This window comes from Clostridium sp. MCC328 (assembly GCF_018785465.1).
GTDB lineage: Bacteria > Bacillota > Clostridia > Lachnospirales > Lachnospiraceae > Pilosibacter > Pilosibacter fragilis.
In genome coordinates this window covers 109,964-152,209 of record NZ_WQPW01000067.1, presented here as the reverse complement: position 1 = coordinate 152,209, position 42,246 = coordinate 109,964, and the positions used below count along the sequence as shown (strand labels likewise).

The 42,246-nt window shown below is 50.2% G+C and carries 42 protein-coding genes; 5 read left to right on the top strand and 37 right to left on the bottom strand.

The genetic code is table 11. The features are described from left to right. Positions 1-420: 420 nt before the first annotated feature. The 5 genes from GPK83_RS11170 to GPK83_RS11150 form a co-directional block, all read right to left on the bottom strand. Complete coding sequence (locus GPK83_RS11170) at positions 421-1,143, bottom strand: LytTR family DNA-binding domain-containing protein (RefSeq protein ID WP_215704789.1); 723 nt, start codon at positions 1,141-1,143, stop codon at positions 421-423. An 80-nt stretch (positions 1,144-1,223) separates the two neighbouring features. After that, positions 1,224-2,987 (bottom strand): LytS/YhcK type 5TM receptor domain-containing protein, encoded by a 1,764-nt coding sequence (locus GPK83_RS11165; RefSeq protein ID WP_215704788.1) that lies wholly within the window; start codon positions 2,985-2,987, stop codon positions 1,224-1,226. A gap of 237 nt (positions 2,988-3,224) precedes the next feature. Further along, entirely contained in the window at positions 3,225-5,225 is a 2,001-nt protein-coding gene (locus GPK83_RS11160) for a TRAP transporter permease (protein WP_117484399.1), read from the bottom strand. Positions 5,226-5,286: 61 nt separating this feature from the next. Further along, positions 5,287-5,778, bottom strand: coding sequence for a DUF1850 domain-containing protein (locus tag GPK83_RS11155; protein ID WP_215704787.1), 492 nt, complete (start codon positions 5,776-5,778; stop codon positions 5,287-5,289). Further along, positions 5,759-6,841, bottom strand: coding sequence for a TAXI family TRAP transporter solute-binding subunit (locus GPK83_RS11150; protein WP_243016000.1), 1,083 nt, complete (start codon positions 6,839-6,841; stop codon positions 5,759-5,761). Before GPK83_RS11150 ends, GPK83_RS11155 begins: the two co-directional genes overlap by 20 nt. A 531-nt stretch (positions 6,842-7,372) precedes the next feature. On the opposite strand from GPK83_RS11150, the gene aroD reads away from it, so the two are divergent. After that, entirely contained in the window at positions 7,373-8,128 is a 756-nt protein-coding gene (gene aroD / locus GPK83_RS11145; RefSeq protein WP_215704786.1) for a type I 3-dehydroquinate dehydratase, read from the top strand. Between the two features lie 122 nt (positions 8,129-8,250). On the opposite strand, the gene spoIVB is transcribed toward aroD, so the two are convergent. From spoIVB to nusB, 10 genes are all read right to left on the bottom strand, one after another. Further along, entirely contained in the window at positions 8,251-9,528 is a 1,278-nt protein-coding gene (gene spoIVB, locus GPK83_RS11140) for a SpoIVB peptidase (RefSeq protein ID WP_215704785.1), read from the bottom strand. 226 nt (positions 9,529-9,754) lie between these two features. Continuing rightward, positions 9,755-11,446: a DNA repair protein RecN gene (gene recN, locus GPK83_RS11135; RefSeq protein WP_215704784.1), complete on the bottom strand. Its 1,692-nt coding sequence runs from the start codon at positions 11,444-11,446 to the stop codon at positions 9,755-9,757. A 368-nt stretch (positions 11,447-11,814) separates the two neighbouring features. Beyond that, entirely contained in the window at positions 11,815-12,267 is a 453-nt protein-coding gene (gene argR, locus GPK83_RS11130) for an arginine repressor (RefSeq protein WP_021905435.1), read from the bottom strand. Positions 12,268-12,374: 107 nt separating this feature from the next. Continuing rightward, on the bottom strand, positions 12,375-13,223 hold the full coding sequence (locus tag GPK83_RS11125) for an NAD(+)/NADH kinase (RefSeq protein ID WP_215704783.1): 849 nt from the start codon (positions 13,221-13,223) through the stop codon (positions 12,375-12,377). Positions 13,224-13,243: 20 nt separating this feature from the next. Beyond that, complete coding sequence (locus GPK83_RS11120) at positions 13,244-14,053, bottom strand: TlyA family RNA methyltransferase (RefSeq protein ID WP_015553744.1); 810 nt, start codon at positions 14,051-14,053, stop codon at positions 13,244-13,246. 12 nt (positions 14,054-14,065) lie between these two features. Next, positions 14,066-15,937: a 1-deoxy-D-xylulose-5-phosphate synthase gene (gene dxs, locus GPK83_RS11115; protein WP_215704782.1), complete on the bottom strand. Its 1,872-nt coding sequence runs from the start codon at positions 15,935-15,937 to the stop codon at positions 14,066-14,068. A 37-nt stretch (positions 15,938-15,974) separates the two neighbouring features. Then, positions 15,975-16,868: a polyprenyl synthetase family protein gene (locus GPK83_RS11110; RefSeq protein ID WP_215704781.1), complete on the bottom strand. Its 894-nt coding sequence runs from the start codon at positions 16,866-16,868 to the stop codon at positions 15,975-15,977. Then, positions 16,852-17,085, bottom strand: coding sequence for an exodeoxyribonuclease VII small subunit (gene xseB, locus GPK83_RS11105; protein ID WP_015553747.1), 234 nt, complete (start codon positions 17,083-17,085; stop codon positions 16,852-16,854). Before xseB ends, GPK83_RS11110 begins: the two co-directional genes overlap by 17 nt. 113 nt (positions 17,086-17,198) lie before the next feature. Further along, a complete protein-coding gene (xseA, locus tag GPK83_RS11100; RefSeq protein WP_215704780.1) occupies positions 17,199-18,467 on the bottom strand; it encodes an exodeoxyribonuclease VII large subunit in 1,269 nt (422 codons plus the stop codon). Between the two features lie 3 nt (positions 18,468-18,470). After that, positions 18,471-18,926, bottom strand: coding sequence for a transcription antitermination factor NusB (gene nusB, locus GPK83_RS11095; RefSeq protein ID WP_021905440.1), 456 nt, complete (start codon positions 18,924-18,926; stop codon positions 18,471-18,473). 433 nt (positions 18,927-19,359) lie between these two features. Here nusB and GPK83_RS11090 point away from each other — a divergent pair, with 433 nt between their 5' ends. Beyond that, on the top strand, positions 19,360-20,268 hold the full coding sequence (locus GPK83_RS11090) for a hypothetical protein (RefSeq protein ID WP_215704779.1): 909 nt from the start codon (positions 19,360-19,362) through the stop codon (positions 20,266-20,268). A 65-nt stretch (positions 20,269-20,333) separates the two neighbouring features. Here GPK83_RS11090 and GPK83_RS11085 read toward each other — a convergent pair whose 3' ends face one another. The 15 genes from GPK83_RS11085 to GPK83_RS11015 all read right to left on the bottom strand — a co-directional run bounded on the left by GPK83_RS11085 (position 20,334) and on the right by GPK83_RS11015 (position 32,215). Further along, positions 20,334-20,717 carry an Asp23/Gls24 family envelope stress response protein gene (locus tag GPK83_RS11085; protein WP_117470208.1) on the bottom strand — a complete coding sequence of 128 codons (384 nt, stop codon included), beginning with the start codon at positions 20,715-20,717 and terminating at the stop codon, positions 20,334-20,336. A 149-nt stretch (positions 20,718-20,866) separates the two neighbouring features. Then, a complete protein-coding gene (locus tag GPK83_RS11080) occupies positions 20,867-21,595 on the bottom strand; it encodes a SpoIIIAH-like family protein (RefSeq protein WP_215704778.1) in 729 nt (242 codons plus the stop codon). 130 nt (positions 21,596-21,725) lie between these two features. Then, the gene (locus GPK83_RS11075; RefSeq protein ID WP_215704777.1) at positions 21,726-22,355 is read right to left on the bottom strand and encodes a stage III sporulation protein AG; all 630 of its coding nucleotides are present in this window, start codon (positions 22,353-22,355) and stop codon (positions 21,726-21,728) included. Next, complete coding sequence (locus GPK83_RS11070) at positions 22,309-22,821, bottom strand: stage III sporulation protein AF (RefSeq protein WP_015553753.1); 513 nt, start codon at positions 22,819-22,821, stop codon at positions 22,309-22,311. The genes GPK83_RS11075 and GPK83_RS11070 overlap by 47 nt, the downstream gene beginning before the upstream one ends. Positions 22,822-22,894: 73 nt before the next feature. Beyond that, positions 22,895-24,160: a stage III sporulation protein AE gene (locus GPK83_RS11065; protein WP_215704776.1), complete on the bottom strand. Its 1,266-nt coding sequence runs from the start codon at positions 24,158-24,160 to the stop codon at positions 22,895-22,897. After that, positions 24,157-24,543, bottom strand: coding sequence for a SpoIIIAC/SpoIIIAD family protein (locus GPK83_RS11060; protein WP_015553755.1), 387 nt, complete (start codon positions 24,541-24,543; stop codon positions 24,157-24,159). Before GPK83_RS11060 ends, GPK83_RS11065 begins: the two co-directional genes overlap by 4 nt. 14 nt (positions 24,544-24,557) lie before the next feature. Then, entirely contained in the window at positions 24,558-24,752 is a 195-nt protein-coding gene (gene spoIIIAC, locus GPK83_RS11055; RefSeq protein WP_015553756.1) for a stage III sporulation protein AC, read from the bottom strand. Between the two features lie 10 nt (positions 24,753-24,762). Continuing rightward, positions 24,763-25,299, bottom strand: coding sequence for a stage III sporulation protein AB (locus GPK83_RS11050; RefSeq protein ID WP_120041390.1), 537 nt, complete (start codon positions 25,297-25,299; stop codon positions 24,763-24,765). A gap of 43 nt (positions 25,300-25,342) precedes the next feature. Continuing rightward, positions 25,343-26,314 carry a stage III sporulation protein AA gene (gene spoIIIAA, locus GPK83_RS11045; protein WP_215704775.1) on the bottom strand — a complete coding sequence of 324 codons (972 nt, stop codon included), beginning with the start codon at positions 26,312-26,314 and terminating at the stop codon, positions 25,343-25,345. Between the two features lie 176 nt (positions 26,315-26,490). Further along, complete coding sequence (locus GPK83_RS11040; protein WP_215704774.1) at positions 26,491-27,783, bottom strand: homoserine dehydrogenase; 1,293 nt, start codon at positions 27,781-27,783, stop codon at positions 26,491-26,493. Between the two features lie 348 nt (positions 27,784-28,131). Beyond that, positions 28,132-29,379: a DUF4272 domain-containing protein gene (locus GPK83_RS17360; RefSeq protein WP_215704773.1), complete on the bottom strand. Its 1,248-nt coding sequence runs from the start codon at positions 29,377-29,379 to the stop codon at positions 28,132-28,134. Between the two features lie 31 nt (positions 29,380-29,410). Continuing rightward, positions 29,411-29,890, bottom strand: coding sequence for a 23S rRNA (pseudouridine(1915)-N(3))-methyltransferase RlmH (rlmH, locus tag GPK83_RS11030; protein ID WP_015553760.1), 480 nt, complete (start codon positions 29,888-29,890; stop codon positions 29,411-29,413). Continuing rightward, positions 29,887-30,390 carry a GNAT family N-acetyltransferase gene (locus GPK83_RS11025; RefSeq protein WP_015553761.1) on the bottom strand — a complete coding sequence of 168 codons (504 nt, stop codon included), beginning with the start codon at positions 30,388-30,390 and terminating at the stop codon, positions 29,887-29,889. The genes rlmH and GPK83_RS11025 overlap by 4 nt, the downstream gene beginning before the upstream one ends. 84 nt (positions 30,391-30,474) lie before the next feature. Then, a complete protein-coding gene (locus tag GPK83_RS11020) occupies positions 30,475-31,173 on the bottom strand; it encodes a response regulator transcription factor (protein ID WP_015553762.1) in 699 nt (232 codons plus the stop codon). A gap of 271 nt (positions 31,174-31,444) precedes the next feature. Continuing rightward, positions 31,445-32,215, bottom strand: a complete 771-nt coding sequence (locus tag GPK83_RS11015; RefSeq protein WP_252196323.1) for a helix-hairpin-helix domain-containing protein — start codon at positions 32,213-32,215, stop codon at positions 31,445-31,447. Between the two features lie 348 nt (positions 32,216-32,563). On the opposite strand from GPK83_RS11015, the gene GPK83_RS11010 reads away from it, so the two are divergent. Then, positions 32,564-33,328, top strand: coding sequence for a TSUP family transporter (locus tag GPK83_RS11010; RefSeq protein WP_215704772.1), 765 nt, complete (start codon positions 32,564-32,566; stop codon positions 33,326-33,328). Between the two features lie 66 nt (positions 33,329-33,394). Then, complete coding sequence (locus GPK83_RS17140; protein ID WP_275950628.1) at positions 33,395-33,517, top strand: hypothetical protein; 123 nt, start codon at positions 33,395-33,397, stop codon at positions 33,515-33,517. 186 nt (positions 33,518-33,703) lie between these two features. Here GPK83_RS17140 and bioB read toward each other — a convergent pair whose 3' ends face one another. The 4 genes from bioB to GPK83_RS10990 all read right to left on the bottom strand — a co-directional run bounded on the left by bioB (position 33,704) and on the right by GPK83_RS10990 (position 37,621). Beyond that, positions 33,704-34,687 carry a biotin synthase BioB gene (bioB, locus tag GPK83_RS11005; RefSeq protein WP_021905456.1) on the bottom strand — a complete coding sequence of 328 codons (984 nt, stop codon included), beginning with the start codon at positions 34,685-34,687 and terminating at the stop codon, positions 33,704-33,706. 323 nt (positions 34,688-35,010) lie between these two features. Then, entirely contained in the window at positions 35,011-35,886 is an 876-nt protein-coding gene (locus tag GPK83_RS11000) for a MetQ/NlpA family ABC transporter substrate-binding protein (protein WP_117503203.1), read from the bottom strand. 27 nt (positions 35,887-35,913) lie between these two features. Then, complete coding sequence (locus GPK83_RS10995; RefSeq protein ID WP_015553767.1) at positions 35,914-36,594, bottom strand: methionine ABC transporter permease; 681 nt, start codon at positions 36,592-36,594, stop codon at positions 35,914-35,916. A gap of 1 nt (position 36,595) precedes the next feature. Next, a complete protein-coding gene (locus GPK83_RS10990) occupies positions 36,596-37,621 on the bottom strand; it encodes an ATP-binding cassette domain-containing protein (protein WP_215704771.1) in 1,026 nt (341 codons plus the stop codon). Positions 37,622-38,553: 932 nt separating this feature from the next. On the opposite strand from GPK83_RS10990, the gene GPK83_RS10985 reads away from it, so the two are divergent. Further along, the gene (locus tag GPK83_RS10985; RefSeq protein ID WP_215704770.1) at positions 38,554-39,681 is read left to right on the top strand and encodes a hypothetical protein; all 1,128 of its coding nucleotides are present in this window, start codon (positions 38,554-38,556) and stop codon (positions 39,679-39,681) included. Here GPK83_RS10985 and GPK83_RS10980 read toward each other — a convergent pair. The 3 genes from GPK83_RS10980 to GPK83_RS10970 all read right to left on the bottom strand — a co-directional run bounded on the left by GPK83_RS10980 (position 39,632) and on the right by GPK83_RS10970 (position 41,983). Further along, positions 39,632-40,060 carry a DMT family transporter gene (locus tag GPK83_RS10980; protein ID WP_015553770.1) on the bottom strand — a complete coding sequence of 143 codons (429 nt, stop codon included), beginning with the start codon at positions 40,058-40,060 and terminating at the stop codon, positions 39,632-39,634. The genes GPK83_RS10985 and GPK83_RS10980 overlap by 50 nt on opposite strands. Before the next feature lie 460 nt (positions 40,061-40,520). Beyond that, positions 40,521-41,366: a bifunctional 5,10-methylenetetrahydrofolate dehydrogenase/5,10-methenyltetrahydrofolate cyclohydrolase gene (locus tag GPK83_RS10975; RefSeq protein ID WP_117513100.1), complete on the bottom strand. Its 846-nt coding sequence runs from the start codon at positions 41,364-41,366 to the stop codon at positions 40,521-40,523. Next, a complete protein-coding gene (locus tag GPK83_RS10970) occupies positions 41,363-41,983 on the bottom strand; it encodes a cyclodeaminase/cyclohydrolase family protein (RefSeq protein WP_117470225.1) in 621 nt (206 codons plus the stop codon). The genes GPK83_RS10975 and GPK83_RS10970 overlap by 4 nt, the downstream gene beginning before the upstream one ends. Between the last annotated feature and the right edge of the window lie 263 nt (positions 41,984-42,246).

The window sequence follows — 42,246 nt, the reverse complement described above, 5'->3', positions numbered from 1 at the left end:
ATTGTCAAGTTCTCTCATATTTATCAGCCTTTCTTTCTATTTCGACTGATTTAATTATATCACAAATGAGATCATTTGTCCATTACATTTCAGAACATTTGTTCTTCTTGATCTGCAATCTATTTTTCCTTCAGGCTTATTCATTGTATGCAGGATTGATGATATAGCACGACTATAAAAATCAATATATGAGAAGTTTACAATACACAACACAGCTATGTGCAATAATCTGATATTTACATGCCAACTATGGCACTATGCAAGAGATAGCAATTCATCTCACCACCTATAGAGGTGGGAGAATTCTTGCTGATTCTTGTTAAAGATCCCACCGAAACCTTCCTCTGTACAATATCTGTACGTCCTGGCTTTTGACGGGATCTTTATTTTTCAATATTTTCTTTACTCTTCTGATTATTCCTATTTTTCAAAAATCTGCCGGAATTCCTTCACCTGAGTCCGTCCGATCGGCAGTGCCTCAGCATCATAATACTTCATCTTCACACAATATCCATTATTGTAGCTCACCTGCATCTCCTTCACATAATCCAGATTGATCAGGTAGCTCTTGTGGATCCGGAAGAACCGGCTCTTTTTCAGGTGAGTCTCATAATTGTTCAGTGACTCGTTCTGCAGATAGAAGGATCCGTCCTTCATATGGATCTTGCAGGAACGCTTTTCCGTCTCGATGAACACGATATCCGCCACGTCAACAACCTGAAAGCTGGAGCCCACGTTCACCATGATCTTCCCGATTTCATATCCGGGACCGGCGGCCTTTTCCTTTATGTGTTCATGGACCCGCTCCATCGCCCGTTTGACGCGCTCATAGTCAAAGGGTTTTAAGAGATAATCCACCGCCCCGATCTCAAAGGCCTTTACCGCGTATTCCTGGAACGCAGTGGCAAAGATGATCAGCGTGTCCGGCTGCTTTCTCTTTATCATGGATGCCAGCGTAGTGCCGTTCATGCCGCCCAGATTGATATCCACAAAACACACATCAAAGTTCTCATTTTCCAGCATTGCAAGAAATTCTTCGCTCCCGTCGGCCTCCGCGATCTCCGCATCCGGCTCACACTGTTCCACCAGATATTTAAGTTCGCTTCTTGCCGGGCGCTCATCGTCAACTACTGCTATTCTCATACCTCATGCCTCCCATGTTCTGTCAAAAACGCCGCTGTTCCAAACAGCAGGCTGTTGTCATCTGCTCTTCCGGAAGATCGTCAGCCGATCGTTTCCTCCTGCTGTGCGCTTCCAGCCGCGCTGTCCGGAATATTCATCCGCACGTCCGTCCCTTCTTCACTTGTCACGATCTGGAGTCCGTAGGACTTTCCGTATAAGGAGATCAGTCTCTGCTGCACGTTCATCATTCCGATTCCTGTGTGTTCCACTTTTTCCCCGCCGTACAGGCTCTGGACGATCCGGTAGTCCATTCCCGGTCCGTTGTCGATCACGTCGATCCTCGTGGACCGTTCCTCCCGTTTTACGTTTACGATGACCTTTCCGACTCCTTTTTCCCTCTGCATCGCCCCGTGATGAACCGCGTTCTCCACGATAGGCTGTAAGATCAGGTTCGGAACACAGCTTCGAAGCGCCTCCGGATCCGCATTGATCTCGATCGAGAGACGTTTTTCAAACCGCGCCTCCTCCAGCATCGTATAGGCTTTTACATGCTCTAACTCCGTGTCCAGCGTTACCATATAATCGGTATCCTCCAGCATGCTGCGGAAATAGGAGCTCAGTGCCAGTAAGAGCTCCCTCGCCTTCTCCGGCTTTTCCCGGCAGAAGTAGGAGATCGTATTTAATGAATTGAACAGGAAGTGCGGATTGATCTGGGACTGCAGGGTCCGAAGCTCCGCTTTTCTCAGCTCTTCCTTCTGTTTCTCCATCTCCGAGAGCTTGATCTGCATCGCGAAGTGGTTCGCCAGTCCCGTGACAAATTCAATATCCGCCCGATAGGAATAGGCATTTTTCTTCACCAGCATCACAAGCGCCAGAACCTTTCCCTCATCGAGGAGGATCGGTGCGGAGATGATCACATCCTCCTTATAAAGAGGATAAAATCCGTCCTCCGGTAAAGGCACGCGGCTGATCCTCGTCGTCTTAAAGGTCTTTGTCGCAGACAGGAGTCTCGGATAATTGTTCTCTGTGAGAACGATACTGGAAAATGCCCCGCTCCTTGCCAGAAATTTCATATCATCGATCAGTGCCGCGCCTTGACAGTGGTACTCTTCCATAATAATGTCGATGATCTTTCCCGCCGTCTTCCGGTCATTCTCCACAGAGCCCAGATACGGGGTACACCGCTCGGCGGTTCTCATGGCGAGGGAGACCTTGGATGCGACCTTTAAGTCCTCTGTGTTGAAGATCGATTTAAAAACATTAAAGAAGATCACCATGCCGACGGAATTGATGATCACCATCGGAACGATCACGATCTTTACGATCTCAACGGCCGCATCAAACGGCCGGGTGAGAAGCAGGATCAGAACAATATGGATCATCTCGGAAATGAACGTGACTCCGAGCAGAAACGTGTTCGAGTACTGGCGGTTTTCCTTCTTCTTCCAGCCGATAAAGGAACCGATGATCCCGTGGATGATCGCGGAGAGCACACAGGCCACCGTAGAGATCCTTTCTGGAAAGATCAGATACCGATGGGCCGCCGCGATCACTGTCGTGATAAAGCCGGAGACAGGACCGCCCAGAAATCCGGCGGACAGGACACCGATCACCCGGGCATTCGGCAGCGCCCCTGTCACCTGAATCCCAATGTAATCAGAGATGATGCAGAAGACGCCGAAGATTACACCGAGAAGCACCTTTTCCCAGAGCCTCTGCCAGACGCTCTCTCCTCTTCCTTCCTCACTTCCGCCCTCTTCATTTAATAGAAGTCTCTGGACAAAGTCCATCTTCGTCATCATGAAGGCGAGCACTACCAATAGGCAGATGTTAAAGCAGATACTGTAAATAACATCAAGCAGCATGTTGTTTCCTCCTGTCTCTGACGATCCCTGTTTTTCTATATCTGTCCGCAGTGGTTATCGCAATCTGCGCAAAACCTCCATTTCGGAATGTCTGCGCTTCCATCTGCGCATGGCATGGATCACAACTGTCTGACGCCTGACCCGGCGTATTCTAACAGACACATATAGAAAAACAGGGACCGCCGCAGTAAATTTTCTGCAGCAGTCCCTGTGTGTTCACCGGTTATCTATGAAGGTCTACGCTGCCGCCGGTGCACTCTTCTTTGCAGCTGCTTTCTGGAATACGAATACAACTGCGCAGATCACGATACCAGCGATATCTGTCACAAGACCGCTGTCGATCAGGAGATAAGCGCCAATGAGGCTGGCAATTCTCAATACGATGTTGACCTTTGTGAACAGGTAACCTTCGACTGCTGTACTGATTAAGAATACACCAACTGCAGCAGTTACTGCAACCTGAATCGCTTTTGCAAGCGGAGTATCAAGCAGCAGAAGGTCTGTATTGTATACAAACATGTACGGAAGAATGAATCCTGCAAGTGCAAGCTTTACGGATGCCCATCCTGTCTTCATCGGACTTCCGCCTGCGATACCTGCTGCCGCAAAGGCTGCAAGGGCAACCGGCGGTGTCAGGTTTGCGAACATTGCGAAGTAGAAACAGAACATGTGGGCAACCAGGGCCGGGATACCAAGCTGTACCAGAGCCGGAGCTGCGATCGTGGATGTAATGATATAGGACGGGATACTCGGAAGACCCATACCTAAGATCATGCAGGTGATCATTGTGAATACCAATGTGAACATCAGGCTCTTTCCTCCGATGCTGATGATGGTATTTGCCATATTCAGGGCGAAACCTGTGATCGAGCAGGAACCAACGATAATACCAACGCAGGCGCAGGCGATCGCTACGGATACGGTAGACTTCGCGCTCGCTACCATCGCATCAAGAATATCCTGGAAGGTCATTCTCGTATTTTTTCTGCACTGCGCCACGATGATCGTGAATACGATCGTATAGAACGCAGCCATGATAACCGTCTTTCCGGAGAAGAACAGCATGTAAACGAGGAAGATGATCGGGAGTGCCAGATGACCGTACTCCTTCATGACCTGGGACATCTTCGGAAGCTGATCCTTCGGGGTTCCCTGCATTCCCATCTTCTCAGCCCTCATCTGGATCTGGAACAGGATGCCCATGTAGTAGATGACTGCCGGGATGATCGCGGATAAAAGAAGTTCGTTGTACTTCATGCCGAGGGTATCTGCCATGATGAATGCGGCAGCACCCATAACCGGCGGCATCAGCTGTCCACCGACAGAACCGGTCGCAACAACGGCGCCTGCGAACTCGTCGTCATAGCCGGATTTTTTCATGAGCGGGATCGTGAAGGAACCGGTCGTAACAACTACGGCTACGGCTGCACCGTTGATCATTCCGAGAAGACCTGAAGCAACGACCGCTACCTTTGCCGGACCGCCCTTTGTGCCGCCCGCGATGGCGTTCGCGAAGTCGTTGAAGAACTGACCCATACCACACTTGTTCATGACTTCACCGAAGGCGATGAAGAGGAAGATGTAGGTGGACGCGACATTGACTGACGATCCGTAAATACCTTCCGTGTTCGAGAAGAAGTGGCTCATTAACTTCTGCCATGTGTATCCTCTGTGGAGGAAAATGCCCGGGACATCGATCGGGATGAGTCCCTGCTTTGTCCCCATTAAGCTGTAGATCATAAAGATAATGGAGATGATCGGGAGAGCCATGCCGCAGACACGTCTCGTTGCCTCAAGAACGACCAGTGTTAAGAGTGTACCGATCACGACATCCATCATGTCCGGCTTTCCGGCACGGTTGATGATGTTTACATAATCTACGCACATATAGATCGGAACTGCGGCTGACAATGCGATAAATACATAATCATACCACGCGATCACTTTGCGGCTCGCTTTTTTCGTGGCCGGATAAAGCATGAAGGCAAGGATCAGGATCATGCCGACATGGATGGAACGATGCTTTAATGTTTCCGGCATGTAAAGGCCGGATGCGAAAACCAGATGATATAAGGTAACGATGATCGCGAATACCCGGTAAGCTTTCTTTAATACCGGGGATCCGAACTTTCTCGTCTTGCTCTCTTTATCAAACTGCTCGAGGAGTTTCTGTTTTTCTTCCTCACTCATCTCTGCTTCCGCTGTACTGGGGATGATGTTTTTCTCTTTTTCGCTCATACAGATTTCCCTTCCCTTCGTTGTCAGAGCTGTTGTCGATGTTGCTTCAGCAGTTTCCTTTTTATTTTTCGAAACCATTCCGGATCCTCAGCACCATTTTTACGTGATGCGGCATGTCAGAGCCCTGAATCAGGCGCTCGCCATTCACCTTGATGTTCTTCAGGGCTGTCTGGGAATTGATCCAGTTGAACTGCGGAAAGACGCTTTCGATCTCATCCATGTAGACGAGTCCGTCTTCGTAGCGGTATTTGCAGTCCATCTCTGCCGGGATCCCGGCACCGAAGCCCGCGACCGCGATGGTGTGGAGAATGAAGCTTCCGTCTTTCTGTATCTCGTAATACTCGTACCATGGAATATGCTCAAAGGAATGTTCCCACTGGAAAGAAAGCTCGTCACCGGTCTTTACCGGAATCTCCCGGTAAATCGTTCCGGTCTCAAGCTCTTCGATCACCAGAATTTTTTTCTGCTGCCGTGCGAACACGGCAGCAGAGATTGCTGTGATTACCAGAAGAACCGGAATCAGGATTTTTAGTTTAGTTCTCAGGAGTTTCATAACCGTGATCCTGCCACCACTTCGCAGCACCGTCATGAAGCGGGATCTTTACATCGTCAACACCGAAGGAAACATCGATGTTCTTGTCTGCTGTGTTGTGGGATGCCTTGATGGTAGCGATTCCATCGTCGGAGAAGATGCAGTCAAGCATATCGTAGACCATGTCATCGGATACATCCTTATTTACAAGCATGATATTGTAAACGAATACGCTCTCCACGTCCTCTTTGTTGTTGTATGTATTGGCCGGGATCGTGCTTGCGGAGAAGAACGGATACTTCTCGATCAGGTTATCTCTGCCTTCGCCGTCGATCGGAACGATCACCATATCGTAGCTGAATGCCAGCTCGCTGACGGTTGCGTTCGGAAGACCGGAGGTAACGAATGCCGCGTCGCACTGGCCGTTCTTCATCTGGTCGATCGCTTCGCCGTAGGATAAGTAGTCAACATCACTATCCTCATATGTCATGCCGTATGCTTCATAGATCATTCTCGCATTTAACTCAACACCGGAGTTCGGAGCACCGATACCGACCCTCTTGCCCTTTAAGTCCTCAACGCTCTTGATGCCTGTGCTTGCTACGGTTACGAGCTGTACGTAGTTCGGCCAGAGTCTCATCATGGCTCTCAGATCCGGCTCTGCCTTCTCAAACGCACCAAAGCCCTCATAAGCCTGTACGACGGAGTCCTGCATTGCGATCGCAAGCTCTGCCTCACCGTTTAAGATCAGGTTGATGTTCTCAACGGAAGCGCCGGTTGCCTGTGCGGATGTCTTATATCCTGCATTTCCTAATGCGGTTGCAAATGCGCCGCCGATCGGGTAGTAGATACCACTCGTAGGACCGGTTGCGACTGTGACAAACTCTTTCGCCCTGTCAATGCTCACGGACGTGCTGCCTGCCTCTGCGCTGGAACCATCCGCCGCTTTCTCAGTTACGGCTGCCGCTGTTGTGTCAGCTGCTGCTGTTGTAGATGTACTGCCGGAGCTGCTGCCGCATCCTGCAAGAGCTGCTGTCATTGTGAGTGCCATAGCTGCTGCTGTGATTCTTTTCACTAATCTCATACTGTTTACCTCTCCTTCTTTTTGTTTACCCGTAACGATCCGGTCCCACCCGGATCATTACATACCCACTTTTCAAATGCTTCATATTCTTTATAAATATTTCACATTTCATGTCTAAATTTTAACGTAAACGTAACCCTGATACAATGGGGTTCGTGCAAACTGCACAAAATCGTGTATGAATGGTAAAAATTGATGTGTGAAATGCAGGAATAAGACTGTTTTCCTGTAAATTTATATGATATTATTTTAACAATTCTTTGCACACCTTTGCGATTGATCGATGAGTTTGCTTGATCGGCAGGAATTGATCGTTCCCGTTAATATATTGCTTTAAATTTTTAAACTTTAACGCGCGTAAGTGTTGACTTTTTTCTCCCCGGTCTTTATACTATGGACATAGCTGATCACGCTTCGCAGGCTTTGCCGATTTGGAATGCAAAGCACCGGCATTCTTTCTGCGAGATGCGCGTTATATAACGCATGACCGAATATTACATCAATCATATAGAAACAGGGGAGTAACCGCTTATGGGAGCAATTGTAAAAGTAAGAAATGTAAAATTGGGAGACGGAATGCCGAAGATCTGCATTCCGGTTACGGATACAAATCTTGATGACCTGAAAAAATCTGTAAATCTGATCCGAAATACTCCGTTTGACCTGATCGAATGGCGTGCGGACTTCTACACCGGTATGGAAGATCCCGAAGTCCGGATCAAGGCAATGACTTTATTTCGAAATGCTTTAGGGAATATTCCGGTGCTCTTCACGATCCGTACCAGCGTGGAAGGCGGAATGATGGAGATCGACACAGAGACCTACACGAAGACGATCCTCGCCGTGATCGACAGCGGTCTCATCGACCTCGTTGACGTGGAACTCTCCCGCGGGGAAGAAACGATGAAAACGATCGTTGCGGCAGCCCACAGGGTTGGCGTGAAGGTCATTGCCTCCCGCCACGACTTTACCGCAACACCGGATAAGAACATCATCATAAGCAATCTCTGCCTGATGCAGTCCCTGGGCGCTGATATCGTGAAATTCGCGGTGATGCCGCAGTGTGAGCGGGATGTCCTGACACTGCTTGATGCAACGTTGACCATGAAGGAGGAGCACAGTGATACCCCGGTGATCACCATGTCCATGAGCCCCACCGGCGTCATCAGCCGTATCTGCGGTCAGCTCGTCGGCTCCTGCGTGACCTTCGGAACCGCCGGAAAGGCATCTGCGCCGGGACAGATCCCGGCAAACCTGTTAAGCACGTTCTTGCAAACACTGGCATAGATGACTGTTCAAACGGATATGAGCTCCTTCACAACGTACCCTCCCTGTGTCCAGCTCCCCTCTGCTCACTTTCTGTTAAATCCCTATAAGCTCTAAATACCTTTACCATAAATGGTACCCGCTCAATGCGAGATCATATTCTCCGCAAAGATCCCATACCCCCTCGTCGGATCGTTGATAAACACATGGGTCACAGCCCCGATAAGTTTTCCGTCCTGGATAATTGGAGAACCGCTCATGCCCTGAACAATGCCGCTCGTCAAATTTAAAAGTTCTTCATCTACGACCCGAAGAACCAGGCCTTTATTTTTCTGAATGCTGCCGTAATCCACCTTCTGAATTTCGATCTCATAATCTTTTACTTCCCCGGACACATTGCTTCGGATGTACGCAGTTCCCTTGTGAGTATCCTGTCGGAAGCCGACGGGAATCGCATCGGTTTTTATTGAATCCAGAAAATGCTGGTTTACGGTTCCGTATATTCCTTCTGTCGTATTCTCCTTCACTTCCCCCAGTTTTGTTCCTTTTCCGTAATAGATCACTCCTGACATGACTCCCGGCTTTCCGGTCTGGCCTTTTTCGATCCCGAGGATCTGGGTCTCATAGAGTTCCCCACCTTCAATATCCACCAGTTCCCCGGTATCACTGTCACTGATTCCATGCCCAAGAGCACCAAAATTTCCGTTCATATCCACATAAGTCATGGTTCCGATTCCCTGAGTATCATCCCTGACCCAGGCACCAAGCTTATAGCTTCCGTCTTCCGCAAGAACCGGTGTCATATCGACCTCAATCCTGCGACCATCACGCCGGATTCCGAGCGCCAGCGTCTTCCCGTCTGACGCGCTCACCGCGTCCACCAGATCATTTTTATCTTCCAGATCTTCTCCGTCCACCGTCTGGATATAGTCTCCGGACTTTAAGAGCCCATAAGCAGGTTCCACAACGTTTCCCGTATCATTTGTGACCTGCCCCGTCCCAATCACCATAACGCCCTTTGATTTTAAATAGATTCCCACCGGCATTCCACAGGGGATCGCATAAGATCCATCCACTACCTCCACCTGAATGTCTTTCATCCGGATAAGTCCCAGGAACTTCATTCCAACCCGGTAGCTTCCCTCATTTTTCCCATACATAGAGACTGAATCCGGGCGTTCGATCCGGATCATTCCTTGCGGGATTTCTGAAGCATTCTTCAGGACAACCTCCTCGCTGTCACTCTCAAAGGTCACTCCGGGAGGAAGAGCGAAATGAAAGACTTCTTCCTCATTGACCACCAGATTCAGCCGATCCGGCACTGCATACCGGATATAGACCCAGGAAAATCCGATTGTAAAGACGAGAGAAATCCAGAATATCCGGATCAGGATCCGTCGAAACGATTCTTTTTTCATCATGGCAGCTCCTCCTTTATTCGTTCTTTATCTGCAACGCCGCTGTCGCGCCTGCACTGCAGTTTTCCGAAGCTGCCGCTTCCCTTTTATCGTTTCCACTTTATCAGACAGTCATTCCCATCCGTCACAGAAACCGTTATAAAAAAAGGAGAGGCAGCTTTTTTGCTCCTCTCCTATTATGTGATGCTTTTTTATTTTCACCCTGTCAGTTTTTTCTCATTCTGCCGATTCATCCCGCTGTTTGAAGTACAGCTCTGTGATTCTTCGTCTCCTCTGCCAGACGTTTCATCTCCTCGGCATTTTCCCGTACTTTTTCCGTAATCTCAGCTCCGCCTAAGAGTCTTGCGAGTTCATCCACCTCATCCTTCTCTGTTAGTTTTCTGATTTTCGTCGCAGTCACACCATTCTCCACAGATTTTTTTATTTCAAAGTGCGTATCCGCCATTGCCGCGATCTGCGGAAGGTGGGTAATACAGAGTACCTGATGCTTTTTTCCGATATAGGACAGGCGCTCCGATACCTTCTGGGCAGTCCGTCCACTGATACCGGTATCGATCTCATCGAAGATCAGAGTTGGAATATCGTCCGTGTCCGCAAGGACCGTCTTGATCGCCAGCATAATTCTTGAAAGTTCACCGCCGGAAGCAACTTCCCCCAGCGGCCTTGGCGGAATACTTCCCGGATTTGTGGAGATCAAAAATTCCACCTCGTCGGAGCCGGCTGCCGTAAAGTGATCGGTCCGGTGTACATCTACCCGAAATTCCACATGAAGAAAGTTCAGATCCTCAAGCTCCTCCGTGATCCGGTTCTCCAGAATCTTTGCTGCTTTTTCTCTCTCCTTCGAGAGCCGTCCGCAGAGAAGTCCCAGAACCCGCTTCTGCTCCTCAAACTCGGCTTTTGCGGCAAACGCCAGTTCCTCATAGTTTTCCAGTTCCTCAAGTCGTTTTTTCTTTTCTTCCAGACTCTTTAAGACAGCTTCCTCGCTGTTTCCGTATTTTGCCATAATTCCACGGACAAGATCCAGACGTTCTTCCGTCTTTTTAAAATCTTCCCCTGAAAACTCCATCTCATCCATATAGTCTGAGATCGACCTGCAGATATCCGATAAAATACTTTCCGCGTCAGAAAGCCCCGCAGCGATCCCGGACAGTCTTTCATCGTAGGATGCCACACTTTCCATCTCACGGTACGCACGCCCGATCGCGTCCCCATCTACCGCCTGATAAGCTCCCTGTAAGCTTTCCATAATTTTTTGACTATGGGAAAATTTACGGAATTTCGCCGCAAGTTCTTCCTCTTCGCCCGGTTTTAATGCAGAATCCTCAATCTCATCGATCTCGAATCTCACGAAATCAAGTTCCCGCTTCCGGCTTTCCTCATCCAGAGAGAATCCGTCTAGCTTTCCCTTTAATTCCAGATATCTCCGGTAACTCTCTGCCACATTTCTTTTTAAGCTTCCTGTCTCTCTCCAGGAATATTCATCAAGAATCTCCAGATGTTTCTGCTTATGAAGGAGAGACTGATGTTCATGCTGTCCATGGATATCGAGAAGCTTTCCGGTCACGGCTTTTAAGCGCGCCATCGTCACTGTCTCGTCATTGATCCGGCTGATGCTTCTCGTCTGGGTGATCTTTTTTGAGATGATCAAAAGACCATCTTCATCCGGATACACATCCATTCTCTTTAATTCTTCCCGTTTTTTCTCGTCATCAACCGAAAAAATAAGCTCAATATACGCATACTCTTCCCCACATCTGATCATATCCCTTGACGCTTTCGCGCCCAGCGCCAGGGCAACAGAGCCAATGATAATCGACTTTCCGGCTCCGGTCTCACCGGTCAGGATATTTAAACCGTTTCCAAACTCCACGTCAGCCTGCTCAATCAGAGCAAGATTTTTTACATGTAAACCAACAAGCATCCTGTTCCCTCGCTTTCCCTCTACGAAAATAAAACATTTGTTCGATTCGGTAAAACGAGTATAGCACACATATGTTCGATTGTCCAGTGTTTTTCGAACAGTTGTTCTCTTTTTTCCCGTTCTGTTTCCTAAAAAAATCCCTGCAAAGCAAAACCTGGTAATTGTCCCGGTTCTGCTCCGCAGGGCTCAATATTTCTGCAATATTCTGCCTTAAACCAAAAGGTCCAAAGCCTATTTTCCTTCGTAACTGTTCAGTAAACAGTTACGCGCAAAAATCCATTCCAAATCGGCTGTGCCGATAGGATTTTTGCCTTCTATTCTAAGTTTTCTTACGGTCAGCGCAATAAATGCGCAGACCTACTGAACAGTTACTTTCCTTCAATGATCTTCTTCAGCTTATCCATCAGAATGATCGTGTCATCCACGGTCCGCACCGCGCACATGATCGTATTGTCTCCGGCCACACAGCCGACGATCTCATGAAAACCGATCACATCCAGTGCCTCAGCGACTGCCATCGCCATACCGGAAACCGTCTTGATCACAAGAATATTCTGTGCCATGTCCATGGACACATAGCAGTCCCTGAAAATACGGATATATTTCTCGCCAAAATCTTTCTGATGCTGCATGACTGCATAGCACTGGCGGCCATTTTTTCCAGGAGCTTTCGTGAGCTTCAGTTCACGGATATCCCTCGATACTGTCGCCTGTGTCACATGATATCCGGCCTTTTTCAGATACTCCGCAAGCTCCTCCTGCGTCTCGATCTGATATTTTCCGATCAGCTCCACGATCTTACTGTGTCTGTCAACCTTCATGTCTGCTGCCCCTTTCTGATCTCATCCTGTATCAGTGTCCAGTTCACTTCTTTTGAAGTGATCCGCACACCGCCCTGCGTGTCCTGCAGCGCTATTCCGCTGTAAATTCACGCGTCGTACATCTTCATCTTTAAAATATCAAGGAATGACCGGTGATCAAGCTTCACAACTCTTGTCACCGTCTCTGCCTTTGTGATCTCAATATAATCCCCATTTTCCAGCCGCACTAACGTGTCGCCGTCAAAAGCCGCCACCTGACTGCCCCGGTTTGTTGCCGGGATCTCGATCCTGATCCGGCTATCCGCTCCGAAAACGATCGTTCTCGACGTCAGCGTATGCGGGCAGATCGGTGTAAGGATCATCAGCTGTCCGTCCGGCTGGGCGATCGGCCCCCCCGCCGACAGATTGTACGCCGTGGATCCCGTAGGAGTCGCAACGATCATACCGTCAGCGCTGAATTCATTTAAGAACTGTCCGTCCACGTAAAGCTTTAGCTTTAATACCCGTGGATCTCCGTCTCTTGTCAGAACGATATCATTGAGCGCAATGCTCTCTTTCACCGGCCTTGCATTCCGGTAAACACAGCCCTTCAACATCATGCGTTCCTGAAGTTCATAGCAGTCCTCCAAAAGTGCATCCAGAAGCTCCTTTACATCGCCTTCCCGGCCGGTCTGGGTAAGATAGCCAAGGCCGCCGAGATTGATACCGATCATCGGAAGATTTCTCCCTGCAAGATCCCTTGCCGCCTGGATCAGGGTTCCGTCCCCGCCCAGCGTGATGACACATTCGGTATCCGCAGGTACCTCCTCCGGATCCGTATACGGATTTCCATGTCCGGACACACTTTTCCCCAAGGAAACTCCCGCGCCGTGAGCCTTCAGGTACTTTTCAATAGCCGCCTGCATATTCTTCGTATTCTCTTTGTCAGGATTTGCAACGATGTAAAATTTCTTCATAAAATTATGCCTGTTATGCCTTATTTATCCAGTGTCTCGTGTGCCTTTTCAACGATCTCGGAAGCGCCGATGGTGTCGTTCGCAAATGTACTTCCATCCGTGCAGTTTCTTAAATGGAGCAGATATTCGATATTTCCCTCCGGCCCCTTGATCGGGGAGAATTCCAGATGGAGGGCCTCAAAACCGATGCTGCCCGCAAAGGAGGCGACCATCTCAATGACCTCAAGATGGACGGATTTTTCGCGGACAACGCCCTTCTTTCCGACCTTCTCACGCCCTGCCTCAAACTGCGGCTTAATTAAGCATACGACCTCTCCGTCCGGCTCCATGAGCGCCTTCACCGGCCCCAGGACCTTCGTCAAAGAAATAAAGGAGACGTCAATGGATACAAACTGGATCCTGTCCGGGATCTCCTCCGGAGTCACATAACGGATATTGGTCTTTTCCATGCAGACCACGCGCTCATCATTTCTGAGTTTCCACGCCAGCTGTCCATGCCCCACATCCACAGAATAAACCTTCACTGCCCCGTTCTGAAGCATGCAGTCCGTAAATCCGCCCGTGGACGCTCCGACGTCCATACAGATCTTTCCCTCTAATGTCACGCCGAAATGTGTCATGGCCTTCTCCAGTTTCAGGCCGCCGCGGCTCACATATTTTAATGTGGTTCCGCGCACCTCCACGTTCGCTGTCTCGTCGAACATGGATCCCGCCTTGTCTTCCTTCTGTCCGTCCACATAGACGATGCCGGACATGATGACCGCCTTCGCCTTCTCTCTGGACTCCGCCAGATTTCTCTTTACCAGCAGAACATCCAACCGTTCTTTCATTGGCTTTGCTCCTTATCTCTTCTCGTTTAAAAATTCCGTCTCAATGCGTCTGATCACAGAATCGCTGTTGATTCCAAGCATCTCCCTGAGCACGGAAACATTTCCGTGTTCTACATAGGCATCCGGAAGTGCGATCTGGATCACGCGGATCTCCGGGTGTTTTTCATGGATATATTTTGTGACATACATGCCCATGCCGCCGCGGAGAACATTCTCTTCCATGGTGACGATCAGTTTATGCGTCTTGCAGAGACGATCGATCATATCCGTATCGAGCGGCTTTACAAACCTCGCGTTCACTAAGGTACAGGGCTGTCCTTTTTCCTTTAATTTTTCCCGGACATGTTCGCCGGTGCTCACCATGCTGCCGAGGGCAAAAAGTGCGATCTCTGACTCCTCGTAGAGCATCTCCGCCTTTCCATATTCGACAGGAGCGCGGAATTCTTCCAGTCCGCGGTACGCCTGTCCTCTCGGATAACGGATGGCAAGGGGCGCATCAAAATTCACGCCGAACTCCAGCATGTCCTGAAGCTCCCAGCAGTTTTTCGGTGCCATGATGTTCATTCCTGGCACAAGACTTAAGAAGGAAATATCAAAAATTCCCTGATGCGTCTCCCCGTCGCTTCCCACAAGACCGGCCCGGTCGATGGCAAACAGGACCGGAAGATCCTGAATACAGACGTCGTGAAGCACCTGGTCATATCCACGCTGTAAAAAGGAAGAATATACCGCAACTACAGGCTTCAGTCCCGCTGCCGCCATGCCTGCCGCCGATGTCACCTCATGGGCCTCCGCGATTCCCACATCAAAGAACCGTTTGGGGAATTCCTTCGCAAACTTCGTGAGTCCTGTTCCGTCCGGCATGGCTGCTGTCAGAGCCACGATTCTTTTATTCTTTCCGGCAAGTTCGCAGATCTTCTCTGAGAATACATCCGTATAGCTCGGAAACTCCTTTTTCTTTAAAGGATTTCCGGTCTTGATATCGAATGGTTCCACACCGTGGAATCGCGCCGGATTTTCTTCCGCCGGCTTGTAGCCTTTTCCCTTTTTCGTGATAACATGGACTAAGACCGCATGCTGGACGCGCTTCGCCTCCTTAAATACACGGATCATTTCCTGAACGTTATGGCCGTCCACAGGCCCCAGATACGTGATCCCCATGTCCTCAAATAACATTCCCGGAACAAGGAACTGTTTGATCCCGTTCTTTAACTGGTACAGACCGTATGCCAGCGGTCTTCCGATCACAGGGATCGCGGAAAGTGTCCGTTCCACTCGGAGCTTTAGCTCCGCATATCCTTCTTTTGTGCGGACACTGCTGAGATATTTCGACATTCCGCCCACGTTCCTGGAAATGGACATCTCATTGTCATTCAGAACAATAATAAAATTTTTTCTGATCTGGGCCGCATTGTTCAATGCCTCATATGCCATTCCGCCGGTCAGGGCTCCGTCTCCGATGACCGAGATCACCGAATAATCTTCCTCTGTGATCTCTCTCGCCTGGGCAAGTCCAAGCCCCGCAGAGATGGAGGTGGAGCTGTGTCCTGTGTCGAAGGCATCGTAAGGGCTTTCCTTTCTCTTCGGGAATCCGCTCATTCCGCCAAACTGGCGCAGGTCATCAAAACCGGCTTTTCTTCCACTTAAAAGCTTGTGGGTGTAGGCCTGATGGCCCACGTCCCAGACGATTTTATCCTTCGGAAGGTCAAACGCCAGATGCAGGGCCATCGTAAGTTCCACAACCCCAAGGTTTGAAGCGAGATGGCCGCCTGTTTTACTTATTTTTTCGATCAGGAACTGGCGGATCTCCCGCGCAAGCTCCGGATACTGGTCTTCTTTCAGTTTTTTGATGTCCGAAGACTGTTTTATATGATCAAGCAGCATGTTTCCAGACTACTCCCTTACATATTTTATATAGTGATTAGTTTTTCCTATTCACGAGCATTTCAATAATATTATACAGAAATTCATTTTTTCCCGGCAGCCCCGCAAGTCTTCCTGCTGCCCGGTCAGAAATTTCCTTTACATCCCGTTTTGCCTTTTCAAGGCCTTCTAAGGTCACATAAGTGGTCTTTTCGTTCTTTTCATCGCTCAGAACTGGCTTTCCAAGCTCTTCCTGAGTGCTCGTCACATCGAGGATATCGTCCTGAATCTGGAACGCGAGACCAACCTCGGAGGCCATCGTTTCCACCTCTTTGATCTCTTCCACGGTCGCGCCCGCAAGAACTGCACCGATCATCATGGAGGCCTCGAGGAGAGCACCGGTCTTTAACCGGTAGATGAAATCAAGTTTTTCTCTCGGGATTGCCTTTCCGGTGAGCTCCACGTCGACGGTCTGTCCACCGATCATGCCATAGATTCCGGTCTTTTCTGCGAGGATCCCGATGGCGCGGCCGACTTTTGCCGGATCAGCGCCCATGGAAAAGGCCTTTGACGCAGTCTCGAACGCGTAGATCATCAGCGCGTCACCCGCCAGCACTGCCATATCATAGCCGTAGGCTTTCCAGGTGGTGAGTTTTCCGCGGCGGTATTCGTCGTTATCCATGCACGGCAGATCGTCATGGATCAGGGACGAGGTGTGGATCATCTCCATGGCCGCCATGAACGGCTCGATCTCCGGACCGTTTCCGCCGAACAGACGGTACACTTCCCGCATGAGAAGCGGTCTTAAGCGCTTTCCACCTGCTTTTACACTGTAATTCATTGCCTCAAAGATCGTCTTCTGGTGTCCGGTCTCCTCCGGCAAATATGAATATACGACTGTCTCAGTCTCCTTGACCGCCTGACTGAACCTTTCCTTAAAATTGTCCGCCATTTTCCTTTTCCTCCGTTTGATCTCCACTCAAAACAAGGATCTTTTTTTCAATCGTCTCAATTTTTTCGTTACAGCTCTTTACAAGCTTCATGCCCTCTTCATAATCAGCGAAAGCGTCCTCCAGAGATCCGTCTCCCTTTTCCAGCTTTCCGATGATCCGGTCGAGAGCCGCAAATGTCTCCTCGACATTCATCTGTTTTCTTGTCTCGTCATCCATATGATTCCTCACTGTGGCAGCATATCCTGCCGTATCGTTCTATTTTCCTACTTGAATTATTGTTTAATTATTCGTGAAAATTGGTGCGATAGATAATATTCTGTGGTGGATTCCTACCGATACTTCTCAACATGATCTATAACAGCCCCGATTCGACCGTCCTTCACCCGGACCGTGATCCGTTTTCCGGCTTCCGCCTGTTCCACAGTCTCCAGACGTTTTCCATCTCCGTCCGTGATAAATCCGAATCCTCCGCTGATCTTCTTTAACGGGGACAGTCCCCACAGACGTTCACTCTTCACCGCAAGATTCCTCTTATCAGCCGCAAGCCGGTCCGCCATGGATCTTCTGAGCAGTGCCTCCGCATTCTGCAGATCACGTCTCGTCTCCTGCTGCCGCTCTGCGATCAGACGTAAAAGTGTATCTTCCGCGTCCGCCAGCCGTTTTTTCTTCTCATTCAGCTGGCTCTTCGGGTCATAAAAACGCAATGTCAGCTCATCATGCTTTAACCTGCTTTTAGCCCGCTCAAGACATGTTCCCATCTCCTTCATCAGGCGCTGTTTTCTCGCATTCAGATCCATCCGGAACTGGAAATAATCAAATACCGCAAGCTCTGCCGCTGCTGACGGAGTCGGTGCCCGAAGATCTGCCGCGTAATCCGCGATCGTCACATCGGTCTCGTGACCGACTGCGGAGATCACCGGCGTATTGCATGCGAAGATCGCTCTGGCGACTTCCTCCTCGTTGAAGGCCCAAAGGTCTTCGATCGAACCGCCGCCGCGCCCGACGATCAGAACATCCAGTCCCATCGCATCAAGTGTCCGGATTCCTTTTACGATGCTGTCCTTTGCGCCGTCTCCCTGAACCAGGGCCGGGTAGAGGATCAGCTGGACATATGGATTCCGTCTGTGGGAGATATTCATGATATCCCGGATCGCAGCTCCCGTGGGCGCTGTGACGATTCCCACGGTCTTTGCGAACCGCGGGATCGGCCGCTTATACTGCGGGTCAAACATCCCCATCTCTTCCAGCTCTTTTAAGAGTTTTTCAAATCTCAGATACAGGTCCCCGCGCCCGGAAAGTTCGATTTCTGACGCGTAGAGCTGGTATTTTCCGTCCCGCTCGTAGACATCCACAGTTCCTTTTACAACAACCTGCTGTCCCTCGGCGAGCTTAAAGTTGAGGCCGCGGCGCTGGCTTGCGAACATGACAGCCTGAAGTGTTCCGCCGCCGTCTTTCAGTGTGAAATAGATATGTCCGGAACTGTGATACTTACAGTTGGAAACTTCCCCCTTCACCGACAGGCGGCGAAGAAGGAAGTCCTGTGCAAACATATTTTTGATGTATGAATTTACCTGTGCAACAGAGTAAACACCTGCCATCGTTTAATTGCCTTTCTGGATCAGTTTTGCAAGGATACCGTTTACAAATGCCGGGGCTTCATCTCCGCCGAATTTCTTTGCGAGTTCAACCGCTTCGTTGATGGCAACCTTCTCCGGGATCTCCTCATCATATTTCATCTCGAACACTGCAAGACGTAAAATCGTAAGCTCAACTTTACCCATACGTCTTGTTCTCCAGCCTTCCGCGATCTCGTTGATCTTTTCATCGATCTCCGGGATCAGTTCCATGATCTTCTCGACACGTTTTTCGAGATATGCGCGGTCCTCTTCTTTCTCAAACGGATCATGAAGGATCTCATCTTTTCCGTCTTCGCCGGTCACATCCTCCTTCGGCGCTTCAAAATATCTCTCTAACTGCTCTTCCTTCTCCTCTGCCGGGTAAAAATCCTGGCAGAACAGCATCTTAAAACAATGTTCTCTGGCTTCCCTTCTGGTCACTTTTCTACCTCCGTTTATCTGAACGGGCCGACGGGCTTTTCCGTCAGTCCGTGCTGCTCTGATTATCAATCTCTGAACTGCTCTTTTGCAGCCATGCTTCCGAAAAAGCTGCCTTTCGCAGCTTCTGCAGATGTGAGCGCAGAACAGAGTACTCCTAATTTAGGATTATACGTAACTATTCAGTACCTTCATAGTTACGTGCAAAAATCCATTCCAGATCAGCTTCGCTGATGGGATTTTTGCCTTCCAGCCTATGTTTTCTTACGGTCAGCGCAGCAAGTGCGCAGACCTACTGAACAGTTACGATTATACATGAAAATGTATATTTTCACAAGTCCTTATGTGAGAGATGTTTCTTTTATCCTTGTGGTATGGTATACTCTTTCTGATCCCTTCAGAATTCCAAACTTACCTCAGAAAGGAAAATAATACAATGAACAAAGTAAAATACCTGCCGCTCATCATCCTGTGCATGCTATTAACCGGATGCGGCAATAAAAATAATATTTCGAAGGAAGTCTCCACAGAAACAGCCGTACATACTTCCGAAGTCGAATTAAAAACGGCAGTGGAAACAGAGTCAGAAAGCACTTCTGGATCTGACACGAAAACAGTGGCAGAAGACAGCTCTGAAACCGATATGAAAACAGAAACCAGCCCTGTTGCCAATACTGACACCGAAAATACGGCTCCTGAGACAAAATACATTACCATCGACCTGTCCACAGCCAGGGAGACACATCCCACCGGTGATGCCGCCGCTCCTTTTGATTTAAGGATCGTATCCGAAGAAGAAAACGGTATCGATTTTGCAAACGAATGGTACGACAGGAAAGGATTATCCCTCCCAATGATCGGCACCGACTGGAACAGCTTTTATGATGACAACTACCAGTACCTCTGGTCCGGCGAAGAACTTTATATTTTTGAGAACGGTACCGGAAACTGCCTGTATGTCTTAACCTATCCCACCGACAAATGGTACATCAACGGAAACAATGCCTGTCTGAAGGACGGTATTTTCTACGGTGCCAGCGTGACAAACGGCTACGCCCAGCCGGATACCTGTTTCATGTTCGCCTATGATCTGGAAAACGACAAACTCCTCTGGAGAAGCGCTGACCAGACCTGTAATTCCATGAACTTTATCGTAAAAAACAATGTGATCATCTGCGGATACGGCTTCACCTCCGAGGACGACTACCTCTACCAGCTTAATCTTCACACCGGAGAAGTCCTCTCCCGCCTAAAACTAAAAAAACAGCCTGATCTCCTCGTATACCAGGATAATACACTTTACGTCCATACCTACAGCTATAACTACACAATCGAGATAAAATAAGTTCGCCAAAAAGGGCAGGACTCCCAGTGTCTCCCGGGAATCCTGCCCTTACGCAGTCACAATCTTTACTTTTCTTCCAGGCTGACCCCGGCAATCTTAATATTCACATCAAGCACCGTAAGCCCCGTCATGTTCTCGATCGCGTTCTTAACCTTCTCCTGCACCTTCTCGCAGACGTCCGGAATACTATATCCATATTTCAGATTCAGAGCCATATTCACGCTTACATGCTCCTCCGTAACTTCCACCTTAACGCCTTTGGAAAGGTTCTTCATTCCAAGCTTTCCAACCAGCTCGTTCGTAATATTTCCCGCCATGGAGTCCACGCCGTCAACTTCAGTTGCTGCCAGGCCGGCAATAATTGCCACGACTTCATCCGCAATCTGGACTTCTCCAATTTTGTCCTTTTCATAAACCTTATGACTGCTTCTCTCTGTTTCCGCTGCCACAACAATTACCTCCTGTATATCAAAGATACAGTTATTATACCATTTTCTCCTCTCTTTGCATAGTTCTTTTTATCACACTTTGTGCCCTGCCGCCAGAGATACCGGGAACCATACCACTTTACGCCAATATTCCGGCACCATCGTCCTTATCACTCATCCACATCCAGCAGCGTGATCACGATCCCGTCCGCCCCGATCTCCGTCTTCCTCTTCACGATATCCTCGATCTGCGCCCGCTCTTGATCCGAGAGCGATGCCGCGTTCACCACGACGTCCACCTTCCCGTCCGTGATGCTGACCACCGGGTCCACAAAGCCTTTTGCCTTTAAAAGCGTCTCCGCCGCGTTCTCCTTTTCCGAGATCTCCGTCATCCCAATGAGGTTCTGGATCGCCGTCTGCTTCTCCTCCTCCGAGATCTGGTCACTGTTGATGATCTGCATCAGAGTTTCCTTATTCTTTGCCCGGATCTGCTCCCTGCCAAGTTGGACGCCAGCTATGTACTCGGAGATCCCTGTTCCGCCGGTGAGCACCGCCTCACCCGGATTCTCAATTCCCGCAGCCGCTGTCTCCTGCCCGGAAACTTCTGCACCAGCAGATTCCGCACTCTCAGGCATCGCCGCCACCTCATTTCCATCGGGCAGAAGTTCCTCTCCATCCCCGTCAGGACTCGCAATTTCCTTAAGCTTTCCATCATCCACCCCATTCTTCGCCTGATTCTCCGCCAGAATGTCCGAATCGGAAATATCCATCATCCCCGCCTCGTACACCTCTGCCCCCGCCACTTCCTTCTTCGACGAGTAATTCAGGTATCCCGCTGCCGCGATCATGACCGCCAGCGTCGTGATAATGATCTGATTTCTTCTGAAGATCCGTTTCATCGCAAAACTCCTTCTTTCCCATACTTTCATACTTCCATTCTATGATTCCAGGCTTGAAATATACCGCTGTAATTCTCTCCTCTATAAAAAACAGAACCCATTTTTGCCGATACTCTGCAATCCACTGCCTTTATTTCACCGCCCGCTTCATCACCTTGATCTTATTCGCCGGAAGTCCTAAAAGCGCCTCCATCGCCTCCGAGATCTCCGCCCGGATCACCGCACTTCCGCCGCCGTCCGCGCTGATGACTACACCGGAGATCTCCGGTTTCACTTCCTTCTCCATCACCGGTGACTGGCTCTTCCCGTCAAGCACCGTGCTCTCTGACTGGTTCTCCTCCCTTATGACCCGTGAACTCCCGGAGCTGCTCCCACTCTCCTCCGTCACTGAGGACGTGCTGCTCTTATCCACATGCCAGATCCTCTCCTCCGAAGATTTCAACACCACCATCACATCCGCCTCCCCGACGCCATCCACACTCTTTAATAGTTCCCGGATCCGCCGCTCCAACTTCTCCTCGTAAGAACCACTCTCCTCTTTCGCCGCAGCTTCCTCCCCGGTATCTTCCAACGCAGTGCTCTCATCATCCCCGCTGACATCCGCAACCACCTCCACCGTTCCAGCTCTCAATCCGGAATCCGTTGTCTTCCCATTCGGCAGTGAGATCACAAACAGCAGCAGCCCGGAACAGAATAGAAAAATCACCTTCTCCTTATTCCCCTTCAACATCGACCTCAATGTCCCGTTCTTCCACTCCATAATAAGCTCCTATCTTCCTTCTGACCGAAGCGATCTCCGCTCCTGCCTGATTCTGCTCTCCCCGGACCACTAACTTCACATGGCTGAGATTTCCGGCATCCGCCACCCGGGCCGATACGCTCACGCATTCCAGACCATCACTCTCTGCCATAGTCCGGATATCAGACTCCACCGCCGCCCGGTACCGCTCATAAAATCCTGCGATCCGCCTCTCATCCACGGCTCCAAGTTCCTCCTTCAGCGTCCGCACATCGTCCTCAAAGATGATCTTCTCAAACATGCCCGCTATCGCTGTCTCCATCCCCGTGATCCGTGCAAGCGGCCCAAAAGCCAGCAGGATCATAACCGCCCCGGCAAACAGCCGCAAGTACTTTTCGTATTTCGGATCCGGCAGAAGATTCATGACCATGGTCACGAAGATCATGTAAAAAACGATGTCTTTTACCCAGTTTTCAATCGCTTTCATGCCGCTCCTCCACTTCCCCGCTGCTGTTCACATTTTGCACAGCCACCTTGATAATATGCAGTGTGACAACAACTCATCCCGCATAGTACACCGCATTCGTAGAATAACTGATCACTGCGATGGTCACCGCAAACAACGCCAGCGAATACCCGACGATTTCGAGTAACATCCCATGCCCCACGGCATTCTGTGCCATGCATGCAGCCAGCCGCTTATCACATACAGGCTGCATCACAGCCGCTGCCAGATAGTAGAGCGCCATGAGCACCGCCAGCTTCACCATAGGTACCGACGCCAGAAAGATCAGGACCGCCACTGCCGCGGCACCCGCCGTGTTCTTTATGAGAACCGCCGATCCCATCAGAAGATTTGACATCGCCCCGGCCCCTGCGCCGATTCCCGGAACCGCCTCGATGGTCCGCACGACCGCCGCGTTTTTCATGGCATCCGCCTGGGGCAGAACCAGCCCCTGGATCAGGTGAAATCCCACAACGATACCGAACATGGTCTTCACGGTCCACCCCACGACTTTTCCCAGGAACTCCGTCATCACCGAGAACATTTCTTCCCGGAACAGATTTCCCACCAGGGAGAGCACCATGTAGAGCTTCATGATCGGCAAAAGGAATCCCGAAACCACCGCCTGGATCACGCCAATGGCCCCCAGAGTGAATCCGCAGACCGATGCCGATGTCACCGCCCCACCCGCCATAGTCACTGCAAGGAAATATGCCGGGAGCAGAACCTTCATGAACCCTAAGATATCCCCTGTGGTCTCCTCTGCGATGCGAATACTGGCAAAAAAGCTCGCCGCCAGGAATGTCTGCACGCAGATACAGATCACGTAGGCCCCCGTCTCCGACAGCTGGCTGGAACCGAAAATTCCGAAAAAGCCGGAACATGCCGCCCCGCACAGGGACAGGATCAGGATTTCCGCTAAAAACGAGGTGTTTGTCCGGATCTCCGAGAACAGTGCGGAGACGATCCTGTCCTTTCCATATAAGAAGACGTTCTCCGCATCACCTTTCCGGATCATGTCCATTAAGTCCCGGAATGTAAGTCCCGCTGTATCATCACCGCCGATCTGGTCTAAATACTCCTGGATTTCTGTAACATCAATATCTGCTATCTCATCATCCTGCTGCTGTTCCGCTCTCTGCCCGAAATCCACTGTTTCCGCTGTTGGTATCGGAATTGTCCACAATCCAGCCTGCCGCCCTGTTTTCTGTCTGAAACCGGTCTGCTCTGCGGCAAAAGCTGTAACCTCACTCTGTCTGATTCCCCAGAATATCCCCATAACAAGCCCCAGCATCAGAAATACATTTCTCTTCCATCTCATTCCATAAACACCTTCAATGTCTCCACCAGCGACAGCACCACCGGCGCGCTCACCGCGAGGATCGCCAGCTTCCCAACCATCTCCACCTGGGTCCCCACCGCAGAGTATCCGGCATCCTTGCAGATCCCCGATGTGAACTCTGCGATATATGTGATTCCCGCCATCTTGAATAACGCCGCCAGATACACATGCCGGATCCTGATCCCGTTTCCTATCTCCCGCAGGGTGTCCAAAAGCACACCCAGTCTTGCCAGACCAAGAAATCCGACTCCGATGGATGCCGCCAGAACCAGGTACACCGCGTACTCTGGCTTCAGCGGTTTTAACTGCGCCGCAAGCAAAACTGCCGTAAGCCCCAGAAGTGCCGCCTGAACTACCGCCATAACTCTCCCTCCTTTCACAGCGAAAACAGATTTTTAATTGTCTCAAACAGATCATAGATATACGGCACGATCCAAAACAGCACCAGGATCAATCCTGCGAGACTCGTGAGAAACGCCTGGTCCTCGCGCCCGCTGTGCTTCAACACCTGACACATCACCGACACCAGGATCCCCACCGCCGCGATCTTAAATATCAGATTTACCCCCATAGTCTCCCCCTTACGCAAAGAGTACCAGAATAAAAAGTCCTGCCGCCATTCCGAGAGACCGGTAAAGCTTCGTCCGGCTCTCCATCTCCTTCTTTAAGAACGCCAGGGAGTCATCCGCCTGTTCCAGATAGAACAGGATCGTCCGCTCCTGGGTCTTTTTGTCCGCGTAACCGAGATTTTCCCCCAGTGCCTGGAGTGCTTCAAGATCCTGTTTTCTTAAAGGAAGATCGTCCGGAAATTTTTCCATCTCTTCCTTCCATATCTCAGCAAACGCCTTCCCAGCTTCTTCCTCCATCCGCTTTTCCACCCGTAGAAAAAAGAGTCCTGCCTCCGCCGCCATCCCGGAATTCCCGTCTGAAAACCGGCTGCCGATCTCCTTTAGCGCCTCCGGCAGCGTCTCGTTGGAGTATAGGATCCGCGCCTTCAGATAGACCGCCATCTGTCGGAAGATTCCAAGCATCTTTACCCGCATCTCCCACTCCCCCGCCAGCAGAAAACCTCCAGCTACCGCCGCTGCCGCCATGCACAAGAGTCCTAAATATTTCATGTCTCATCCCCCGTCCACTCACGATCTATGTCTTGTTTAAACCTTAATTTCTTTTATTCATTCGCTGAAAATTCACATCATAAATTCCCACTATCGTTCCCGGTCCCGGAACTCCGGAAAGAACCACATACCGGGAAAACACCTTCGCTTCCGCCAGTTCCCGCCACGCCGGCCGCTTCATGATATCCCCAACATCTGCACCATGGACCGTTGCCAGGATCCTGCACCCGCAGTTCATCCCATACTTCATCGCCAGGATCTCGCCTTCCCCTCCTGCCTCGTCCACCGCCAGCACCTGGGGTGCCATGGAGCGCAGCATCATGAGCATTCCCTCAGACTTAGGGCACCCGTCCATCACGTCGGTCCTGGTCCCCAGGTCACACTGGGCAATTCCTCCAAAACACGCTGCGATCTCCGAACGCTCGTCCACCACGGACACATTCTTCCCCGCTCCCCATGTTCCCCCGCATGAAAGTTCCCGGATCAGGTCCCTCAAAAGTGTTGTCTTTCCTGCTCCCGGCGGGGAGATCAAAAGCGTGTCCAGAAATGTTTCCCCATCCATCAGGTACGGCAGCACGTTTTTTGCGCAGCCCTTTACCTCATGGGCAACACGGATATTTAAAGATGAGAGATCCCGGACCGTCCTCACATGTCCGTCCTCCACCACCGCTTTCCCTGCGATTCCCACACGGTGTCCCCCGCTGATCGTGAGGAATCCCTGGCTGATCTCCCGCTCGTAGGCGTACAGCGAATGCCTGGAACAGGTCTCCAGAATCCCGCGGATCAGCTCCTGGTCTGCAAGAACTACGCTCCGGTCTTCTCTTATCTCCAGCGACCCCATCTTTTTCTTTCCATAACTTTCCGTCTTTCCACAGGTCCCATCCGAAAAAAGGAGGTTTTCCCCGCTTTCCAGCAGTATCATCACCGGTTTTTCCGTCCGGATTCTGATCTCCCGAATCGTTTTCCCGTCTGGAACCGCCTGTTTCAGCAGTCTTTCAAAAGTTTCCGTATTCATCCCGCGCTCCTTTCTCCCCGTGTTCTGCCTGTCCGCCTTTCCCGGAATTGATACAATATATGAACACCCCGGATTTTTATGATATTTCTCGGAAAATAAAAAAGCACATCCACCCAGTCAGTTTCACCTGACCAGACAGATATGCTTTCTAATTCCATTATTTCAAATACCGGCTGTTAATCCCCGTAAACCCTGATAATTCCGGACACCTCCCGAAGCACGGACATGCCCTTCACGATCATCAGCGCGTCGTTGAAATGGCGCTCCAGAACGGAATCCGTGATCACAACAAGCTCTGCAACACCGTCCCTCGCGCGTTTCTGAACGACCTGGGCGATGCTGACATCGTTGTTTCCGAGAACGCCCGCAATATTTGCGAGGGCGCCCGGCTTATCCGCGACCTGAAGACGGAGGAAATATCTCGATCTCGTCTCCTCGATCGGCTTCACCGGATAATTCTTGTACGCCACGCCGCCATTCCAGCCACAGTTGTCGTGAACGATATTTCTCATGACGATGATGATATCACCCATAACGGCGCTGGCCGTCGGCATCTTTCCCGCACCGCGTCCCATGAGCATCGCGTCATCGCAGGCCTCGCCGTGTACGAACACCGCGTTGAAGGAGTCGCGGACCGTCGCAAGCGGGTGCTGCTCCGGGATCAGCATCGGGTGGACCTTGACCTCGATCTTTCCGTCCACCAGCTTTGTAACGCCGAGAAGCTTGATCACATAGCCGAATTCCTTCGCGTAGCGGATATCATCGGAGGTGATCTTCGTGATCCCTTCCATATAGACATCGCTGAAGGTCACCTTGGAGTTGAACGCCAGGGAGGACATGATCGCGATCTTTCGTCCCGCGTCGTAGCCTTCCACGTCCGCCGTCGGATCCGCCTCCGCGTATCCAAGCTCTGTGGCCTTTGCCAGCGCTTCCTTGTAATCCATCCCCTCTTCCGACATCTTTGTCAGAATGTAGTTCGTGGTTCCGTTAACGATTCCCATGATCTCCGTCAGCATGCTGCCTGCGAGGCTCTGCTTTAAGGGACGGATGATCGGGATCGCGCCTGCGACTGCCGCCTCAAACTGGATATCGCAGCCGCTGTTTTCCGCCAGTGACAGGATCTCCTGTCCGTGCTCCGCGAGCACGTCCTTGTTGGCGGTGACCACCTGTTTTCCGGCTTCCAGGGCCTGCACGATATAGGTTCTCGCCGGTTCCACGCCGCCCATGAGCTCGATCACAAGCTGGATCTCCTCATCTTCCAGGATCTCCTGCCAGTTGTCCGTCATGATCTCCTTCGGAATCCCCGGGCGGTCCTTCTTTGTGTTCCGCACCAGAACCTTCTTAATTTCCAGGCTGGCACCGGTCTTCTGGAACATCTCATCCTTTAACATCTCAGCGAGGGCATACACGCCGCTTCCAACCGTTCCAGCGCCGAGAAGCGCCGCCTTGATCACATTTCTCTCTCCCATGGTTCGTATCTCCTCTATCCCCGGCATAGCCGCATTAGTAACTGCAGACATCCGTCAGTCTTCTCTTTTATTCTTCCATGACCGTGAGCCATGGACATTTGTCTTTTTTCAAAGTGACGTAATTATACTACACTACGTTAAAAAATGCAAGTAACTATTCAGCACCTTCAGCGTTACTTGCAAAAATCCATTTCGGATCGGCTACGCCGATGGGATTTTTGCCTTCCCGCTTATGTTATCTTACGGTCAGCGCAGCAAGTGCGCAGACCTGCTGAACAGTTATAAATGCAATTAAAAAACACACCATAGATCTCTCCATGATGTGTTTTGTTACTGTGCCTTATCTCCTCACGTATCCACCGGCACATGGTCCCAGTCTGCCTTCTCCCCGGCTCCCACGAGCCAGTTTAACGCTTTATGGCGCTCAAAGACCACACCTCCGTCCATTCCCGCAGGCGCGGGAAGATCCCGCATCCTCGTATCGGTGCATGCCCAGTCCAGACAGAAGATCATATCGCAGGCATCGAGAAGTTCCTTCGCGCTCCTCGGCTTCGCCGCCTCCAGGATCTCCCTCATGGAGTGAAAGGCTGTCAGAAGCTGCGCCGCCTCCGCCACTGCGCAGAAGTGATCCGGGAAATCTAACGGCCCGTCGATCAGTCCCAGCGCCCACTCCATCACATACAGATTCTCGTACTGCCAGGAATAGGATATCTTCTCTGATTCTTTCGGATCCTCGTTGTGCAGGTAATTCCACTCCTTCAGGGAGAAGAAATCATCCGCCCCGAACTCGTTGATCCGCTTCTGGATAAATTCCAATGCCTCTTTCTGGCTCATCTTTTTCGCCAGCATGGCCTCAGAAAATACCGCCACCAGCATGAGCGCCACCGCTCTCGCCGCGATCTCATATGGTGTCCGGCAGTCTGCCTCCGCCTCCGTCTCCAAAAGCGGGTAAAATACCGGAACATACACGCCCCGCGCCTCAAACTCTCTCCGGTTCTTCTCCCTGCGGTTCAACTGTTCCGTCTCGATCTCATTTCCCGGAACATAGCCCACCGCTTGATATGGCAGAAACCGCTCCATCTCACTGTTTCCGTTTCCGTCTAGGATCAGCTTCTCCATGCCGGACGCATCCAGGCAGTAAAATCCCCTTTTTTCTCCCCTGAACGCCATGACTGCACGAAGATCGTAAAGAACATGAAACAGTGTCTGCTCCATATTTCTCTTCGCGGCCTCCTCTTCCTCTGTCAGGAATTCGGACTCTTCCCCCTCAAACACATAGTCCACCGAAACGATACTCTCAGTTCCTTCCAGCTGATAGAGAAGATTCGTTTTCACATCCACCACCGCGGTCTCGACCCTGGAAAAGTGGCCTCTTGCCCGGTCAGACCAGCTTCGGACCAGCTCCTGCTCCTCGTCGCCCGCACTCTCGCAGTAGATCCTGAGCGTCACATTCAGATTCCCATTGTGAAGTTCCAATCCTGTATCATGTGCGCTGCCCGGAACGTCAAAGGCGTCCCGCAAGCACTTCATGATCCGCTCCTGTGAAGATTCCTTGCAGAAAAGAAAGATCTTCCCCGCTTTCTGTTCCTCTGTCACTCGTTTTGCCTCCTTGCCAAGTCCCCATTTTTTACTTATGATATGGTTCTCCCTGGATGATCCGGTAACTCCGGTAGATCTGTTCCAGGAGAATGACCCGCATGAGCTGGTGCGGGAATGTCATCTTTGAAAAGCTCAGTTTATAGTCGGCCCGTGCCAGGACCTGGTTGGAAAGTCCTAAAGATCCGCCGATGATAAACACGATCTGGCTGATCCCCGACACACCCCATTTTTCTATTTTTGCCGCAAGTTCCTCAGAATCCAGCATGTTTCCGTTGATCGCAAGGGCAACGACAAAGCTGCCATCCTTGATGTTAGACAGAATCCGCTCGCCCTCTTTCTCCTTGATCTGCGTCTCCACCGCTTCGCTGGCCCCATCCGGCGTCTTTTCGTCCGCCACCTGGACGATCTCCAGCTTACAGTACCGGCTCAGGCGCTTGGAATATTCCGCGATGGCGTCCTGAAAGAACTTTTCCTTGATCTTTCCGACTGTGATCAATGTGACCTTCATGATTTCTGATCCCCGAATTCCAGGATCATGTCGTACCAGACTGCCCCGCCGTGGACAGACTTGGAAATGCCCATGTTTTTGTATCCAAATTTCGCGTAATAGTGGATCAGACGGTCCTTGCAGGTGAGGATCAGGCCCTTTCTTCCCTTATTTTTCGCGTCTTCGATCATGTGATCCATGAGCGCCGCCGCGATTCCCTGGCAGCGGTAGTCCGGTATCACATCCAGTCCGAAAATAGACTGGTATGCGCCGTCCGGCCTATGGCAAGCGGAATTTTCGTACATCTCGTCATAAATCGTTTTGGAATCTGTGGCGCAGCCATTGATGAAGCCTATGATCTTTCCGTCCGCTTCCGCAACAAAAAAGCACTCCGGAAATGCCGCGATGCGGGCCTTAAATGATTCCTCTGCTGCGGCTTCCGCCGCCGGGAAGCAGATTGCTTCCACCTCGGTAACTGCCGCAAGGTCCGTCGGGCGGACTGGGCGAATTGTGTATGTCATAAAATTTTTCTCCTTTAGGTTTTAATTAATTTTGTTGGTTAGTCCGCAGTGGAGCCCTGAATTGGGGCAGGCCCCAACTCATCGCTATGCGCGGAAGAAGTAGCCCACTCCCCATTTTGTGTGTACATACTTCGGATCACTCGGGCTAGGCTCAATTTTTTCACGCAGTCTTCTCACATGCACATCCACCGTGCGGACATCCCCGCTTACCATGGCCTTGTTTCCCCATACATACTCAAGCAGGGACTCACGGCTGTAGACCTTATTCGGATTTGTGACAAGAAGTTCCAGCAGGTCGAATTCCTTCGCGGTCAGGTTGATCTCCTTATCTTTAATGAAGACTCTGCGGCTCTCCCTATCAAGCTTTAAGTCGCCCTCTGTGACTACGCTGGATTTCTGGCGTTTCGCGGCGCCGCTCTTCTTATTGTTTCTGCGGATGATCGCCTTGATCCGCGCTTTTACTTCCAGGATATTGAACGGTTTCGTGATATAATCGTCAGCGCCGTACTCCAGTCCCAGGATCTTATCCATATCATCGCCTTTTGCCGTCAGCATGATGATCGGCATCTCGGAAAACTCACGGATCGTCTGGCAGACCTCAAATCCATCGTGTCCCGGAAGCATGACATCCAAAAGAACCACGTCATACTCCCGTTCTTTTGCCCTCTCGATCGCCTCATCACCGTCGTAAGCACAGTCCACCTCATATCCATCCTGTTCCAGACTGAAGCGGATTCCCTTCACGATCAGTTTTTCATCATCAACTACCAGAACTCTTGCCATTTCTCTCCTCCACGTTATGCTGTAATGCGCAGGTCCTCTCCTGCTGCTTTTCTAATGTCTATGACCCGATTTCCGCCTCCTGTGTTTTTAAATGTCACAATCAGCATGAATTATACGTTTTTTGTAACTGTTCAGTAGGTCTGCGCACTTGCTGCGCTGACCGTAAGAAAACATAGGCTGGAAGGCAAAAATCCCCTCAGCGAAGCTGATCTGGAATGGATTTTTGCACGTAACTATGAAGGCACTGAATAGTTACCGTTTTTTCATCTTTTCACACCGTAATATTATCCTTTATCTTCTGAAACCCGGCCTCTTTGATACCGGATATCTTCATGATATCCTCGATTTTCTTAAAGCCACCGCTCTTTTCGCGGTAGCGGATAATATCCTCGGCTTTCGCCTCCCCGATGCCCTTTAAGGTCATCAGCTCCTCTTTTGTCGCCGTGTTCAGGTTCACAAGCCCGGAACCGGAGGTTCCGCCCTGACCGGTGTTTCCTACTGCAGACCCGCTGCCCGCCGGAAGCGACGCGGCCTCTTCCTTATTGTAGATCGTGATCTGCATGCCATCAGAAACTTTTGAGGCGAGATTTACACTCTCCCTCGCCGCGTTCTCCGTAAATCCCCCGGCGGCATCCACTGCCTCGTAGATCCGGCTGTCCTCCGAAAGCTCATACACACCTGGGGCTGCCACCTCTCCGCAGATATACACATAAACTCCGGATTTTTCAGAGTTTTCCACATATTCCTGCGTCTCCACGGTACTTTCTCCCTGTACACTGCCATTTTCATCCCTGAATGGTTCCTGAAGCTCCTGTTTCTCGGTACTGCTTCCAGAATCCCCCTGCGGCAGGCCGTCGCTTTTTGCAGAGCCGTTTTTCTCCCAGCTGATGTTCCCATCCGCATCCAGTGATCCGCTCATAACGACCGCTCCGGATTCATCCAGCTTCTGGATTCCACTCCGGCTTCTTGTCATCCCAAACACAAGTCCGGCTGCGATCAAGAAAGCCGCGGCCGTCAAAATTTTTTTCTTATCTTCTTTCATACATTCCCTCCTGAACATTTTCAGGGGGATCGTTCTGCCTGTCTCTATTTTACCGAATCAGTCCTGTAAAAACAAGGGCATTTTTGTTATGTACGCTCTCCATTATAACCTCAGTCCGATTTTTTCTCAAGCCTCGCATTCTCCTTCTCGCACCGAGCATACTCGATGCCAAATCAACCGTTCTCTGGCTTTCTCCCGCCAGATATTTCACGCTCCGCCCACCTGCTTTCATTGCAATTTCTTTAAAATTATGCTATATTTGGCAAAAAGCGTGCAAAGACCGTTTCATCCGCTCTGGCAGCGAAAACAGCACGTTCAATTTAATCATACTTAAGGGGAATTACTGCTATGGAATTACATCTGATGCACTTTCTGATCGTCTGCCCGCTGGTATTTCTCGCCGGTTTCGTCGACGCGGTTGCCGGAGGCGGAGGACTGATCTCACTCCCGGCTTACATGATCGCCGGTCTTCCAGTCCATTTTGCCATCGGAACAAACAAATTAAGCTCCGGAATGGGAACCACACTGGCAACAGCTCGCTTTGCGAAAAACGGTTATATTGCCTGGAAGAACGCGCTTCTCTGTATCGTTACAGCTCTCATCGGTTCCTCTCTCGGTGCAAAACTTGCTCTGCAGTTAGACGATTATTATTTTAAGCGCCTGATTCTCGTGATCCTGCCCTGTACCGCCCTCTATCTCACATTTGGAAAACCGTTCGTGGGAGAAAAAGAGTCTTTCCCGGTCCGCAAGATGATTCTTTTCAGCGCTCTGATCGCCTTCATCATCGGCATCTACGACGGCTTTTACGGTCCCGGAACCGGAACATTTCTGCTGCTTCTCCTCACTGGAATTGCCCACATGGGACTGAAGGAAGCCAACGGGATCACAAAAGCCATCAACCTGACAACGAACCTGACAGCCCTGGCGGTCTACCTCATGAACGGAAAAGTAATTTTCCTTCTTGGCCTCATTGCCGGTATCTTCAGCATCGCCGGAAATTATCTCGGAACACGCTGTTTCGACAAGGGCGGCGCAAAGTTTGTAAAACCCTTGATGATGGTGGTTCTGGTGATCTTCTTCGTAAAAACACTGAGCGAGATCCTCGGTGCCTGATACATACCTGTAAAATCCGATCCGGCAGAACGAAAATACGGAGATCCGCTGGGCCCCACTTACGAAATGCTTCGAAAAAGAAAGACTCCGGAACAGATCATGGAGTCCGCGTCGAGGACCATCCAGGACCTCAGCGCCCGGCTCACAGTGGATGGGTTTAAAGAATGGTACGAAAAAAGACAGAAATGAAACCTCACATTTCTGTCTTTTCTATATATAACCTTGTTCGTAACTATTCAGTACCTTCATAGTTACGTGCAAAAATCCATTCCAGATCAGCTTCGCTGATGGGATTTTTGCCTTCCAGCCTATGTTTTCTTACGGTCAGCGCAGCAAGTGCGCAGATCTACTGAACAGTTACCCTTGTTCTTTCTCTTAGTTTTCCTTCATATACTCCGGTGTCACATCTCTTCCAAGGCCTTTCAGCATTTTCTTATCGCTGCGAATCGTTGCGCATGCAACCGTTGTCAGCATATTGCCGGTAATTGTTGCGGATGCTCCGGAGCAGAATGCGGTCTCACCATCGTTTGTCAGCAGCGCGCGGCCTGCGCCGAGGCGGATGTTTGCCTCCGGATTGATATAGCGGAAGAATGCGATGGTGCGGAGAATATCGTCCTCAGAGATTCTCTCCAGATGTTCCAGAGGAGTTCCCGGAATCGGCATCAGGGCGTTTAACGGAATGGAATCGATTCCAAGCTCCGCAAGGCTCACTGCCATATCGAGACGGTCCTCCCATGTCTCACCCATTCCGATGATGCCGCCGGAACATGCGCACATACCCTCTGCCTTGATCATCTTTAGGGTGTTGATCTTCATGTCGTATGTATGAGTCGTGCAGATGTTCGGGAAGTTTCTTCTGGATGTCTCGATGTTGTGGTGGTAGCTTGTGACACCTGCTTCATGGAGACGGTGAAGCTGTTCCGCGGTCACAAAGCCCATGGACGCGCAGAGGTCGATCTTGCATTCCTTTTTCATAGTCTCGTAGGCGTGGATCGCTTTATCGAACTCCTCCCCCGTCAATGCTCTTCCTGATGTAACGATGGAGAAACGGTCAACGCCCTCTTCCTCATGGACGTGACACATCTTTACGATCTCTTCTTCCGGAAGGAAATCATAGACCTCGCAGCTTGTGTGGTGGTGTGCAGACTGCGCGCAGTACTTGCAGTCCTCTGGACATCGTCCACTCCGTCCGTTGATGATGGAACAGAGATCAACCTTATCTCCCACACATGCCTTGCGGATCCGGTCTGCGCCCTCGCAGAGTTCCTTCAGATCGCATGTCAGAAAGAAATTTAAGTCATCCTCTCTTGTAATTCTTCTTCCGTCGATAATTTCCTGTGCCAGTGTCAGTGCGTCCATAGTATTCTCCTTATTTTTCTGATTTTTATGTGCAATCGCCGTTTTCGTCATCCGGGCTTTGATCTCTGGTCCTGGTCCGTCTTCCGGATTTTTTCTCTGAATTCTCATGTTACGATTGTAAACTTTTGCTCTACGTTATAGTTCACAATTATATAAAAAAACGCCGTGAAAGTCAACCATTTTCCGTTTATCAGTTAACTTTCAAGGTTTTATAATTTTAATACCACTACCAAAAAAGGTCCTTCGATACCGGAATTTATATTCCAGTGCCGAAGAACCTTTTTCATCAACTATTTTCCTGATCGTTCAATAAGCTTCCAATCTTATTTTAACTCGTCCGGGATCCACCATAATCCGTCGTTGTTCTCTTCCATGTACTGCTTGAACTCGTCAGAATGATAAGCGTCCACAATTGCCTTTGCCCACTCTGCGTCCTTGTTCTCTTCCTTCACAACGACCTGAAGTACCAGGTGATCCTGGATATCCTCTGTTGCGAGGGCTGTGGACGGGTCGATGCCTGCGTTGTATACAACGCTGCCGGTAATTGCCACATAGTCAAAGTCCTGGATCGCTGCCGGGATCGTTAAGCTCTTCATCTCTGTGAACTCGATGTTATGCGGATTTTCAACAATGTCATCCTGGGTAACTGCGGACGGATCCACATCATCGGCAAGCTTGATCCAGCCGATCTTCTGAAGCATCAGATAGCATCTTGCGGTGTTGGAGGCATCGTTCGGAACTGCAACCTTCGCACCGTCCGGGATCTCATCAACAGATGTGTATTTTGCAGAATATACGCCAGCCGGTACAGTCGGGATCGGGCTGATCGGCACAAGATCCGCATTGTAGTTTGCGTTGAAGTTCTCAGCGTATGCGGTGTGCTGCTCCACGTTGACATCAACATCGCCGTCGTTTAATCCGATGTCAGCTGTCTGAAGATCAGAGAAGTCCACGCCCTTTACGGTGTATCCCTCTTTTTCAAGAATCGGAACGATGGCAGCCTCAAAGAGCTCTGTGTACGGCCCCTGGGATTTTCCGTAAACGATCTCTTTCTTGTCCTCCGTATCAACCGCTGCCGCTGTGCTGTCTGCACTCTCTGCAGCCTGCGCCGCTGTTGTCTGCGCGGTGTCGCTCTTTCCGCATGCCGCAAGGCTTAACACTGCTGCTCCCATAAGTACTCCCGCAATTGCTTTTCTCATAATTTTTTCTCTCCTCTTATTTAAAATTTATTTATGCTGTCTTAATTTACCAGAAATCGTATTTCCGAGAATCTGTAAAAGCTGTACCAGAACCACCAGGATCACAACTGTGAGGATCATGAGCGGTGTGTTCATCTTTTCATAACCGTATGTCAATGCCAGATCTCCGACTCCGCCGCCACCGACATATCCGGCCATTGCAGACGCTCCAAGAAGTCCGATGGTTCCCGTTGTCAGTGCAAGCACCATGGAACCTAATGTCTCTGGAACCAGGAAATATCGGATGACCTGCCATGTTGTCGCGCCCATGGCCTCTGCCGCCTCCAGGATTCCCGGATCGATCTCAAGCAGGCTGTTCTCCATCAGCCTCGCAAGGTACGGACTTATATAAACTACTAACGGCACCAACGCTGCCGTACTTCCGATGGTCGTTCCGACAATAGCGCGGGTGATCGGCATGATCGTTACAAGAAGAATAACAAAGGGGATACTGCGCACCACGTTGATGTAGACGCTGACGATCATATATAACGGTCGGTTCTCCACCAATCCGCCTTTTCTGCAAAGCACCAGGATCAGTGCCAGGATCATTCCGATGATCGTTCCGATGAGAAGTGACCATCCAACCATGTAAAGAGTCTGTCCGCCGTTCAACAGCAGACGCTCCACCGTGACCTTAAAGATCTTTGTTTTCATGAGTTCTTCCATCTTACTCCACCTCCAGTCGTTCTCTTAAGACGCCGTTCTTGTCGATCTCCGCTTCCGCCTTATCGATGCTCTCATCATCGCCGATGAGCTGTAAGATGAAGACGCACATGACGCTGTCCTCCAGCTCCTGTACCGCCGCGCCGAGGATGTTGACCACGACACCCTTTGTCTTGCAGATATCGGAGATTACCGGGCGCTTCACGCTGGAACCGATAAATTTCAGACGGTCCACACGGAAGTTTTCTTTCTGTTCCTTCACGAGGCTTATGATGCTGTCCGGGATCTGGTCCCGGATAACCGTCTGGACGAACCGCTTTGTCACCGGCATCTTCGGGGATCCAAAGACCTCCAGAACGCTGCCGGATTCCACGATCTTTCCGCTCTCCATGACCGCTACCTTGTTGCAGATCATCTGGACGACATGCATCTGATGGGTGATGAGAAGGATCGTGACACCCATTTTACGGTTGATCTTCTTTAAAAGCTTTAAAATCGATTCCGTTGTCTGCGGGTCCAGGGCGCTTGTAGCCTCGTCGCAGAGAAGAAGTTCCGGGTCGGTGGTCAGCGCTCTCGCGATTCCCACACGCTGTTTCTGTCCTCCGGAGAGCTGACTGATGTAGGTGTCTTTCTTGTCCTCCAGCTCAACGATCTTTAATACTTCCTTAACCTTCTTGTCGATCTCCACCTTCGGAGTCTTTGCAAGGATCAGCGGAAGCGCAATATTGTGGTACACCGTCTTGGATTCCAGCAGGTTGAACTGCTGGAATACCATTCCGATCTTTCTTCTCAGCGCCCGAAGTTCCGGCTTCTTCAATGTGGAAAGCTCCTTTCCACAGACAGTGACTTTTCCGCTGTCCGCCGTCTCAAGACCGTTTACCAGGCGGATCAGTGTGGACTTTCCGGCTCCGGAAAACCCTATGATACCGCAGATATCACCCTTTTCCACATGGATACTCACGTCGTCCAACGCGTGGACGGTTCCGTATTTTCCTGAAAAGGTTTTGCTTACATGTTCGATCTGGATCAATGTTTCTTCCTCCCCATCTGAGAAGCGCGATTTTAGGACTTCTCAAGTTTTCGCGGTCTCTGTGATTCTCCGCGTAAATAAAAAGCCCGGAAGCTTTTACACTTCCGGGCGCATTTTCTGGCATTAACAGGAAACTACTTTCTGTATACAGGTACCTGGCTGCACAACAAAGCACCTGGCCGTAAAAAACGCCCGGAAATCCACATACAACAGCAACAACACATATTGTTCATGTTATTTCTTCCCGCATTTCCCATACCTGTATCTCCTTTCCAACCGCCTGCTATCCTGCAGTCCAATGTTTCCTCATCGCCTGAACTCCCTGTTCGAATCCGATGGCGCTATAATAACCCCTATTTCCTAGTTTGTCAATATGATTTTATTTATTTTAAATCATATATTTAATTTTTTTAAACTTCTTGCATGATCGTTTTAAAATTTTCATATCACTGCTATTCCGAAGCAACACGCTTCTCCCATGCCTATATATTTTCCCCGCGCTGCAAAATTCCTCATAGTTTCGAAAATTTTTATAATTTTATATACCAGACTACCTTGCTATCCCGCATATCCTGTGATACGATATCCACACAAAATCGTAAACTATTCAGTACCTTCATAGTTACGCGCAAAATTTATTCCAGATCAGCTTCGCTGACGGGATTTTTGCCTTCCAGCCTATGTTTTCTTATGGTCAGCGCAGCAAATGCGCAGACCTGCTGAACAGTTACACATAATCCTATAAAAGCATATTCTCTAAGTTTCTATCCGGACTACGATCCGTCTTTTCACATTTCGGAACTTCATTGCTTTTATATCCTTTACCTATTTTCAATCAATTTAAAAGCAGGAGAATCCGAGATGCATTGGAAAATGGCTGATCATGTTGTCCACTTTGCATGTTCTGACTCCTGCGCAAAGGAGGTATGAACTTGAGCACAATTCCAAGTGCGGACATCAGTGACAAAAAGTTCTTTTCCGACGATGAGCGCTACGCTGACCTGATCAATGGACTCATCTGCCAGGGCAGACCGGTTGTCCGAAAAGAAGACCTGCAGGATCTGGACACCCAGACCGGGATCTGGAACGATCCGGCAATCCACAAATCAAAGAACCGACGACGTGTAAAGCTTCGTGATCTGGTTAAAAAAGCATCCTTTGGCGTAAATTTTCTTGTCATCGGTATTGAAAACCAGCAGACCATCGATTACTCACTGCCGCTTCGCTGTATGACCTATGAAGCCGGTGAATATGAGCGCCAGGCCGCAATGATACGCCGCGCAGTTCGAAATGCCGACATCAAACAGAATCCTGGAGAATATCTTTACAGTTTTTCCAAAGAGAGTCATCTCCATCCTTCAATCATCATCGTTCTCTACTATGGCGAGCTTCCCTGGGATGGATCCGTCGACCTTCACGGAATGATCGATTTTTCCGGGATTCCGGAAGAATTTCATCCTTTGATTCAGAATTACCGGATTCATCTTGTGGATGTCCGGCATTTACAGAATACCGATGTTTTTAAGACGGATATCAGGCAGGTATTTGATTTTATCCGGTATTCTGATGATAAGACGTATCTAAAAAAGTTGTTGAATACATCAGAATATCAAATGTTAGATAAAGATGCATATGAAATGATTGCCACTCATACGAGTATGTCGACTTTACTAGAACCCCGTATGATGCAGACAAGAGGAGGAAAGATAAATATGTGCAAAGCGATAGATATTTGGTTAGCAGAAAGGGAAGCAAAGGGTATATCCCAGGGTCTCTCCCAGGGCCTCTCTCAGGGCCTCTCTCAGGGCCTCTCTCAGGGTATATCCCAAGGCAATGATGAAACTAGCTATAAAATGCTCATGAAAATCATTGTCTCGCGCTTCGGCAAAAAGGCAGGAGAACTCGCCTCACCCACAATTAGATACCTCACCTCTGACGAGCGCATAGATCTCGTAGAAACGGCTGCCACCACAGATACCTTCGCCCATTTTCAAGACGCCCTGCGCCGCGCTACCACCGAAACACAACGATCCCCGCAATCGCCAGCGCCGCACCAATAAGCTTCCGCCACTCAAATGCTGCTTTCTCGACGCCGAAAAGCCCAAATACCTCAGCAATATAGGAGACTAATATCTGGGTCACAACAATGAGCAGCGTCGCCTTAGCCGGTCCCAGACCGTCCATGCTTTTTATCACGGTCCAGGTGATGAACGCGCCCATGACACCGCCGAGAAGCATATATTTCCGGTCGATGGAGAACATCCCCCAGATCTCCCCACGCCCGGTAAAAAAGTAGAGAACCACACATGTCAGAAACGCCGTCAGCTGCACCCATCCTGCCGCCGCCCAGATACTGCTCTGCTTCGTCACCTCCGTATTAAAGATCCCCTGCAGGCTCATAAGCGCCCCAGAAAGCAATGCCACCAAAATTCCCCACATAAAAAACCTCCTGAAACCATGTTTCCCTTAGGATTCCATAGTCAGGAGGTTTTTATACGGCCTGACTATTCCATATTTTCTTCTGAATACGAACATATTTTTAATTTCTTTTTTATCTCCCAAAGGTAATATTGCGGCATCATTGACAGCACCGCACGCCTTGTAAGAATCATGCTTAATGCATAATTAGAGGTGGCTAACTTCATCAAATAAAATGATAACTCTGCCTTCTTTATCTGTCTAAATAAGAATGTGCTTTGGCACATTCTCGCACCTCGCGCGGTCGCTTGCGACTATCTACATCTTCGCGCGAGTGTGCAGCTTTGGCACGTCAGTGCCTTTTTATGTAACGGGGAATTCCTCGGAATTTCCTGTTACATAAAAATCCCCGGCTATACCCGCCGGGGACCCTGTTCGAAAAATCCTTTATTTATGCTCTTTCCCGAAAAATTCAGAAAATTTACCGATTCACCTTTCTCTCCGCCGCCATCGCCAGATGCTTCGCCAGTACAGCCGTCGTCACAGCTCCGACGCCGCCCGGGACCGGGGTCGCCGCGGAGGCTTTTTCTTCCAGACCTTCCCAGAGGACGTCGCCGCAGAGCTTTCCGTTCTCATCCACGTTGATTCCAACGTCGATCAGCACAGCTCCTTCCTTTAAGAAGGACGCGTCTAACATCTTCGCCTTACCTGCCGCCGCGACGAGAATGTCCGCTTCCCGGCAGACTGCCTTTAAGTCCTTCGTCTTTGTATGGCACACAGTCACCGTCGCGTTTTCCTTCAACATCAACATGGACAGCGGACGTCCAACGACCATGCTGCGTCCGACGATCACCGCGCGCTTTCCTTCCATTGGAATATCAAATGCCTTTAACACCTCAATGACCGCCTCAGCCGTACACGGAGCAAAACCGTCCTTCTCTCCTGCAAACACCTTCGCCGTATTCACTGCACAGATTCCGTCGAGGTCCTTCTCCGGCCGGATCATCTGCTCCGCACGTTTTTCATTGATATACTTCGGCAGCGGGCGAAATAACAGAATTCCGTCGATGGCCTCGTCATCATTGATCTTCTGGAACTCCGCAAAGAACTCCTCCTCTGTGATATCCGCCGGATACACATATGACTTTGTCTCCATTCCATATGCCGCAATACGTTTCATGACATTTCTCTCGTAGGAGAGATCATCCGGCCGCTCGCCAATGCGGACGATAGCCGCTGTCGGCACATATCCTCCTAATTTCCCGTTCATCGCGAGAACCTGTTCCTTGATTTTCGCAGAAACCTCTGCACCTTTTAATGTGATCATCCTCTTACCGCCTTTAATACAATCCCATAGATCCGGTCTGCCTGTTCCGTTCCCTTCCTTATAAGAAGCTCCGCCTGGCTGTTCATCTCCTCGGCATACTCTCGGTCCTTCATCATCTTCGTATTGATATACACGCTCATGACCGCTCCGAGAAGTGCTGACCGGATCCCCTGAATCCCGACACCCGCGTCACTCACCGCAAGCCGGCTTCCGTGGAGCGCCAGAAACTCGATATCGTCCATCACGCTGACCGCCCGCTCCATGACTTCCATCGGGACCTTCGCCGCAGCCTTCAGGCACTCTTCCATCCGCTCTTCCTTTTCCGTCTTCTCTTCCTTCGTCTCCGCCTTCATGCGGTAAACCTCCGAGAGTGGCTGAAACGCCTGCTCGTCCGCCTTCTCAAGCCGGATAAAATCCATTCTCGCCCCGCCAAGTCTCGCAAGGATCTTCTGGACATCTTCCTCATATATCGCAAACTTCTTCTTTCCCGAAGTCAGGTTCCCCACCATCTCACCGAGAGCCGTTCCGATGGCGCCGTAAACTGCCGCCGCACTTCCGCCCCCCGGAGTCGGTGCCTTGGATGCCAGGGCTTCCAGGTATTCGTTCCACTGTTCCATGAACACGTTTCCTTCCATATTTACTCTCTGCGCAGCTATCCCGGTCTTCTGATACTGCCATATCCTTCCATACAATATGTCAGGCGGCTGGCGCAGTCTTGAAACCTATTATCCATGATTTCACAGTGCTTGTCAATCCTGACTCTATATTTCCTACCATTTCTATATGATTTTCATTCTGACAGCCGCCCTGATTTCATTTCCTGTCCGCCGCTCTCTCCCTCTGCTTTTCCACCACCAGATCCTTTTTATTTTCCCCGCCG

What these genes read in the sequence shown, in the direction of transcription:
- GPK83_RS11040 (WP_215704774.1), bottom strand. Translation starts at nt 27,783, where the DNA reads ATGGGAGAGAGAAATGTGATCAAGGCGGCGCTTCTCGGCGCTGGAACG.
- recN (WP_215704784.1), bottom strand. Translation starts at nt 11,446, where the DNA reads ATGCTTGTTGGTTTACATGTAAAAAATCTTGCTCTGATTGAGCAGGCT.
- xseA (WP_215704780.1), bottom strand. Translation starts at nt 18,467, where the DNA reads ATGGCAGGTGTTTACTCTGTTGCACAGGTAAATTCATACATCAAAAAT.
- GPK83_RS11065 (WP_215704776.1), bottom strand. Translation starts at nt 24,160, where the DNA reads ATGAGATGGAAGAGAAATGTATTTCTGATGCTGGGGCTTGTTATGGGG.
- GPK83_RS11010 (WP_215704772.1), top strand. Translation starts at nt 32,564, where the DNA reads ATGGAATTACATCTGATGCACTTTCTGATCGTCTGCCCGCTGGTATTT.
- GPK83_RS11050 (WP_120041390.1), bottom strand. Translation starts at nt 25,299, where the DNA reads ATGAAATATTTAGGACTCTTGTGCATGGCGGCAGCGGCGGTAGCTGGA.
- bioB (WP_021905456.1), bottom strand. Translation starts at nt 34,687, where the DNA reads ATGGACGCACTGACACTGGCACAGGAAATTATCGACGGAAGAAGAATT.
- spoIIIAA (WP_215704775.1), bottom strand. Translation starts at nt 26,314, where the DNA reads ATGAATACGGAAACTTTTGAAAGACTGCTGAAACAGGCGGTTCCAGAC.
- GPK83_RS11025 (WP_015553761.1), bottom strand. Translation starts at nt 30,390, where the DNA reads ATGACATACACAATTCGCCCAGTCCGCCCGACGGACCTTGCGGCAGTT.
- GPK83_RS11000 (WP_117503203.1), bottom strand. Translation starts at nt 35,886, where the DNA reads ATGAGAAAAGCAATTGCGGGAGTACTTATGGGAGCAGCAGTGTTAAGC.
- spoIIIAC (WP_015553756.1), bottom strand. Translation starts at nt 24,752, where the DNA reads ATGGGGGTAAATCTGATATTTAAGATCGCGGCGGTGGGGATCCTGGTG.
- dxs (WP_215704782.1), bottom strand. Translation starts at nt 15,937, where the DNA reads ATGCTGCTTGATCATATAAAACAGTCTTCGGACATCAAAAAACTGAAA.
- GPK83_RS11155 (WP_215704787.1), bottom strand. Translation starts at nt 5,778, where the DNA reads ATGAAACTCCTGAGAACTAAACTAAAAATCCTGATTCCGGTTCTTCTG.
- aroD (WP_215704786.1), top strand. Translation starts at nt 7,373, where the DNA reads ATGGGAGCAATTGTAAAAGTAAGAAATGTAAAATTGGGAGACGGAATG.
- GPK83_RS11080 (WP_215704778.1), bottom strand. Translation starts at nt 21,595, where the DNA reads ATGAAACGGATCTTCAGAAGAAATCAGATCATTATCACGACGCTGGCG.
- spoIVB (WP_215704785.1), bottom strand. Translation starts at nt 9,528, where the DNA reads ATGATGAAAAAAGAATCGTTTCGACGGATCCTGATCCGGATATTCTGG.
- GPK83_RS10975 (WP_117513100.1), bottom strand. Translation starts at nt 41,366, where the DNA reads ATGATCACATTAAAAGGTGCAGAGGTTTCTGCGAAAATCAAGGAACAG.
- argR (WP_021905435.1), bottom strand. Translation starts at nt 12,267, where the DNA reads ATGAAGGTTGACAGACACAGTAAGATCGTGGAGCTGATCGGAAAATAT.
- rlmH (WP_015553760.1), bottom strand. Translation starts at nt 29,890, where the DNA reads ATGAAGGTCACATTGATCACAGTCGGAAAGATCAAGGAAAAGTTCTTT.
- GPK83_RS11150 (WP_243016000.1), bottom strand. Translation starts at nt 6,841, where the DNA reads ATGAGATTAGTGAAAAGAATCACAGCAGCAGCTATGGCACTCACAATG.
- GPK83_RS11090 (WP_215704779.1), top strand. Translation starts at nt 19,360, where the DNA reads ATGAACAAAGTAAAATACCTGCCGCTCATCATCCTGTGCATGCTATTA.
- GPK83_RS17140 (WP_275950628.1), top strand. Translation starts at nt 33,395, where the DNA reads ATGCTTCGAAAAAGAAAGACTCCGGAACAGATCATGGAGTCCGCGTCG.
- GPK83_RS10995 (WP_015553767.1), bottom strand. Translation starts at nt 36,594, where the DNA reads ATGGAAGAACTCATGAAAACAAAGATCTTTAAGGTCACGGTGGAGCGT.
- GPK83_RS11125 (WP_215704783.1), bottom strand. Translation starts at nt 13,223, where the DNA reads ATGAAGAAATTTTACATCGTTGCAAATCCTGACAAAGAGAATACGAAG.
- GPK83_RS11020 (WP_015553762.1), bottom strand. Translation starts at nt 31,173, where the DNA reads ATGGCAAGAGTTCTGGTAGTTGATGATGAAAAACTGATCGTGAAGGGA.
- GPK83_RS11015 (WP_252196323.1), bottom strand. Translation starts at nt 32,215, where the DNA reads ATGAAAGAAGATAAGAAAAAAATTTTGACGGCCGCGGCTTTCTTGATC.
- GPK83_RS10970 (WP_117470225.1), bottom strand. Translation starts at nt 41,983, where the DNA reads ATGGAACAGTGGAACGAATACCTGGAAGCCCTGGCATCCAAGGCACCG.
- GPK83_RS11165 (WP_215704788.1), bottom strand. Translation starts at nt 2,987, where the DNA reads ATGCTGCTTGATGTTATTTACAGTATCTGCTTTAACATCTGCCTATTG.
- GPK83_RS11110 (WP_215704781.1), bottom strand. Translation starts at nt 16,868, where the DNA reads ATGGCGGACAATTTTAAGGAAAGGTTCAGTCAGGCGGTCAAGGAGACT.
- GPK83_RS11075 (WP_215704777.1), bottom strand. Translation starts at nt 22,355, where the DNA reads ATGGAGTGGAAGAACGGGACATTGAGGTCGATGTTGAAGGGGAATAAG.
- GPK83_RS11160 (WP_117484399.1), bottom strand. Translation starts at nt 5,225, where the DNA reads ATGAGCGAAAAAGAGAAAAACATCATCCCCAGTACAGCGGAAGCAGAG.
- GPK83_RS11060 (WP_015553755.1), bottom strand. Translation starts at nt 24,543, where the DNA reads ATGGCGGTAGTTCAGGCGGCACTTCTGGGGCTTACGGCAGTTTTGCTT.
- GPK83_RS10980 (WP_015553770.1), bottom strand. Translation starts at nt 40,060, where the DNA reads ATGTGGGGAATTTTGGTGGCATTGCTTTCTGGGGCGCTTATGAGCCTG.
- GPK83_RS11170 (WP_215704789.1), bottom strand. Translation starts at nt 1,143, where the DNA reads ATGAGAATAGCAGTAGTTGACGATGAGCGCCCGGCAAGAAGCGAACTT.
- GPK83_RS11070 (WP_015553753.1), bottom strand. Translation starts at nt 22,821, where the DNA reads ATGAAAGCGATTGAAAACTGGGTAAAAGACATCGTTTTTTACATGATC.
- GPK83_RS11120 (WP_015553744.1), bottom strand. Translation starts at nt 14,053, where the DNA reads ATGAAAGAACGGTTGGATGTTCTGCTGGTAAAGAGAAATCTGGCGGAG.
- xseB (WP_015553747.1), bottom strand. Translation starts at nt 17,085, where the DNA reads ATGGATGACGAGACAAGAAAACAGATGAATGTCGAGGAGACATTTGCG.